The sequence below is a fragment of the Bradyrhizobium sp. KZN70725 genome, from assembly GCF_055264925.1.
This window is the reverse complement of the sequence record NZ_JBUYWT010000018.1, coordinates 57,672-114,091: the sequence shown is the minus strand read 5'-3', so window position 1 is coordinate 114,091 and position 56,420 is coordinate 57,672. Positions and strand designations below refer to the sequence as shown.

General features: G+C 64.7%; 54 protein-coding genes (2 of these 54 cut by a window edge). 12 read left to right on the top strand and 42 right to left on the bottom strand.

Annotated features, from left to right (window positions below; translation table 11 throughout):
• The 9 genes from ACZBJS_RS19345 to ACZBJS_RS19305 all read right to left on the bottom strand — a co-directional run.
• Window positions 1-732: the 5' portion of an amidase gene (locus ACZBJS_RS19345; protein WP_463439021.1), read on the bottom strand. It extends 672 nt beyond the left edge of the window; 732 of the gene's 1,404 nt are visible here — the first part of the coding sequence; its start codon is at window positions 730-732; its stop codon lies off the left edge, out of view.
• 86 nt (window positions 733-818) lie between these two features.
• Window positions 819-1,580: an SDR family NAD(P)-dependent oxidoreductase gene (locus ACZBJS_RS19340; protein WP_225647396.1), complete on the bottom strand. Its 762-nt coding sequence runs from the start codon at window positions 1,578-1,580 to the stop codon at window positions 819-821.
• A gap of 63 nt (window positions 1,581-1,643) precedes the next feature.
• Entirely contained in the window at window positions 1,644-2,354 is a 711-nt protein-coding gene (locus ACZBJS_RS19335) for an ABC transporter ATP-binding protein (RefSeq protein ID WP_463439020.1), read from the bottom strand.
• The gene (locus ACZBJS_RS19330; protein WP_018270850.1) at window positions 2,344-3,063 is read right to left on the bottom strand and encodes an ATP-binding cassette domain-containing protein; all 720 of its coding nucleotides are present in this window, start codon (window positions 3,061-3,063) and stop codon (window positions 2,344-2,346) included. The genes ACZBJS_RS19335 and ACZBJS_RS19330 overlap by 11 nt, the downstream gene beginning before the upstream one ends.
• 3 nt (window positions 3,064-3,066) lie before the next feature.
• Entirely contained in the window at window positions 3,067-4,140 is a 1,074-nt protein-coding gene (locus tag ACZBJS_RS19325) for a branched-chain amino acid ABC transporter permease (RefSeq protein ID WP_057015931.1), read from the bottom strand.
• Between the two features lie 13 nt (window positions 4,141-4,153).
• The gene (locus tag ACZBJS_RS19320) at window positions 4,154-5,020 is read right to left on the bottom strand and encodes an ABC transporter permease subunit (RefSeq protein ID WP_463439019.1); all 867 of its coding nucleotides are present in this window, start codon (window positions 5,018-5,020) and stop codon (window positions 4,154-4,156) included.
• Between the two features lie 93 nt (window positions 5,021-5,113).
• Window positions 5,114-6,328: an urea ABC transporter substrate-binding protein gene (locus tag ACZBJS_RS19315; RefSeq protein WP_141339913.1), complete on the bottom strand. Its 1,215-nt coding sequence runs from the start codon at window positions 6,326-6,328 to the stop codon at window positions 5,114-5,116.
• Window positions 6,329-6,386: 58 nt separating this feature from the next.
• Entirely contained in the window at window positions 6,387-7,382 is a 996-nt protein-coding gene (locus tag ACZBJS_RS19310; protein ID WP_463439018.1) for an acetamidase/formamidase family protein, read from the bottom strand.
• A gap of 17 nt (window positions 7,383-7,399) precedes the next feature.
• Window positions 7,400-8,800 carry an amidase gene (locus ACZBJS_RS19305; protein WP_253624088.1) on the bottom strand — a complete coding sequence of 467 codons (1,401 nt, stop codon included), beginning with the start codon at window positions 8,798-8,800 and terminating at the stop codon, window positions 7,400-7,402.
• 423 nt (window positions 8,801-9,223) lie between these two features.
• Between ACZBJS_RS19305 and ACZBJS_RS19300 the strand changes: the two genes are divergently transcribed.
• Entirely contained in the window at window positions 9,224-10,387 is a 1,164-nt protein-coding gene (locus ACZBJS_RS19300) for a transporter substrate-binding domain-containing protein (RefSeq protein ID WP_463439017.1), read from the top strand.
• The gene (locus ACZBJS_RS19295) at window positions 10,384-10,971 is read left to right on the top strand and encodes an ANTAR domain-containing response regulator (protein WP_057015927.1); all 588 of its coding nucleotides are present in this window, start codon (window positions 10,384-10,386) and stop codon (window positions 10,969-10,971) included. Before ACZBJS_RS19300 ends, ACZBJS_RS19295 begins: the two co-directional genes overlap by 4 nt.
• 10 nt (window positions 10,972-10,981) lie before the next feature.
• On the opposite strand, the gene ACZBJS_RS19290 is transcribed toward ACZBJS_RS19295, so the two are convergent.
• From ACZBJS_RS19290 to hutI, 15 genes are all read right to left on the bottom strand, one after another.
• Window positions 10,982-13,270, bottom strand: coding sequence for a nitric oxide reductase activation protein NorD (locus ACZBJS_RS19290; RefSeq protein ID WP_463439016.1), 2,289 nt, complete (start codon window positions 13,268-13,270; stop codon window positions 10,982-10,984).
• Between the two features lie 14 nt (window positions 13,271-13,284).
• Entirely contained in the window at window positions 13,285-14,112 is an 828-nt protein-coding gene (locus tag ACZBJS_RS19285) for a CbbQ/NirQ/NorQ/GpvN family protein (RefSeq protein WP_051002629.1), read from the bottom strand.
• Between the two features lie 34 nt (window positions 14,113-14,146).
• Entirely contained in the window at window positions 14,147-15,166 is a 1,020-nt protein-coding gene (locus ACZBJS_RS19280) for an alpha/beta fold hydrolase (RefSeq protein ID WP_225647402.1), read from the bottom strand.
• 34 nt (window positions 15,167-15,200) lie between these two features.
• On the bottom strand, window positions 15,201-16,535 hold the full coding sequence (locus tag ACZBJS_RS19275) for a purine-cytosine permease family protein (protein WP_225647403.1): 1,335 nt from the start codon (window positions 16,533-16,535) through the stop codon (window positions 15,201-15,203).
• A gap of 95 nt (window positions 16,536-16,630) precedes the next feature.
• Window positions 16,631-17,668 (bottom strand): aliphatic amidase, encoded by a 1,038-nt coding sequence (locus tag ACZBJS_RS19270; RefSeq protein WP_028331418.1) that lies wholly within the window; start codon window positions 17,666-17,668, stop codon window positions 16,631-16,633.
• Between the two features lie 33 nt (window positions 17,669-17,701).
• Complete coding sequence (gene urtE / locus ACZBJS_RS19265) at window positions 17,702-18,394, bottom strand: urea ABC transporter ATP-binding subunit UrtE (protein ID WP_463439015.1); 693 nt, start codon at window positions 18,392-18,394, stop codon at window positions 17,702-17,704.
• A complete protein-coding gene (gene urtD / locus ACZBJS_RS19260; protein WP_057015922.1) occupies window positions 18,387-19,139 on the bottom strand; it encodes an urea ABC transporter ATP-binding protein UrtD in 753 nt (250 codons plus the stop codon). Before urtD (ACZBJS_RS19260) ends, urtE (ACZBJS_RS19265) begins: the two co-directional genes overlap by 8 nt.
• Window positions 19,136-20,275, bottom strand: coding sequence for an urea ABC transporter permease subunit UrtC (gene urtC, locus ACZBJS_RS19255; protein WP_463439014.1), 1,140 nt, complete (start codon window positions 20,273-20,275; stop codon window positions 19,136-19,138). Before urtC (ACZBJS_RS19255) ends, urtD (ACZBJS_RS19260) begins: the two co-directional genes overlap by 4 nt.
• 16 nt (window positions 20,276-20,291) lie before the next feature.
• Entirely contained in the window at window positions 20,292-21,161 is an 870-nt protein-coding gene (urtB, locus tag ACZBJS_RS19250; protein WP_057015920.1) for an urea ABC transporter permease subunit UrtB, read from the bottom strand.
• Between the two features lie 129 nt (window positions 21,162-21,290).
• Entirely contained in the window at window positions 21,291-22,541 is a 1,251-nt protein-coding gene (locus tag ACZBJS_RS19245; RefSeq protein WP_057015919.1) for a transporter substrate-binding domain-containing protein, read from the bottom strand.
• A gap of 127 nt (window positions 22,542-22,668) precedes the next feature.
• The gene (locus ACZBJS_RS19240) at window positions 22,669-23,310 is read right to left on the bottom strand and encodes an ANTAR domain-containing response regulator (protein ID WP_016845707.1); all 642 of its coding nucleotides are present in this window, start codon (window positions 23,308-23,310) and stop codon (window positions 22,669-22,671) included.
• On the bottom strand, window positions 23,307-24,461 hold the full coding sequence (locus tag ACZBJS_RS19235) for a transporter substrate-binding domain-containing protein (protein WP_028331424.1): 1,155 nt from the start codon (window positions 24,459-24,461) through the stop codon (window positions 23,307-23,309). Before ACZBJS_RS19235 ends, ACZBJS_RS19240 begins: the two co-directional genes overlap by 4 nt.
• A 363-nt stretch (window positions 24,462-24,824) precedes the next feature.
• Window positions 24,825-26,492 (bottom strand): urocanate hydratase, encoded by a 1,668-nt coding sequence (gene hutU / locus ACZBJS_RS19230; RefSeq protein WP_253587282.1) that lies wholly within the window; start codon window positions 26,490-26,492, stop codon window positions 24,825-24,827.
• 27 nt (window positions 26,493-26,519) lie between these two features.
• Window positions 26,520-28,079, bottom strand: a complete 1,560-nt coding sequence (gene hutH, locus ACZBJS_RS19225; protein ID WP_463439013.1) for a histidine ammonia-lyase — start codon at window positions 28,077-28,079, stop codon at window positions 26,520-26,522.
• Window positions 28,076-29,290: an imidazolonepropionase gene (hutI, locus tag ACZBJS_RS19220; RefSeq protein ID WP_463439012.1), complete on the bottom strand. Its 1,215-nt coding sequence runs from the start codon at window positions 29,288-29,290 to the stop codon at window positions 28,076-28,078. Before hutI ends, hutH begins: the two co-directional genes overlap by 4 nt.
• Before the next feature lie 85 nt (window positions 29,291-29,375).
• On the opposite strand from hutI, the gene ACZBJS_RS19215 reads away from it, so the two are divergent.
• The 5 genes from ACZBJS_RS19215 (at window position 29,376) to ACZBJS_RS19195 (ending at window position 34,199) form a co-directional block, all read left to right on the top strand.
• Window positions 29,376-30,734, top strand: coding sequence for a formimidoylglutamate deiminase (locus ACZBJS_RS19215; protein ID WP_463439011.1), 1,359 nt, complete (start codon window positions 29,376-29,378; stop codon window positions 30,732-30,734).
• Entirely contained in the window at window positions 30,731-31,474 is a 744-nt protein-coding gene (gene hutC, locus ACZBJS_RS19210) for a histidine utilization repressor (protein WP_229189284.1), read from the top strand. Before ACZBJS_RS19215 ends, hutC begins: the two co-directional genes overlap by 4 nt.
• Window positions 31,475-31,620: 146 nt before the next feature.
• Entirely contained in the window at window positions 31,621-32,565 is a 945-nt protein-coding gene (locus ACZBJS_RS19205) for an ABC transporter substrate-binding protein (protein WP_057015912.1), read from the top strand.
• A 78-nt stretch (window positions 32,566-32,643) separates the two neighbouring features.
• Entirely contained in the window at window positions 32,644-33,417 is a 774-nt protein-coding gene (locus ACZBJS_RS19200) for an ABC transporter permease (protein ID WP_057015911.1), read from the top strand.
• A complete protein-coding gene (locus ACZBJS_RS19195; RefSeq protein ID WP_168857084.1) occupies window positions 33,414-34,199 on the top strand; it encodes an ABC transporter ATP-binding protein in 786 nt (261 codons plus the stop codon). Before ACZBJS_RS19200 ends, ACZBJS_RS19195 begins: the two co-directional genes overlap by 4 nt.
• A gap of 116 nt (window positions 34,200-34,315) precedes the next feature.
• Here the strand turns inward: ACZBJS_RS19195 and ACZBJS_RS19190 are convergent, their stop codons facing one another.
• The 7 genes from ACZBJS_RS19190 to urtA all read right to left on the bottom strand — a co-directional run bounded on the left by ACZBJS_RS19190 (window position 34,316) and on the right by urtA (window position 41,007).
• Window positions 34,316-34,663: an FmdB family zinc ribbon protein gene (locus ACZBJS_RS19190; RefSeq protein ID WP_057015943.1), complete on the bottom strand. Its 348-nt coding sequence runs from the start codon at window positions 34,661-34,663 to the stop codon at window positions 34,316-34,318.
• 101 nt (window positions 34,664-34,764) lie between these two features.
• Entirely contained in the window at window positions 34,765-35,994 is a 1,230-nt protein-coding gene (gene fmdA, locus ACZBJS_RS19185; protein WP_463439010.1) for a formamidase, read from the bottom strand.
• A gap of 28 nt (window positions 35,995-36,022) precedes the next feature.
• Window positions 36,023-36,712 (bottom strand): urea ABC transporter ATP-binding subunit UrtE, encoded by a 690-nt coding sequence (gene urtE / locus ACZBJS_RS19180; RefSeq protein ID WP_050400072.1) that lies wholly within the window; start codon window positions 36,710-36,712, stop codon window positions 36,023-36,025.
• A 12-nt stretch (window positions 36,713-36,724) separates the two neighbouring features.
• The gene (gene urtD, locus ACZBJS_RS19175; RefSeq protein WP_057015909.1) at window positions 36,725-37,480 is read right to left on the bottom strand and encodes an urea ABC transporter ATP-binding protein UrtD; all 756 of its coding nucleotides are present in this window, start codon (window positions 37,478-37,480) and stop codon (window positions 36,725-36,727) included.
• Between the two features lie 12 nt (window positions 37,481-37,492).
• Complete coding sequence (urtC, locus tag ACZBJS_RS19170) at window positions 37,493-38,629, bottom strand: urea ABC transporter permease subunit UrtC (protein WP_057015908.1); 1,137 nt, start codon at window positions 38,627-38,629, stop codon at window positions 37,493-37,495.
• 17 nt (window positions 38,630-38,646) lie between these two features.
• Window positions 38,647-39,573: an urea ABC transporter permease subunit UrtB gene (gene urtB / locus ACZBJS_RS19165; protein ID WP_057015942.1), complete on the bottom strand. Its 927-nt coding sequence runs from the start codon at window positions 39,571-39,573 to the stop codon at window positions 38,647-38,649.
• Window positions 39,574-39,744: 171 nt separating this feature from the next.
• Window positions 39,745-41,007, bottom strand: coding sequence for an urea ABC transporter substrate-binding protein (gene urtA, locus ACZBJS_RS19160; RefSeq protein WP_057015907.1), 1,263 nt, complete (start codon window positions 41,005-41,007; stop codon window positions 39,745-39,747).
• Between the two features lie 169 nt (window positions 41,008-41,176).
• On the opposite strand from urtA, the gene ACZBJS_RS19155 reads away from it, so the two are divergent.
• The gene (locus tag ACZBJS_RS19155; protein ID WP_463439009.1) at window positions 41,177-44,545 is read left to right on the top strand and encodes a hybrid sensor histidine kinase/response regulator; all 3,369 of its coding nucleotides are present in this window, start codon (window positions 41,177-41,179) and stop codon (window positions 44,543-44,545) included.
• Window positions 44,535-45,461, top strand: coding sequence for a response regulator transcription factor (locus ACZBJS_RS19150; protein WP_076833513.1), 927 nt, complete (start codon window positions 44,535-44,537; stop codon window positions 45,459-45,461). Before ACZBJS_RS19155 ends, ACZBJS_RS19150 begins: the two co-directional genes overlap by 11 nt.
• 52 nt (window positions 45,462-45,513) lie before the next feature.
• On the opposite strand, the gene ACZBJS_RS19145 is transcribed toward ACZBJS_RS19150, so the two are convergent.
• Window positions 45,514-46,509 (bottom strand): AraC family transcriptional regulator, encoded by a 996-nt coding sequence (locus ACZBJS_RS19145; RefSeq protein WP_076833512.1) that lies wholly within the window; start codon window positions 46,507-46,509, stop codon window positions 45,514-45,516.
• A 130-nt stretch (window positions 46,510-46,639) separates the two neighbouring features.
• Here ACZBJS_RS19145 and ACZBJS_RS19140 point away from each other — a divergent pair, with 130 nt between their 5' ends.
• On the top strand, window positions 46,640-47,176 hold the full coding sequence (locus ACZBJS_RS19140; RefSeq protein ID WP_141339901.1) for a carboxymuconolactone decarboxylase family protein: 537 nt from the start codon (window positions 46,640-46,642) through the stop codon (window positions 47,174-47,176).
• Between the two features lie 37 nt (window positions 47,177-47,213).
• A complete protein-coding gene (locus ACZBJS_RS19135) occupies window positions 47,214-47,720 on the top strand; it encodes a YkgB family protein (RefSeq protein ID WP_076833509.1) in 507 nt (168 codons plus the stop codon).
• 569 nt (window positions 47,721-48,289) lie between these two features.
• On the opposite strand, the gene cobF is transcribed toward ACZBJS_RS19135, so the two are convergent.
• The 6 genes from cobF to cbiE are packed head-to-tail and all read right to left on the bottom strand — an operon-like array spanning window position 48,290 to window position 53,419.
• Entirely contained in the window at window positions 48,290-49,039 is a 750-nt protein-coding gene (gene cobF / locus ACZBJS_RS19130; RefSeq protein ID WP_076833507.1) for a precorrin-6A synthase (deacetylating), read from the bottom strand.
• A gap of 7 nt (window positions 49,040-49,046) precedes the next feature.
• Window positions 49,047-49,775 (bottom strand): uroporphyrinogen-III C-methyltransferase, encoded by a 729-nt coding sequence (gene cobA, locus ACZBJS_RS19125; RefSeq protein WP_463439008.1) that lies wholly within the window; start codon window positions 49,773-49,775, stop codon window positions 49,047-49,049.
• Window positions 49,772-51,082, bottom strand: coding sequence for a cobyrinic acid a,c-diamide synthase CobB (locus ACZBJS_RS19120; RefSeq protein WP_076833503.1), 1,311 nt, complete (start codon window positions 51,080-51,082; stop codon window positions 49,772-49,774). The genes cobA and ACZBJS_RS19120 overlap by 4 nt, the downstream gene beginning before the upstream one ends.
• Window positions 51,079-51,876, bottom strand: coding sequence for a precorrin-4 C(11)-methyltransferase (cobM, locus tag ACZBJS_RS19115; RefSeq protein WP_463439007.1), 798 nt, complete (start codon window positions 51,874-51,876; stop codon window positions 51,079-51,081). Before cobM ends, ACZBJS_RS19120 begins: the two co-directional genes overlap by 4 nt.
• Complete coding sequence (locus ACZBJS_RS19110; RefSeq protein WP_463439006.1) at window positions 51,873-52,241, bottom strand: cobalamin biosynthesis protein; 369 nt, start codon at window positions 52,239-52,241, stop codon at window positions 51,873-51,875. The genes cobM and ACZBJS_RS19110 overlap by 4 nt, the downstream gene beginning before the upstream one ends.
• Entirely contained in the window at window positions 52,238-53,419 is a 1,182-nt protein-coding gene (gene cbiE / locus ACZBJS_RS19105; RefSeq protein ID WP_463439005.1) for a precorrin-6y C5,15-methyltransferase (decarboxylating) subunit CbiE, read from the bottom strand. The genes ACZBJS_RS19110 and cbiE overlap by 4 nt, the downstream gene beginning before the upstream one ends.
• Between cbiE and ACZBJS_RS19100 the strand changes: the two genes are divergently transcribed.
• On the top strand, window positions 53,418-54,167 hold the full coding sequence (locus tag ACZBJS_RS19100) for a cobalt-precorrin-6A reductase (RefSeq protein WP_076833498.1): 750 nt from the start codon (window positions 53,418-53,420) through the stop codon (window positions 54,165-54,167). The genes cbiE and ACZBJS_RS19100 overlap by 2 nt on opposite strands.
• Here ACZBJS_RS19100 and cobJ read toward each other — a convergent pair.
• The 4 genes in view from cobJ to cobG are tightly spaced (at most 2 nt apart) and all read right to left on the bottom strand, a layout consistent with a single transcriptional unit that may run on beyond the window.
• Complete coding sequence (gene cobJ, locus ACZBJS_RS19095; RefSeq protein ID WP_463439004.1) at window positions 54,143-54,877, bottom strand: precorrin-3B C(17)-methyltransferase; 735 nt, start codon at window positions 54,875-54,877, stop codon at window positions 54,143-54,145. The genes ACZBJS_RS19100 and cobJ overlap by 25 nt on opposite strands.
• Window positions 54,874-55,605, bottom strand: coding sequence for a precorrin-2 C(20)-methyltransferase (locus ACZBJS_RS19090; protein ID WP_076833495.1), 732 nt, complete (start codon window positions 55,603-55,605; stop codon window positions 54,874-54,876). Before ACZBJS_RS19090 ends, cobJ begins: the two co-directional genes overlap by 4 nt.
• A 2-nt stretch (window positions 55,606-55,607) precedes the next feature.
• Window positions 55,608-56,237, bottom strand: a complete 630-nt coding sequence (locus tag ACZBJS_RS19085) for a precorrin-8X methylmutase (protein ID WP_316396170.1) — start codon at window positions 56,235-56,237, stop codon at window positions 55,608-55,610.
• On the bottom strand, window positions 56,237-56,420 hold the 3' portion of the coding sequence (gene cobG, locus ACZBJS_RS19080; protein WP_316396171.1) for a precorrin-3B synthase. 980 nt of this gene lie beyond the right edge of the window; the window shows 184 of its 1,164 coding nt (coding positions 981-1,164); its start codon lies off the right edge, out of view — the gene reads right to left on this strand; it ends in the stop codon at window positions 56,237-56,239. Before cobG ends, ACZBJS_RS19085 begins: the two co-directional genes overlap by 1 nt.

Sequence of the window (56,420 nt, the reverse complement as noted above, 5' to 3'; positions counted from 1 at the left end):
AGCCCGCAAGGCGGTCGGGTCGTTGATATCAGCGCCCGCGATGACGCCGAGCATCGCCGCCGCATCCGCAGCGCTGCGGCACATCGGCCCGACGTGATCGAGCGAGTCGGCCAGCGGGAAGACGCCGTAGCGGCTGACCCGCCCCCAGGTCGGCTTGATCCCGGTCAACCCGCAGGTCGCCGACGGAAAGCGGATCGAGCCGCCGGTGTCGCTGCCGATCGAGCCGTAGCAGAGCCCCGCCGAGGTCGCGACGCCCGATCCGGTCGACGACGAGCCAACCCAGTAGTTCACATTCCACGGATTGAGCGGGGCCTGAACGGCCGGATGATGGCTGGTATAGGCCCCCTCCGTCATCTTCAGCTTGCCGAGCGTCACCGCACCGGCGACTTCGAGCCGGTCCACGATCGTGGCATTGAAGGACGGTACGAATTTGGCGTGGATCGTGGTGCCGCCCGCGGTCGGTGCAAACGAGGTGTAACAGAGGTCCTTCAGCCCGATCGGAACGCCATGCAGCGGGCCGCGCCAGATGCCCTTGGCGATCTCCGCATCGTACTGCTTGGCCTGGGCCATCGCCCGCTCCGCAAGGACCAGCGCATAGCCGTGAAGCTGTCCATCCAGCTTCGCAATCCGGCCCAGCATTGCGTCGGTGATCTCCGACGGCTTCGCCTCCTTGCGGCGAATGAGCTCGGAGACTTCGATGATGGATTTGTAGTGCAATGAATCCGCTGACATCTGACGCCCTGCTGTTATCGGAATATGCCTGTCCGGACCGCCGCCGCGGGCGGCGATCTCGCGGCTCTGCTGACGGCGCGCCCCGCCTAGAACTGGACGCCGCGCGTCAACGCGCCGTCCACCACGAGGTTGGTCCCGGTGATGAAGCTCGCCGCCTTGCTCGCCAGGAACACAGCGGCGTTCGCCATCTCCTGCGGCGTGCCCATGCGGCCGGTCGGGTTGAGCGCCAGTGCTGTCTTGTACAGTTCGGGATTGCCGTCCTTGATCATGTTCCAGACACCACCCTCGAAGTAGGTGTTGCCCGGTGATACCGAATTGGCCCGGATGCCCTTGGCCGCGAGCTGGTAGGCAAGGCCCTGCGTGTAGTGGATGATCGCCGCCTTGAACGTACCGTAGGGACCGCTGGCAAAATCGACCTCGCGTCCCGACACGCTCGAGATGGTGACGATCGCGGCGGCGCCGCTCTTCTCCAGATACGGCATCGCCGCGTTGACGAGGCGCACCGTCCCCATCATGTCGGTGGAGAATTCCTTCTCCCAGCTCTCCTCGTCCTGCCCGATCGACAGCGCGCTGACATTGGCGACCACGACATCGATGCCGCCGAGCTTGGACGCCATGTCGGCGACCCAGGCCTTCAGGGCCGGCCCGTTAGAGACGTCGACGGCACTACCGAACGCCGAAACGCCCTTGGCCTTGAGCGCTGTGACCGCAGCGTCGACGTCGCCCTGGTTGCGCGCACAGATGCCGACGTTGGCGCCCTCGGCGGCGAACGTGTCGGCGATCGCCCTGCCGATGCCCTTGGTGCTGCCGGTAACGAGAACCTTTGCTCCCTTGAGTCCGAGATCCATGTCCATTCCCTCCATTATTATCAATTATGCAACGCACTGATCTTCACCGCATCGCGCGGTCGATCACAGTAACAGCTGCGCGCGAACGTTGTCCGCGTTGACCTCCTCACCGGCCAGCGATCGCGTGATCTTGCCCTTCTCCATGATGTAGCAGCGCTGCGCGATCTCCAGGATGGTGTCGAGGTTCTGCTCCACGAACACGATCGTGGTCCCGAGCTCCGCTCGGAACGATTTCAGCGCCTCGCAAATATTCTGCACGATCGACGGCTGGATGCCCTCCGACGGCTCGTCGAGGATCATCAGCGCCGGATTGCCGATCAGCGCGCGGCCGATCGCAAGCTGCTGCTGCTCGCCGCCCGACATGGTGCCCGCGATCTGGCGCCGGCGCTCCCTCAGGCGTGGAAAATACTCGTAGACGAGCTCGGGCAGCTTCTTGCCTTCGGGCCCGCCGATCAACTCGCCGACCTGCAAATTCTCCTCGACGCTCATTTGCGGAAACACGTCGCGACCCTGCGGGATGTAGCCGAAGCCGGCGCGCGCCCGCGCATCGGCCTCGAGCTGCGTGACATCCTGATCCATGAAGCTGATGGTGCCGCGCCAGGTCTGCAGCAGACCGATCAGGCACCGCATCAGGGTCGACTTGCCGACGCCGTTGCGGCCGATCACGCCGACGATCTCGCCGCGCGAGACCGACATGCTGACGCCTTGCAGGATCGGCGTCGCGCCGTAGCCCGCCCAAAGCCCCGACACCTCCAGAATGCGATCAGTGGGCATGAGTCTTACCCAGATAGATTTCCGCGACCTTCTCGTCTTCCAAAATCGCCTCCAAGCTGCCGCGCGCGAAGATCTTGCCAAGATGCAGAACGGTAACGCGCTGGGCGACCTGACGCACGAACGCCATGTCGTGCTCGACGACCAGGACGGTCATGCCCTCGGCATTGAACGACTTGATCAGCTCGCCGGTCTTGAAAGTCTCTTCCGGCGACATGCCGGCGGTCGGCTCATCCAGCAGCAGCAGCTGCGGCTGCAGCGCCAGCGCCATCCCGATCTCCAGCCATTGCTGCTGGCCGTGCGACAGCGCACCGGCGAGCTTGCCGCTATCGTCAGCCAGATTGAGCAACGCGAGCAGCCGCTCCTCTTCAGCACGGCATTCCGCGCCCGAAATGCGTTCCTGCAGCGCGATCTGGATGTTCTGCCGCACCGGCAGCTCCTTGAACACGCTCGGCGCCTGCATCTTGATGCTCATGCCGCGCTGCACCCGCGCGTAGGGCCGCTCGGCGGTGATATCGATCGAGTCGAAGAAGATGCTGCCCGTGGTCGGCGGATAGAGCCCGACGATCAATTTGAACAGCGTGCTCTTCCCGGCCCCGTTGGGCCCGATCAGGCAGTGCACCTCGCCGGCATTGACCGTCAGGTCGACGTCGGAGACGGCGGTCAATCCACCGAAACGCTTGGAGACACCTTTCACATCGACCAGCGCCATGATTCAGGTCTCATCCGATTGCAGGCGGGCGGTATCGGCCAGCGCGGGGGCTTCGTCGCGGCGCCGACGCCTGGTCCACCAATCGACGACGAGCTTGCCGATGCCGAGCACGAAGCCCTGCGGCGCCAGCATCACGGTGGCGAGCAGCAGCACGCCCATCAGCACCAACGCCGCCTGCTGGCTGTAGACCGTGATGGTCTGAAAGCCGAACAGCAGCAGGAACGATCCGACCAAGGTCGCGGTCAGATCGTTGCGTCCGGAGAACGCCACCCACACGATCGGCATCGCCGCCGCCGGCAGGCCGATGCTGGATGGCGTGATGAACTGCCCCCACGACGTGTACAGTGCGCCGCTGAGGCCTGCGAGCCCGCTGCCAATCACGAAGGTCAGAAGCTGATACTTGCGGACGTCATAGCCGAGCATCTCGGCGCGCTGCGGATTTTCCCGCGTGGCCACGATCACGTTGCCGACGCTCGAGTTCACCAGCATGCGCAGCGCGATGTAGACGATCACGATCAGCGCGATCATGACGTAATAGAGCGCCGAGCCCTCGATGTCGAAGTCGCCGACCGTGAGCGGGTCCATTCCCTTCATGCCGTTGAAGCCGTTCAGCCGGGCCGGACCGATATGCCATTCGGGCCCCGCGGTCTGCCCGAGGAAGAAGGCAAGCACTAGCGTCGCCGACAACGTCACGATGCCGAAGAAAATCCCGCTGATGCCGCCCCAGATCATGAAGTAACCGAGGATCCCGGCCGCGATCATCGCGATGACCACGGAGAGAACCAGCGCGGCGATCGTGGTCGTTCCCCCGCCCATATTGATGGCGAGCACGCCATAGCCGTAGCCGGCGATGCCAAAGAAGAAGGTCTGGCCGAACGACAGCATGCCGCCGTATCCCCACATCAGGCAGAGACCGAGCGCCATGAATATCCAGATCAGGAAGTAGGCGAAATTGCCGACGTCATAGGAATCGGCGAACAGCGGATAGATCAGCGCCCCCGCCAGCACGGCGAGGAAACAGGACCAGAAGATCTTCCCGCGTCCGAGCGTCTGCGGGCCCTCGAGCAGCTTCAACATCAGAAATTCCCGTCTAGCGCCCACGACGAACCAGCACGCTGGATAGTCCCTCGGGCAGCACACGTATGATCAGAATGACAGCAAACAGCATGCCGATCTGGCCGATGATCTGCCCGTAGCTGGCATTCAATGCCATTCGGATCATCGCCAGGAACACCGCGGCCGGCGCGGTTCCGAGCAGGACATTGGCGCCGCCGATCACCACGGTGACGAAGCTCTCGACCACAAAGGTCGCGCCCATGGTCGGGATCAGCGTCATGGTCGGCGCGTAGAGCGCGCCGCAGAGCCCCGCGAGCGCGGTGCCGATGCCGAAGCTGATGGAATAGATCCGCCCGGTGCGCGCGCCGAGCGCCTTGGCCATCGCCGCGTTCTGCATCGTGGCGCGCGCGATCACGCCAAAGCGCGTCTTCATGAAGATGATGTAGAGGCCCGCAAGGACCGCTACCGCACAGGCAAACAGCACCAGCCGGTAGGTCGAAAACGTGTAGGCCCCGATCGCGAAGCTTCCTTCCGGCGTGCCAATACCGCGCACCGCGGAGCCGACGATCAGCAGCATCGACTGCGTCACGATCAGACTGAGGCCCCAGGTCGCGAGCAGCGAGTCGAGCGGTCGCTTGTAGAAGCGCCGCACGACGAGGTACTCGACGATCATGCCGATGATCCCCGCCGTCAGCGCGGCCAGGATCTGCGCGATCGGAAGCGGCACGCCGAGATTCACGAGCCCCACGGTGACGTAGGCGCCGCACATGATGAACTCGCCATGCGCCATGTTGATGACGCCCATCATGCCGAACACGATGGCCAGGCCCGCCGCCGACAGGATGAGGAACGCGAAGACATCGGCGAACTGATAGAATACCGAGAAGAGTTCAGCCGACATTCCGGTCTCCCTGATCGCGGCGCCGCATCATTGCGGCGCCGGCTCGCCTCAAAGCCGCGGTGCAAACACGAGCAAGATTCGTGCCTGCGCGCATCACGACTTGCTGGGAAGATGACTCGGCGTGTACTGATCCTTGTCGTTCTTCTTGGTGAGGTCGCAGCCGATCTCGCCAAGCCAGTATGGCTGGATCGTGCCGTAGTCCTTCTCTACCGTCACCTCATGCTTGGGCCCGACCGAGATCAGGCGCATGCGGTGCGACGTATGCTGGCTCTTCGGGTCGATGCAGACCTTGCCCTCGGGAGCCTCGATGCAGGCATCCCCCGTTGCGATCACCTTGCGCATGTCCTCGAGCTTGGTCGACTTGGCCTTCTCGACCAGCGCCTTGTACATGTAGAGCGCGTTATAGGCGTTGTAGCCCATGTCGTTGATGTAAAGCTCGTCGGGGAATTTTGCGTGCCAGCGCTTCTTGAAGTCATTGGCTTCGGGGGTATCGATCTCCTCGAACCAGTTCGCGGTCGCATGCATGTTGTTGAGCGCCGGCGGCTTGAACCGCTTATGCTCGAAGCCGAGCATGATCTTGATCGAAGAGCCCATCGGCAGGTTGAGGTTGGCCGCGGCTGCCTGTTCGAAGAACGAGTCCTGCGCCGCGCCGACATTGATCGTCAGCAGCCAGTCCGGCTTCGCCTTCTGGATGTTCTGGATCGTCTGCGCGAACTGCGACACGCCGAGCGGGATGAATTCCTCGCCCACGACCTCGCCGCCGAGGTCCTTCATGATCTTGCGGTTCCACTCCGCGGAGATCTGGCCGAAATTGTAGTCGGCTGCGATGACGTAGACCTTCTTGCCGAACTTCTGGACCATCCAGGGGATCAGGGTCGAGAACTGCTGCTCCGGCACCGCACCCATGCTGATCATGCTGGCGTCGCAGACACCGCCTTCATACTGGTTCGTATAGAAGTACGGCGTGGTGGTGCGATCGACGATCGGGCGCAATGCCTCGCGCGATGCCGAGGTGATGCCACCGATCAGCACGTCGACCTTGTCGCGATTGAGCAGCCGTCGGCCGAACTCCTGATAGCGGGCATTGTCACCCTGGGGATCGAGATGGATCAGCTCGATCTGCCGGCCGAGAATGCCGCCGCTCTTGTTGATCTCCTCGACCGCCAGCTGCGAGCCGTGCAGCTTCGGCATGCCCATGAAGGCGAGATCGCCGGAGACGTCCTCCAGCAAGCCGACCTTCAGCGGCGGCTCCGCCGCCTGGGCGGCACCTATTGCCGCGGTCCCGAGCATTGCACCAAGCAAAGCCATTCCGACTATACGCCCCGAATACATCGCGATGTCCTCTGTCGTTGAAGGATGTTTGAAGTCACGCCTTGAGGTAATTCTTCAGGATCGACGCCCCCATCGTGTATTTGGGATCGACCATGTTGCCGAGCCGCATGCGGCCGGCCTGGCTGAGCAGCATGTAGGCGTCGATCTCGTCGAAGCCGTAATCGGCGCTCATCCAGCGCACGAGCTCGCGATAGGCGATGCGCGCCGCGTCCTCGAGCGGGCGCGCGCTGCCGATAGTCATGATGAAGTCGCGCGTCTCGAGCCGCGGCCAGGCGAAGCTCCAGTTCTTGATCAGATCGATCTGCAGCGTCACCGTCGCGCGCTGCTCCAGCGCGACGCCCGAGAGTTCGCCGTCGCCCTGCGTGGCGTGGCAGTCGCCGACATAGAGCAGCCCGCCTTCGGCATGCACCGGCAGATAGATAATCGCGCCCGGTGCAACGTCGGGCAGGTCCATGTTGCCGCCGTGATAATCGGGCTGCAGCGAGGAAATCGCCTCGATCTCGGGCGAGACGCCGATCGTGCCGATGAACGGCTCATAGGGCAGCGTGATCTTTTCGTTCCAGCGCACGCCGTTGCGGTCGACATGCAACTTCCTGACGCGTTCCGGCAGCGGCGGATTGAGCAGCGCCGTGGATGCGGTCCCGACCAGGCCGCCGAATTCCGGAATGATGCAGGTCGTTCCGGCCGGCTGCGCGCCGCGGGTCTCGACGTCGCGGATATAGACGGCGAGGCAATCACCCTTCTTGGCGCCCTTGACCGCGATCGGCCCGCATTGCGGGTTCAGATAGGGGAAGTTCAGCTTCGCCGTAGGACTGTCGCTTTCGCTGGTGAGCACGCCGCCGAAGGCGTCTTCGGTTTCGACAACGACGACCCCACCCGGGTCGATCGACAGGGTCGGCTTGGCATAGGGCCCATAGACGTAATGGAAGCCACCCTGCTGCTCGATCGTCAGGCTATGGGTCGTACCGATCGCGCCCTTGGCAAGGGCGCGCTTGGCCATGATGGAACTCTTCAACCAATCTTCGGTCATGCGGTCGGCTCCTCAATTCAGATCGCGGGATGGCGCTTGTGCCAGTCGGTGACGCGCTGGAAGGCATCGCCCGCGCGAACGAGGCTTGCTTCGTCGAAGTGGCGGCCGACGAACTGGAAGGCGATCGGCCCGCCGTTCGGCGCGAAGCCGCCGGGAAGCGTCACGGTCGGGCTGCCGGTCATGTCGAACGGACAGGTGAAGCGCAGCAGCCCGGTAATCAGCGACGGATCCTCACCCAGCGCCGCCATCTTGGCCAATGTCGGCGCAGCGAACGCCTGGGCCGGAACGGCGATCAGATCGACCGTCTCGAACAACAGCCGCACCGCGCCGCGGAACGCTTCGCGCCGCAGCACGATCTTCTGGTAATTCATGCCGGATTGCGCCCGGCCGAGATCGAGCAGGCCGGCGAGCGCCGGACCATATTCGTCCTTGCGTGCGGGATAGGTCTCTTCGTGCGCGACCGCCACTTCGATGCCGCACAAGGGGAACCAGTCCTCGATGACGGCCTTGGGATCAGGAAACGTGATGTCCTTGATCTTCGCGCCCAGATCGGCAGCAACGCGCAGCCCTTCGCTGAGCACCTTGCCGGCAGCCTCGTCGGTGCCTTCGATGGTCCAGCGCCGATCAACCCCGATCGTCACGCCGCGCAAATCGCCGGACAGGCCGGCGAGATAGTTCGGCACAGGCAGCGGCACGGAGGTGGTGTCCTTGGGATCCTGGCCGGCAATCACGGCGAGGATCGCGCCGCAATCGGCCGCGCTGCGCGCCATCGGCCCGATGTGATCGAGCGTTGCCGCGAGTTCGAACGCGCCATAACGGCTCACGCGTCCCCAGGTCGGCTTCAGCCCGGTGATGCCGTTGGCGGCCGATGGAAAACGGATCGAGCCGCCCGTATCGGTGCCAAGCGAGCCGAAGCAAAGCCCCGCGGCGGTGGCGACGCCGGAACCGCTCGACGATGCGCCCGACCACAAATCCGCATTCCACGGATTCTTCGGCGGATCGATCTTCGGGTGATGGTCGGCATAGGCGCCCTCGGTCTGCTGCAGCTTGCCGAGGATGACAGCGCCGGCATCCTTCAATCTCGCGACGACCGTGGCATCCTCGCTCGGCCGGAAGTCCCGGTGAATGGTCATGCCATGCGCGGCCGGAGCGCCCTTGGCCCAGCACAAATCCTTGACGGCGATCGGCACGCCGTGGAGCGGTCCCTTGATCTTGCCGGACGCGATGTCCTTCTCGGCTGCCGCCGCTTCGGCCAGCGCCGCCTCGCCCATCACATAGGCGTAGCTCTTGAGCTTGCCGTCGAGCTGCTCGATCCGCCCGAGCATCGCCTTGGTCACCTCGACCGGCGAGAGCTTTTTGGCCTGGATTTGCTGCCCGATCTCAATGAGCCCGAGATAGTGAAGATCCGTCGTCGGCATCGTTTCTCATCCCCGCACTTGACATGACGCAAGCGCAGGCACTGCCCATCACCGCGCATGCGCCTCCGGCTTGGCGGCACGGACGTGTCGCCAATTTGTTTAGCGGCAAAAGCAAAAAACCACCCGCCCCTCCGAAACGAAGGTGACGAATGGCCCAAATGCCGCGGCTATGAACTATCGCATGGGTCCGGAGTCGAACGGAGCACTCTGCGCGGCGATCGGGACGTCATCGGCCAGATCGACGCACGCAAGGTTCGACAGGAAGCCCTGTAGGAGAAAATTCTAAGGAGGTGTGCAGCGCGTTGTCAACGAGGCTGGCTGCACAAATTTCGCGAGGTGCATGCGCAGCAAATCGGCATGACCTCTTGCACCGACCTCTGCGAAGATGATTTCCTTGATGCGTTGCGCGGCCGAAAGTACTCAATGACCAAGCCCTCCATTCCAGTCGGCATCATCTGCTCGCAGCACGGGCCCTATCAGGCCATGGGACGCGAGATCCTGAAGAGCGCCATGATGGCGGTCGACGAAATCAACAATCAGGACGAATTCGACTTCGCGATATCGGCGCATGTCCGCGATCCCCGCGGAATCATTTCGGAGTACCACACGGTCTGCGACGACCTCATTCGCAACGTCGGCGTCGAGCATATCATCGGCTGCTACACCTCGGCCTCGCGCAAGCAGGTGCTGCCGATCGTCGAGCGTACCGACCGCCTGCTCTGGTATCCGGCGCGCTACGAGGGGTTCGAATGCTCCGACAATGTCATCTATGTAGGCGCCTCACCCAATCACAACGTACTGCCGCTGGTGCGTTACGTGCTCGATAATCTGTCGCGCGAGATCTTCTGTGTCGGCTCCAACTACGTCTGGACCTGGGAAACCAATCGCGTCACCCGCGAGCTGGTGACGGCGGCCAAAGGACGCATTCTCGCCGAACGCCTGCTCGAACTTGGTGAAAGCGCGGTCACGCACATCGTGGACGAGATCGTGCGGCGCCGGCCGCCGGTCGTCTTCAACACCTTGGTCGGCAGTTCGAGTTACGAATTCATCCGCGCCTTTCATGCGGCGACCGCCGCGGCTGGCCTCGAGATCCCGATGCTGAGCTGCAGCCTGTGCGAGCCCGAGCTCAAGATCGCGGGTCCTGCATCGGCCGGATGCATCACATCGTCGGCCTATTTCGAGAGCATTCGCCTGCCCGAGAACCGTGCCTTCGTGGCGCGCTGGAAGGCGCGCCACGGCGAGCACAGCAGCCCGTCCGTCGACGGGCAATCCGCCTATGTCGCGGTCTATCTGCTGGCCCGGGCGCTGCAGCGCGCGGGCACATCCGATATCGGCGAGGTGCGGCGCGCCGCGGCCGGCCATCGCTACAATTCGCCGCAAGGTCCGGTCTGGATCGACGGCAGCAACAACCACTGCGTCCTGACGCCGCGGCTGGCCGTCTCGAACGCCGAAGGACAGTTTGACATCTTCTGGGAAGCTGAAGCGCCGGTTAGACCGGATCCCTATCTGACGCAGCTCGACATCGCCGCCAGCCCGGCAAGGGATGGAACGTTGCCGAATGCGCCGCATTTGCGGGTTGTGAAATGAGCAAACCGTCTTCATTTTCGCTGCGGGGCCGCAAGGCGCTCGTCGCCATCAAGGATGAGCGCGATGCCTCGATCGTCAGGCGGCAGTTCGAGCGCCTCGGGATCGAGATCGTCATATGGGAGCCCGGTGCCAGTATCGACTGCCGTCCCGACGTGACGCTGATCGATGACGAGTTCCTGCCGCTCACCTCGCCGGCACAGCGGACGTCGCTTGGACGAAGCCCGGTCATCGCCCTGCTCGGCACCGAGACGCCAAGCCGTCTGAAGCTGGTGCTCGACCTCGATCCGGCGTCATTCCTGGTGAAGCCGCTGCGATCGGCCGGCATCTATGCCGCGCTCGTCCTGGCTTTCGAGCGAAGCGAGCGCACCAGCGAGCTCAAGCAGCAGGTGCTCAAGCTGGAGCAGCGGCTGCGATCCCGCCGCGTCGTGCTTGCCGCGGTCCTTCAGGTCATGCACAGCCATGCGCTGGCCGAGCCGGCGGCCTTTGCGCTGATCCGCCGCGCCGCCATGGAGCAGCGCAAGACGATCGAGGAACTTTCGGCGGAGATCACCGCAAAGGGCTCCCTGCCCCGGGCAACGGGCTAGAGCCGGTCGTCTATTTCTTCAGTTCCGCGTAGAGCTGCATCACCCGTTGCGGCAACACCTCGATGCGCGGCACCCGGAGCGCATAGCGCTCGCCGAAAATCCGATCGAGCTGGGGAAATCTGTGCTCACCGATGCCGAAGGCAAAGATATCGGTGCCGCGCCGCCGCAGCTGCTGCGCGGCCCGGCGGGCGTCCTCGACGAGATATTGCCTGTCCGGCACGTCGACGTCGGACGGCTCGCCGTCAGTCAGAACCAGCAGCACTTTCCGGAACGCGCGTCGTTCCGCGAGGTAGCCCCCGGCATGGCGCAATGCCGCGCCCAGCCGGGTGGAATGGCTGCTGCCAAGACCCGCGAGACGTGAACGAACCACGGCGTCCATCGGCTCCGCAAAGCCCTTGATGCGCAGATAGCGCACGCGCTCGCGGCCGTCGGAGCTGAAACCATGCACCGCGATCGCATCATTGGCGGCCTCGACCGCCGCCGCCATGATCGCGGCCGCCTTGCGTTCGACGTCGAGGACCGTCCGGCCGCGGCGGTCACGGTCGGCGGTCGAATGCGACAGGTCCAGCAGCAGCAGGATGGCGAGATCGCGCGGTCCGGGTGCATCGCGCTGGTAGACCCTGGGTTCGCTGATATTGCCGGTTCGCCGCTCGATCGTCAGGGCGATCGCCGCGTCAATGTCGAGCGCGTCGCCGTCGCGCTGGCCCTTGTGTCTGATCCGGCGGCCAATCGACGCGTCGCGGGTCAACTCCGTGATCCAGCGCATCGCCTCGGCGTCCGTCGAGGAATCGAAGGGCTGCGCGGAAACGGCGGCGTCGGCTTCCAGAATCGTGGTCCAGTCCGGCCGCTCGGTACGCGCCGCATAGTCCCATTCCGGGTAGGTCGCGACCGGAAACCCGTCCAGCAGCGTTACCGCACTGGCCTTCGCGCGCAGCGTCTCGTCCGGCTTGGCGTTGTCGTCGGTCGATTGGCCCACCGCATCGTCGCGCCGCTCGATCCGGACGGAATCGACGGCAAGTTCGATCGTCTCGGCCGGACTGTCCCGCTGGTCGCCGAAATCCCACAGCGCCAGATTGTCGTCGCGATAGGCAGGTTCGACGACGTAGCTCTTGGCGTTGAACTGCAGCCGCATCTGCCCGATGTCGTTGCCGAGCAAACCACCGATCTCGCGGCTGATGGCGGGATCGGTCCAGCGGCCGGCGGCAGCGGCAAACAGCGTCCGCCCCTTGGTCACCCACGCATCCGGATCCTGATAATCGGGATCGATCAGCGCCCGCGCCAGCCGCATCATCAGTCCGGCTGCGGTTGCCTGGCCGGCTGGCGTCGCGCTGTGAAATGGCAGCCACAGCCGGCGCAGCCCCGGCATCCGGTGGAGCGCCAGCGCCTCGACCCGGGCATCCTCGATCAGCGAGACCAGCGCGATCTGCAGCGCCTTCAGTCGCCTCACCGGAAAGCGGGTGGTGGAATGCACCAGATGCGCGCCGGCATGCGCGACCGCCGCGAGATAAACGGCGTCGGCCGCCTCGCCCTCGAAGCCGGGAAAGGTCTGCGGAAGACCGACGAGGCCGGCGGCGAGTGAGGTCCGCCGCGGCACCGGCGTCGGTGCAACGGCAAGTTTGCGGAAACGCGGCTTTCTGTTCCACAACGCGATCGTGGTTGCAGCGAGGCGCTTCTCCAGCCGCGCGAAATCATCCCCGCTCCGACCGGCTGCGAACAGCTGCGCCGAAAGCTGATCGTCGAGCGCGAAATAGGCGCGGCGGCGCGATGCGCGACTGCCACTGGCGCGCAAGCCAGCGGAGACCCACGCCGCAAACTCCTCGCCGCCGGCATGCGTCAGAAACTGCCCCAGCCGGCCGATCGCGAGCCCCGCCGACTCCGGCCCGGTGGCTGCGAGTTCGTCGAGCGCGGCGAGAACCGCGGTGAGTTCTCCTGCACCCGCAAGCCGGGGCAGCACCTTGGACAATTCGGTCAGCAAGGCATGGGCGACGCGGCTTCCGGCACCGCAGCCGATGTCCCTGACCGCGCGGCCGATCGCGATCAGATCATCGGCCGATCGCTGCGCCGGCCATTGCTCCGATAGACGCAGAAAACCCTGCACCACGGCTTGACCGAGATTGGCCTCGAACAGGGCGTGCACGGCCTCGTCCCAGACCGCCAGGTGATCGAACCAACCAGTTCGCTGCAGAGCGGTACGCGCTGTCTGCACCGCCGCAGCTACATCGTCATGGCCGCGCAAGAGTGCCGCAAGCCGACGTCCGGACCGGAAGCTATCGAGCGAACTGATTTGCGCGACCGCCACCTGCAATCTTCCACTTACCCACAGGCCGAGATCACGTCGCGCAACGTGTTCCTGGTGTCCGCATCATCGGTCAGGGGAACGACGATCGTGGTCTCGCAGGCCTTTTCGAGGCTGATGCCGCATCCGATCAGTCGGCCGGCATTGACCAGCATCCGGGTCGAGGCGCCTTCGTCGAGCCCCTGACCCTTCAGGTTGCGGCTGTGCTGGGCGATCTTCACCAGGAGATCGGCGAGGTTCGGCTCGATGCCGGCTTCGCGCGACACCACCTCGGTTTCGGCCGGCCGATCCGGATAGCCGAAATCCAGCGCCGCGAAGCGCTGCTTGGTGGATTCCTTGAGGTCCTTGATCGCGCTCTGGTAGCCCGGATTGTAGGAAATCACGAGCTGGAAGTCGGAATGGGCGTGGATCAATTCACCGCGCTTTTCCAGCGGCAGCACACGACGATCGTCGGTCAAGGGATGGATCACGACCGTCGTGTCCTGGCGCGCCTCGACGATCTCGTCGAGGTAACAGATCGCGCCAAGACGCACCGCTGTGGTGAGCGGCCCGTCGCTCCACACCGTGCCCTCTGCGTCAAGCAGCCAGCGCCCCACCAGATCCGCCGCCGTCATGTCCTCGTGGCAGGCGACCGTAATCAGCGGGCGGCCGAGCCGCCACGCCATATATTCGATGAAGCGGGTCTTGCCGCAGCCGGTGGGCCCTTTCAGCATCACCGGCATGCGGTTGGCATAGGCCGCACCGAACAGTTCGACCTCATCCTTGAGCGGCCGGTAATACGGCTCTTCCCGGATGCGGTATTGATCAAGCAGCAAAGCGGGATTGGACAAGCTCACGCCTCCCATGATCGCGCAGGCAGCCGTTCGCAACCGGTCGATATCACGATGCGAGCAGCTCCTTGAGCTTGCCGTCGATAAAGTCGACATCGACCGGATTGGTCCCCGGCCCGCCGGCGAAGTGGCCCCAGATCGACGGTACCGGCACGAGCTTGGCGTTCGGCATGTTCTCGACCTCGAACGCGCTGTCCTCCGGCGGGAAATAGAGATCGGTCTGTCCCGGCATGACATAGGCCTTGGCCTTGATCGCCCGCAGCGCGGCCTTGAAGTCGCCGTTGTAGATTTCGTTGTCGCTGATGTCGCCGTGCTGCCAGGTCCACAGCATGGTCAGCAGGTTGTTGGGATCCTTGGGCAGGAAGAAGCCCTCCCAGAACGCCACCAGGAAATCCTCCAGCGACGAATAGCCCAGCGTCTTGATGTCGAGCTGCTCGCGATAGAAGGCCTGCGAAAAGCCCCAGCCGGCATAGACACGCGCGGCGGCGCGCAGGCCGCGGGCCGGCTTGTCGGTGTACCAGCCCTCCTTCCACGCAGCATCCGCGGTGAGTGCCGCCTTGACGCCTTCGAGAAACACGAAGTTGTGCCGCGAGCATTTGGCCGAGCCGCAGAACGGCGCCAGGAGATCCATCATATCGGGATAGAGCGCGCCCCAATGGAACGTCTGCAGCGCGCCCATCGACCAGCCGACCACCAGACGGATGTGCTTGATGCCGAATTTCTCGGTCACCAGCCGGTGCTGGGCGCGCACATTGTCATAGGCCGTCACCTGCGGAAAACGCGGTCCATTATACGGTTCCGGCGTGTTGCTCGGCGACGACGACAGCCCGTTGCCGAGCATGTTCGGAATGATAATGAAGTACTTTGCCGGGTCGAGCGCCCTGCCCGGTCCGATCAGCCATTCATTGTCGTAGTGCTGGCCGGAGTACCAGGTCGGATAGACGATGACGTTGTCCTTGGCTGCGTTGAGCTGGCCATAGGTCTTGTAGGCGAGCTTGCAGTCGCGAATGGTCGCGCCGCGCTGCAAGGTCAAATTGCCGAGATCATGGATCTGATAGTCGACGCTCATTGATGTACCCTTCTTGCTTGATCGAGCTGATCGCTTACGCCGGACGCGCCACCTTTTCAGTCGGAGACTCCACCCGTGCGATCGCACCGTACACGATGCCTGCGACCACCGCGGCGGAGATCGCAGTGGACAGTCCCGGCATCAGGTTTTCAACCGCAAAGGCAAACAGCGACCCGATGCCCCAGGCGATGAACGGCTTCGCACGCCAGTCGACGTCCGCACGCGCCTCCGCCCGTAGCAGATACTGATCGACCAGAATGATCGCACCGATCGGCGGCACGAGGATGCCGAGCAGCGACAGCCACTGGATGAAGAACGCCCAGACATTGCCGGCAGCAACCAGGATGCCAAGCGCGCCGAGCACCACCGCCATCAGCCGCATATTGGTCCCGAGGATGCGCGACCAGCCGGTGGCCGCGTTGTACAGGCAATGCGAGCAGACCGAGCCGAGATTGGCATAGAGGAAGATGAATGCGAGGATGCTGAGCCAGGTGAGCTGCTTGCCGTTCATGTAGCCGAACATGTTGTCGACACCGAACGGGTTGGCGTTCGGCACGGCGAGCGCCGCCGTCATCACGCCGCCGACCAGCATCGCGACCAGATTGGCGAACGGAAACGCGCTGAACGTGGCAAACAGCGAGGACCGCGTGCTCGGCGCCCAGCGATTGAAGTCCGCCGTCACCGTGCCTGCGTCGATGAACAGCGCGAGCACCACCGTAAGCCCGACGCCCATCGACATGCTGGCGACGCCATTATTGCCGGCATAGCCAAAGATCGCCGCTGACGTCGTGGTCGAGGCGGCATCGGCCGCGACCCAGAGGCCGAGCACGACAAACAGCGGCACCGACGCCAGCCCGATCCAGTGCAGTCCCTTCACGCCGACGAAGGTGATCCCGATATAGAGCACGCCGGCAACGATGGTCATCGCCACATAGTTGAGGCCGTAGGTTGAGGAGATCAATGCGCCGGTGATGCCGGTCTGCACCGCATACCAGCCGAGCAGCAGGGTCGACAGCAGACCCGATGCCAGCACATAGCCCTTCTTTCCGAACACGATACTCGCGATCAGCGCGAAGTTCATGCCTCGCCTCGTGCCGATCAGGCCGAGCGCGCCGACATAGGCGAACATGATCAGATTGCCGACGATCATCGCCACCAGCGCATTCTTGAACCCCATGCCCAGCACCAGCAGCGATCCGGTCATCGCGCCGGTGATGATCATCGGAAAGCCCAGCCACACCATCGTGACCGAGAAGGCGCTGCGCCGAGCGCTCATCGGTACCGGCTCGTGCTCGAATTCATGGCCGAGAAGGTCGTCGATCTGCCCTTCGGTCTGCTGAACCAGCCCGCTATTCGATTGACCGCTCATGATGTCCCCCCTGTTTCCTCCGCGAGGAAGTGTCCGCCGTTGCATCGAACCACGCCGGCGCGAAACATCGCGCCGGCGCCGATCATCGATGTCACTCAACGATGTGCGACTTTCTGGTTCGGAATGCCCTCGATCGGGCATTCGTCGGTTCCGACGGTCGGACGGGTCATGGCCTCGACCATTTCCCGGGTGCCCTCGGGGTCCGTGATCCAGTTCTTGTAGAAAGTGTAGGGGCAGACCGCGTGCCCCCGATCGCCGTCGCCGGAGTTGATCAGGCCGGTATAGCCGCGGTGCATCAGCTTGAAGAGATGGTTCTGCGACTGCATGTTGCGGCGGGCGTCGCGGATCAGCGACACCGAGAGCTGCGCGTACTGGATGCCGTTCTCCTCCGTGCCGCACTCGCCGAGCGTCCTTCCGTCGAAACCGATGAGCGCGGAATGGCCGAAGTAGGAATAGACGCCGTCGAAGCCGGAGGCGTTGGCGACCGCGACGTAGCAGTTGTTGGCCCAGGCCATCGACTTCGATATCTGGATCTGCTGCTCCTTGGCCGGATACATGTAGCCCTGGCAGCGCACGATCAGCTCGGCACCGCGCATCGCGCAGTCACGCCAGATCTCCGGATAGTTGCCGTCGTCGCAGATGATCAGGCTGATCTTCAGCCCCTTCGGCCCGTCCGAGACGTAGGTGCAATCGCCGGGATACCAGCCCTCGATCGGTACCCACGGCATGATCTTGCGGTACTTCTGGACGATCTCGCCCTTGTCGTTCATCAGGATCAGGGTGTTGTACGGCGCCTTGTTGGGATGCTCCTCGTGGCGCTCGCCGGTCAGCGAGAACACACCCCAGACCTTCGCTTTGCGGCAGGCGTCCGCGAAGATGCGGGTCTCCTCGCCCGGCACGGACGACGCCGTCTCGTACATCTCCTTGGAGTCGTACATGATGCCGTGGGTCGAGTATTCCGGGAAGATCACGAGGTCCATGCCCGGAAGGCCGAGTTTCATGCCCTCGACCATCTTGGCGATGTTGCGCGCGTTATCCAGCACCTCGGCCTTGGTGTGCAGGCGCGGCATCTTGTAGTTCACCACGGCAACGCCGACCGTGTCCTTGCTGCTCGATATGTCTCCATGCAACATGTCTCGACTCCCTTTCCTGAGCGATAATTCCCGCTACACGGCCATGTGCAGCTGGATGAGATCATCGGTGAGCTCACCGATCGCGCCCTTGGCGACGACGCGTCCCTTTTCGAGCAGCGCGAAGCGGTGAGACGCGCGCCGCGCGAACGCGACATTCTGTTCGACCAGCACGACCGTGATGCCGCGCTCGCGATTGAGATTGACGATCACGTCCTCGATCTGCTCGACGATGTTCGGCTGGATGCCCTCGGTCGGCTCGTCCAGCAGGATGACCTTGGGCTTGGCCAGCAGCGCCCGCGCGATCGCAAGCTGCTGCTGCTGGCCGCCGGAGAGATTGCCGCCATAGCGATTGAGAAAGTCCTTGAGTACCGGAAACAGCTCGAGCACCCACTCCTCGATTCCGTTGGCCGATTTCGCCGCGAAGGTTCCGAGCGTCAGGTTCTCCCGCACGGTGAAGCGCGGCAAAATCCCGCGGCCCTGCGGCACGTAGGCAATACCGGCCTTGGCGCGCTGATAGGTCCGCAGCGGCGAGATGTCGGCACCGTCGAGCGATAGCCGTCCGGTGCACCGGTCCATCAGGCCGAGGATGCTGCGCATCAGCGTGGTCTTGCCGACGCCGTTGCGGCCGAGCACCGAGAGGAATTCGCCATTGCCAACCATCAGGTTGATGCCCTGCAGGGCGCGGCTGTTGCCGTAGAAGGCGTCGACGTCGGTCAGCTCAAGCATGGCTGATGCCTCCCGATCCGAGATAGGCGCGGCGCACTTCCGGATGCGCCTCCACTTCCGCCGCGGTGCCCTCGGCCAGCATCTGGCCCATATGCATCACGGAGATGATGTCGCCGATCGCCTTGACGAAGCCCATGTCGTGCTCGACCACGATCAGCGTGTGCTTGCCCTTCAGCCGTGCGAACAGTTCGGCGGTCTTGCGGGTTTCCTGCGCCGTCATGCCCGCGGTAGGCTCGTCCATCAGGATCAGCTCGGCGTCCTGGGCGACCAGCATGCCGATCTCCAGCCACTGGGTCTGACCGTGCGACAGATAGGCGGCCGGTCGGTCGAGCTGCTCGGTGAGCCCGACCAGCTCGGCCAGACGCTCGACATGCTCGCGTCCTGAATTGCCGATGTTCCAGCGCAAATTGCCAAGCACGGAGGTGCGACGCGCCCGCGCCACTTCGAGGTTCTCGGAGACCGACAGCTCGCGGAACACGCTCGGCACCTGGAATTTGCGGCCGACGCCGGCGCGGGCGATTTCGTATTCCTCAAGATCCTGCAGCGCGGTGCCATCGAAGCTCACCGTGCCGGCGCTCGGCTTGACCTTGCCGCAGATGATGTCCAGCGCGGTGGTCTTGCCCGCGCCGTTCGGCCCGATCAGGCAGCGCAGCTCGCCCTTGCGCACGCTCATGTTGAGTGAATTGAGCGCCTTGAAACCGTTGAAGCTGACCGACACGTCGCGGAGATCGAGATGGGAGCTCATGTGCTGCCCTCCGTCTGGCCGACGCCTTGCGCCACCCCGCCCGCGGCCGCATGGCGGCGCTGCACGATCCAGCGCAGCACGACCTGCGCAAGGCCGGCGAGCCCCTTCGGCAAAAACAGCACCACGAGCACGAACAGCGCGCCCATCACCAGCGTCCAGGTTTCCAGGAACGCCGCTGACTCCGACAGCGCGCCCTGCATGCCCGCCACCAGCACTGCGCCAAGGAACGCGCCGACCAGGCTCTGCCGGCCGCCGACCGCGCACCACACCACCACCGAAAGAGAGAGCTGCACGCCGAGGAAGGTCGGCGAGGCAAACTCCATCACCACCGTGTAGAGCATGCCGGCAAGGCCCGCGATCGCCGCCGACAGCGCGAACACGAAGATCTGGTAGAGCGCGACGTCGTAGCCGAAGTAGCGCACCCTGCTCTCATGGTCGCGGATCGCCTGCACGATCAGTCCGGCCTTGGTTCTCGTGAAGGCAAAGGCGACAAGCAGGCTGAGCAGGACACAGCTGGCCACGAGATAATAGGTAGCCCGGCCATAGGCATCGAACGCGACGCCGAAGGTCTCGAGCTGGGCGAGATCGGTGATGCCGTTGAAGCCGCCGGTGTAGCTCTGCTGGTCGATGATCACGAGATTGATCACCACCATGGTGGCGAGCGTGATGATCGAGACATAGACGCCGGTGACGCGGCCCCGGAACATGAACCAGCCGAGCGCCGCCGCAACCAGCGCCGGCACGATCAGGCCCGCGGCGATCGCGAAGGTCAGCGAGCGGAACGGCTCCCAGAACCACGGCAAATGCTGGACATTATTCCAGACCATGAAGTCCGGCAGTCCGCTCGCTCCGGTATGCACCGGCACGGTCTTGAGCTTGAGCGCCATTGCCATGGCATAGGAGCCGAGCCCGAAGCTCATCGCCTGGCCGAGATTCAGGATGCCGCCGAATCCCCAGGACAGCCCGAGCGACACCGTGAGGATGCCCAGCACCAGATAACGCGCGACCTTGTTGAGCAGGAAGTCGTTGTTGAGCAGCACCGGCAGCGCGAACACCACGGCAGAGACAATGAGCAACGGTGCAAGCTGCGCGATCAGGCGCTGCAATCCGCTGGAGTTAGAAACATGCGACGGCATAGATGAGCGATCTGTCTCAGGCCCGCACGCGTGCGGTGAAAAGCCCCTCGGGGCGGAAACGGATGAGCACGACGATGGCGAGCAGCACGATTGCCTTGGCCACCGTGTCGTTCTGCAGGAAGGCAATGCCGCCGGAGAGCTCGCCGAGGATGAAGGCGCTCGCCACGGTGCCGGCGAGGCTCTGCACGCCGCCGAGCACCACCACCATGAAGGCATCGACCACATAGCCGGTGCCCATATCGGGCGACACGCTCTTCAGCGGCGACACCAGCGCGCCAGCCAGTCCCGCAAGGCCCGCACCGTAGGCGAAGGTCAGCGCATAGACCCGTTTGGCGTTGATGCCGAACGAGGCAGCGACGGAACGGTCCTGGATGATCGCGCGTAGCTTCATTCCGACCGTGGTGCGGTTCATCAGCAACCAAGTCGCCACGAACAGTGCGATCGACACCACGAACAGGAACACCCGATAGGACGATACCGAGATGCCGAACACGTCCATGCTGTCGGACAGCGCCGGCGGCAGCTGCACGTAGCGCAGTTCGCTGCCGACCATCAGCCGCACCGCCTGCTGCAGCATGATGCCGACGCCCCAGGTCGCAAGGATCGTGTCCAGCGGCCGGTTGTTGAGCAGGCTTAGGACGTAACGCTCAATGACCCAGCCGAACGCGGCGACCACGAAGAAGATCGGCACCAGGCTCGCGAGCAGGCCGAGCCCGAGATAGGTATGGAACACCCAGGCCGCGTAAGCGCCCAGCATCACGAACTCGCCATGGGCGAGATTGATGATGCCCATCGAGCCGTAGATGATCGACAGGCCCAGCGCGACCAGCAGCAGGATCGATCCGATGCTGAGGCCGGTGACGATTTGTTCGATGAATTGGTCCACGTCGGGATCCGCTTTCGATGTTCGCATTGTGCGCCCTGCCCCTCGCCCCCGTTCGTGCGAGAGGCAGCATTCGTTTCGGGACGCTGGCCGCCGGCGCCGCACGCCGACGGCCTTCGTCAGCCCCCGTCGTCAGCTCTTCTCGACCAAGCCCTTCTCGGTGCATGACTGTCCGGGATAGGCCGCGTAAGGCACCGGCTTCAGCCACTCCTTGGCCTCGACGAGAATCTCGAACTGTCCGTTCGACTTCGCCTGCGCGATCTTGGGCCACAGCCAGGTGTGCAGGTTCTCCGGCTCGATCCGGACCTTGCCCTGCGGTGCAATCACTTCCTGGCCCTTGACCGCGTCGCGGATGTTCGGCGGCGTGAGATCGCTGGTCGCGAGCTTCTCGACCGCCTGCTTGAACAGGTAGGTCTGGAAGTAGCAGGCCTCCGACACGAAATGCGTCACCTTGTCGGCGCCCCAACGCTTCTTGTAAGCCTCGACGAACTTCTCGTTCTCCGGCGACTTGTGCACCATGAAGTAAGGCGCCGAGGTGAAGTGACCGGCGGCCGCCTCGCCGCCCATCGCAGCGACTTCGTTCTCGGAGGTCGTGAGACTCGCCATCGGCATCTTCTCGGGATCGAGGCCGGCCGCCTTGTACTGACGATGCAGCGCGACCACGGAATCGCCGACCACGGTGGAAAAGATCACGTTCGGCTGAGTCGAGCGGATCTTGTTGATGACGGAAGAGAATTCGGAATGGCCGAGCGGCACATATTCTTCCGCCACGACCTCGCCGCCGAGTTTCTCAAGCAGCTTCTTGCAGTAGTTGTTCTCTTCCTTCGGATAGATGTAGTTGGAGCCGATCAGGTAGAACTTCTTGCCGAACTTCTTGACCAGCCAGGGCACGAACTCGTCCTGCTGCTGGTTCGGCACCGCGCCGGTGTAGATGACGTTCTTCGAGCACTCGCGGCCTTCATAGAGCGTCGGATACCAATAGAGATTGTTCTGCCGCTCGAACACCGGCAGCACCGCCTTGCGGCTTGCCGAGGTGTAGGAACCGAACACACTGACGCATTTGTCGCCGACGACGAGCTTGCGAGCCTTCTCCGAGAAGGTCGCCGGATCGGACGCGGGGTCCTCGACGATCGGCACGATCTTGCTGCCCTTGATGCCGCCTGCGGCGTTGATCTCCTCGATGGCGAGCAGCGTCGCCTTGTTGAGCGATTCCTCGATGATCGCGGTCGTTCCCGTCAGCGAGAACAGCACGCCGACCTTGATCTCGCCGCCGGCGGCGTAAGCGAGGTCGGCGTTCTTGATCCAGATGTGCGGCAGTCCGGCGCCGGCAAACGCGCCCAGCGCCGCGGTATTCCTCAGCAAAGTCCGCCGTGAAATGCTCATCCCTAGCTCCCTTCAGGACTGAAAAAACAAAAAGCCCTCCCGATGCGCGCTTACGCGAGCATTGGGAGGGCTTTGTTGCCGGTTGTGTCGAAGGCGGCGCTGTCGCCGCCGGCCCCGCTATTGGGGCTTACTGTTGATGATCGTAGCCAAGCAGTTCGAACGAGTCAACAATCGCCGCGGCGACTGCACTTGCCGACACGCGACGATCCATCGCCTGTCGTCTGATGAAGCCATAGGCTTCGGTTTCCGGCATCTGCCGCGTCGCCATCAGGATCGCCTTGGCGCGCTCCACCGTGCGCATCGAGCGCAGATTGTCATCGAGCTTCTCGATCTTGCTGCGAAGCCGCCGTTCATAACCAAATTGACTGCGCGCCAGCACGAGACTGGACAGCACGGCATTCTGCGTGAACGGCCGTGGCAGCACGGCGTTCGGCGTCGCATGACACAGCGCATCGGCGTGAACGGTTTCCGTCGCCGGCAGGATCACAACCAGCGCCGAGCGCGCGTCGCCGGGAATCCATGGCAGGCGCCGCGCTAGGTCAGGGGAATATTCGCAGTACACCACGTCGGCATCGGCGGGCACGCTCTCCGGCATCGGCCAGACCTGCCTCACCCGCATCCGGAACCGCTGCAACTCGCGCAGCAACATGCCGACCTGATCGTCGACCGGCGCGACCACCACCGCCGACAGATCGGCAAGTTCCTGAACCATGGTCTTGCGTCCGCCGACGTCTCGGCTCAGCGACGGCTTACGCGACATTTCGTTCATTGGACGCTTCCTGTTTGCGTTGCACGACCATATCCGATCAGGAACGGATCCGCATGCACCGGCTCCTTCGACTGGCTGACGACATCGAACTGCCCCTGGCGGTTGGCGCGCCCGATGCGGGTCCAGAGGTCGGTATGACCCGACATCGGGTTGACGGTGACGGCACCTTGCGGTGCATCAAAGCTGGTGCCGAACACCATCGAGCGGAGAACTTCGGTGTCGAGTGAATTGACCTGCTCGAGCGCTTTCGCGAACAAATGCAGCTGGAAATAGGATGCTTCGGCGCACATGTTAGTTGAGATATCGGCGCCGAACCGCTTCTTGAAGCGCTGCACAAACGCATTATTAGCGCTGCCCTCGACGCCCTGGAAATACGATGCGGCCGTGACGTGTCCCTCGCCGACGTCGAAGCCCATGGCGGCAATTTCCGCTTCCGTCGTGGTCAGGCTGGCGATCGGCACCTGCTTTGGATCGAGCCCGACATTCGCATAGGCCTGATAAAGGAACACCGTGCCCTCGCCAACGACGGTCGAGAAGATCACGTCGGGCCTGACACGCTTGATATCCTGGATGATCGGCACAAAATCCTGCCAGCGCGCGTAAACATTGACATAGCGCTCGCCGACCACCGAGCCGCCGTTGCTCTTGAGCAGCTCCCGCATCACCCGGTTGGACTCGCGCGGATAGATGTAGTCGGACCCCACGAAATAGAACCGCGTTCCGAACGTATCCATCAAATAGCGGCACAGCGCGAGGCTGTTCTGGTTCGGCGAGGCGCCGGTGTAGATGACGTTGGGCGACGCCTCGAACCCTTCGTAAAGCGTCGGATACCAGAGCAGACCGTTCAGCCGTTCGACTACCGGCAGCACCGCCTTGCGGCTCGACGAGGTGTAGCAGCCGAAGATCGTGCTGACCTGATCCTCGATCATCAGCCGCTTGGCGTAATGACCATAGGCGGCCGAGTCCGATCCGGGGTCATAGGCAACGGGAACCAGCTCGCGGCCGCAGACGCCGCCCGCTTCATTCACCTCTTCGATCGCGAGTTGCGTGCCCTGATACTGGGTCTCCTCGATGACCGACATGAAGCCGGTTCGCGAGAACAGCACTCCTATCCGCCACGGAGCGGATGTCGTTTGGGTAAGGTTCGACATGATCAGGCCCTCGACAGAATTGGAGGGACGAGAGGGATTATTGTTCTTGTTGCTCTCGAACAGCATTGCCGGCTGCGGAAGATTGCATGCCATCTGCCGCGAGACAAGGACCCTGGCCGCTCATCCTGTCAGCGAAGCTGACGCGAAAGCAGGCAGACTAATGTGTCACCCGCGACGGGTCACAGGCGCAGCGCTCCACGGACCACCTATCTCCGGTAGCTGCACCGCCGATTTCCCGTATCAAGGCATGTCCGGCCGGTCACCTCACGTACATCAACCGGAAGGTTGAGAGCTGCAACGGGATTGCTCGTTAAGCTGCGCCCCGGTCGGGAGATGCCGCAACTCCCGATCGAGGAGGTCCCATCAGCGCAGGCTAGGCAGATCGAGCCGGTTGGCGCGCGCGCATTCGACCGCCGTGTCATAGCCGGCGTCGGCGTGGCGCATGACGCCTGTCGCCGGGTCGTTCCATAGCACACGCTCGAGCCGGCGCGCGGCTTCCGGCGTGCCGTCAGCGACGATCACCATGCCGGCGTGCTGCGAATAGCCGATGCCGACGCCGCCGCCGTGATGCAGCGACACCCAGGTGGCGCCGCTCGCGCAGTTGAGCAGTGCATTGAGCAGCGGCCAGTCGGACACCGCGTCGGAGCCGTCGCGCATCGCCTCGGTCTCGCGGTTCGGGCTCGCCACCGAGCCGCTGTCGAGATGATCGCGGCCGATCACGATCGGCGCCTTGAGCTCGCCGCGCGCCACCATCTCGTTGAAGGCAAGGCCAAGCCGATGGCGGTCGCCGAGCCCGACCCAGCAAATTCGCGCAGGCAGTCCCTGAAACTTGATGCGCGCCTTGGCCATGTCGAGCCAGTTGTGCAGGTGGCTGTCGTTGGGCATCAGCTCCTTGACCTTGGCATCGGTCTTGAAGATGTCCTCGGGATCGCCCGACAGCGCCGCCCAGCGGAACGGCCCGACGCCGCGGCAGAACAGCGGACGGATATAGGCCGGAACGAAGCCTGGAAAATCGAACGCCTGCTTCAGGCCCATGTCCTTGGCCATCTGGCGGATGTTGTTGCCGTAATCGAGCGTCGGGATTCCCTGCGCGTGAAAATCCAGCATGGCCTGGACGTGATCGACCATCGAGGTCTTGGCTGCCGTCTCAACGGCCTTCGGGTCGCCCGCGCGTTTGGTTTCCCAATCGGCGAGTGTCCATCCCTTCGGCAAATAACCGTTGATCGGATCATGCGCGCTGGTCTGGTCGGTGACGATGTCCGGGCGCACGCCGCGGTGCACCAGTTCGGGAAAGATCTCGGCCGCATTGCCGAGCAGGCCGACCGACACCGGCTTCTGGCTCTTGACCGCCTCAGCAATGATCGCGAGCGCGTCATCGAGCGTCGCCGCCTGGCGGTCGAGGTAGCCCGTCCGCAGCCGCATCTCGATGCGGCTCGGCTGGCATTCGACCGCGAGCATCGAGGCGCCGGCCATCGTCGCGGCCAGCGGCTGGGCACCGCCCATGCCGCCGAGGCCCGCCGTCAGGATCCATTTGCCGGCGAGACTGCCGCCATAATGCCGGCGGCCGACCTCGACGAACGTCTCATAGGTCCCCTGCACGATGCCCTGGCTGCCGATATAGATCCATGAGCCTGCCGTCATCTGGCCGAACATCATCAGGCCCTGCCGGTCGAGCTCGTTGAAATGATCGAGCGTTGCCCAATGCGGCACCAGGTTGGAATTCGCGATCAGTACGCGCGGCGCGTCGGCATGGGTCCGGAAAATGCCGACCGGCTTGCCGGACTGCACCAGCAGGGTCTGGTCGCCTTCGAGCTTGCGCAAGGACGCGGCAATCCGATCAAAGCTCTCCCAGTCGCGCGCCGCACGGCCGATGCCGCCATAAACCACGAGCTCGCTCGGGCGCTCGGCGACATCAGGGTCCAGATTGTTCATCAGCATGCGCAGCGGTGCTTCCGTCAGCCAGCTCTTGGCGCTGATGTCGGTGCCGCGGGGAGCACGGATGATGCGTTCGTTATCCAGTCGGCGGTTCATGACGGATGTTCCTGCTAAGCAAGTCTTCTAAGTCAGTCTTGGAAATGGATCGGTCGGAAGCACCGCGATCGCAGCGGCGGGCAGCGCGTCGGCTTCGATCAGAACGGCCGCCCTGGCGAGATCGTCAGCCATGTAGCGGTCGGCGGCGAGCGCCGGAACCTGCTCTCGGAGCGCGGCAATGACCGCAGCGAGCGGCGCGCTCGTTGAATGCGGCGCGCGCAGCGTGATGCCCTGCGCGGCGACCAGCAGTTCGATGCCGAGGATGGCGGCGAGATTGTCGGCCATATCGGACAGCCGGCGCGCAGCATGCGCGGCCATCGAGACGTGATCTTCCTGGTTGGCGCTGGTCGGCGTCGAATCGATCGAGCACGGCATCGCACGCTGCTTGTTCTCGGCATAGAGCGCCGCCGCCGTCACCTCGGCGATCATGAAGCCGGAATTGATGCCGGGTTCGGGCGTCAGGAACGGCGGCAGGCCGAAGTTCAGGGCGGGATCGACGAGGGTCGCGATCCGCCGCTCGCTGGTCGCCCCGATCTCCGAAAGCGCCAGCGCGATCTGGTCGGCGGCGAACGCCACCGGCTCGGCGTGGAAATTGCCGCCTGACACGATCTCGCCGGTCTCGACCAGGACCAGCGGGTTATCCGTCACGGCATTGGCCTCGATGGTCAGCCCGCGCGCGGCCTGCGCGAGCAGGTCGAGCACAGCACCCGCGACCTGCGGCTGGCAGCGCAGGCAATAGGGATCCTGCACGCGCTCGTCGCCCTCGAGATGCGATTGCCTGATATCGCTGCCGTCAAGCAGCGCGGTCAGGGCGGCGGCCGCAGCGATCTGCCCGTCATGGCCACGCAAAGATTGAATCTCGGGACGAAACGGCACCGTCGACGCCATCGCCGCATCGACCGACAGCGCACCGGTCACCAGCGCGGCGCACGCCAGGCGATGCGCTCGCAGCAGACCGGAGATGGCGTAGGCGGAGGAAAACTGCGTGCCATTGATCAGCGCGAGCCCCTCCTTCGGGCCGAGCGTCAACGGCTCGAGGCCGGCAACCGCAAGCGCTTCACGACCCGGCACGACTTTGCCATCAAGGATTGCCTGCCCCTCCCCGATCATGACCGCGGTCATGTGAGCGAGCGGCGCGAGATCGCCGGAGGCACCGACCGAGCCCTGCTGCGGCACCAGCGGATAAACGCCGCGCGCCAGCATGCCCTGCAACTGCTCGATCACCTCGCGGCGCACGCCGGATGCGCCGCGACCGAGCGAAATCACTTTCAACGCCATCATCAAACGCACGATCGGCTCGGGCGTGTTCGGACCGACTCCACAGCAGTGCGACAAGATGAGGTTGCGCTGAAGCAGCGCGGTTTGATCGGGCGCAATGCGCGTCGATGCCAGCTTCCCGAAACCGGTATTGATGCCGTAGACGGGAACGTCGATATGCGCCGCCTTCGCCACGATCTCCGCGGCCGCCTCGACGCGCGGCCAGCACGATAGATCGAGCATGATGGGCGCGCCCGCGAGCACGCGCACCAGGACGTCGAGGCCGACGGTTCCGGGCGTCACGACGACAGGCGCATCCCGATCGCTCATTGCCCCCTCCACACCCGGCTGTGCAGCGGGTTGAAGCCGATGCGGTAGACCAGTTCGGCCGGACGCTCGATGTCCCAGATCGCCAGATCGCACCACTTGCCGGCCTCTAACGTACCGGTCTCGGCGAGCATGCCGAGCGCGCGCGCCCCTTCCCGCGTCACCCCTGTGAGGCATTCGGCGACCGTCATCCGGAACAGCGTTGCGCCCATGTTCATCGCCAGCAGGAGCGAGGTGAGCGGCGAGCTGCCAGGATTGCAATCGGTCGCCAGCGCCATGTTCACACCGTGGCTACGGAACAGCTCGACCGGCGGCTTGTGCGTTTCACGAATGAAATAGAACGCGCCGGGCAGCAGGACCGCGACGGTGCCGGCCTTCGCCATCGCCACCGCGCCGGCTTCGTCGGTGTGCTCGAGATGATCGGCCGAGAGCGCCGAGAATTTCGCGGCCAGCGCCGCGCCGCCGAGATTGGACAGCTGATCCGCATGCAGCTTGACCGGCAGTCCGAGCGCACGCGCCGCCTCGAACACCCGCGCCGTCTGCTCTCCGGAAAACGCGATTCCCTCCATGAAGCCGTCGACGGCATCGGCGAGGCCGGCGCTGGCCACGGCCGGCAGCATCTCGTTGCAGACCAGATCGATGTAACCGTCCTTGTCGCCGTTGGCCTCCAGCGGCAGCGCATGCGCTCCGAGGAAAGAGGTGCGGATCGCGACCTGCCGCAGGCGGGCGAGGCTGCGTGCCGCCGCAAGCTGTCGCATCTCGGTCTCGGCATTGAGGCCATAGCCGGACTTGATCTCGACGGTGGTTGCGCCCTCGCCGATCAGCGCGTCGAGCCGCGGCAGCGCGCCGGCGACGAGCTCCGCCTCGGTCGCCTTGCGCGTCGCCGCAACGGTCGAGACGATGCCGCCGCCGGCGCGCGCGATCTCCTCATAGCTCGCGCCCTTCAGGCGCAGCTCGAACTCGTGCGCGCGGTTGCCGCCGAAGACGAGATGGGTGTGGCAATCGACGAGCCCAGGCGTGATCCAGCGGCCGGCACAATCGATCCGATCAACGGCGTCCGCATCCACAGGAAAGTCCGACTGCACGCCGGCATAGACGATGCGGCCGTCGCGCGCCGCGATCAGGCCCCGCTCGATCTCGCCGAGATCAGTGCGGTCGCTGCGCATCGTGGCGAGCCGGGCGTTGTGCCAGATACGGTCGAAGCGCTCTGCCATGCGATCGTCCCCTCGAGGTGGGATGCTTGACTTATATGTCTAGACATATAATCGTGTCCGGGTTCTGTCCAGCCGGCGTGGAAAAATGACACGACTGCATTTCGCATTCGCGCTGCTGCCTTCGGGCTGGGCCAATGACGTGCAAGTCGTCGTTGTCGATGGCGCGATCGCCTCGGTGACGACGGGCGTTGCACCTGGCGCCGGCGACGAACGTCACCAAATGGCGGTTCCGGGATTGGCGAGCCTGCACAGCCACGCCTTTCAGCGCGGCATGGCCGGCCTTGCCGAACTGCGCGGCGACACGACCGATACGTTCTGGACCTGGCGTGAGACGATGTATCGCTTCACGCTGACCATGACGCCGGACGACGTCACAGCCGTCGCGACCCTGCTCTATGTCGAGATGCTCGAGCGCGGCTTTACCCGTGTCGGCGAGTTTCACTATCTGCATCATGATCGAGACGGCGCGCCCTACGCCAATCTCGCCGAGATGGCCATACGCATCGCAGAGGCCGCCGACGCCTCCGGCATCGGGCTCACGCTGCTGCCAAGTTTCTATGCTCACAGCACGTTCGGCGGCGCCGCACCGCATGCCGGGCAACGTCGCTTCATCTGCTCGGTCGATCAGTTCGCCGCGCTGATGGCCGCCTCGCGCGAGGCAATCCGAAAACTTCCCGGCGCCAACATCGGCATCGCTCCGCATAGCCTGCGCGCCGTGGCGCCGGATGAGCTGGCGGCGATCATCCCGCTTGCCGGGGCGGACCCGATCCACATCCACGCCGCCGAACAGGTGCGCGAGGTGGAGGATTGCCTTGCCTGGTCAGGACAGCGGCCGGTGCAGTGGCTGCTCGAACATGCGCCCGTCGATCAGCGCTGGTGCCTCATTCACGCGACCCACATGACGGAGCAGGAAGTCAATGCACTCGCCGGCAGCGGCGCGATTGCCGGCCTTTGCCCCGTCACCGAAGCAAGTCTCGGCGACGGCATCTTCTCGGCGCGCGAATTCCTCGCCGCGGGCGGCCGGTTCGGCATCGGCACCGATTCCAATGTGCTGGTCGGCGTCGCCGACGAGCTGCGCCAGCTCGAATACGGTCAGCGGCTGAAACACCGCGAGCGCAATGTGCTCTCGGGGCGTCCCGGCACATCCACCGGCCGCGCCCTGTTCGACCAGGCGCTCGCGGGCGGCGCGCAGGCTCTGGCACAGACCAAGGCCGGGCTTGCGCCCGGCGCGCGCGCCGACATCGTCAGCCTCGACACCGCGCATCCGTCCCTCGCGGGACGGTCGGGCGATGCTGTTCTCGACGGCTGGCTGTTTGCAACTGGCAGCGACGCGATCGACTGCGTCTGGGCCCGCGGGGACAAGGTGGTCACAGGCGGACGGCACCGGCTGCGTGACAAGGCGCGCGAGCAGTTCAACGCAAGTGTGCGGAGGCTCGTCGCGTGAGTCTCGCCTCCGACCAGCCCAAAACGAATACAGCCGGCAAGCCGACGATCTACAAGCGCATCCGGCTCGACATCGAGACGCGGATCCTGACCGGCGAATGGCCGCCCGGGCATCGCATCCCGTTCGAGCACCAGCTGATGGCGCGCTATCGCTGCTCGCGCATGACGGTGAACAAGGCGTTGTCGGAACTGGCGCAGGCCGACCTGATCGAGCGGCGGCGCCGTGCCGGCACCTTCGTGCGCCGTCCGCAGCATCTGTCGGCGGTGCTCAAGATCGCCGACATCCGCGCCGAGATCACCGCGCTCGGCCGCAGCTACGGCTATCAGCTGATCGAATGCCGGCGCCGTACCGCGACATCGGCCGATCGCGCCCGGCTCGGCGTCAGCACGGCCGGCAAGATAGTCGCGATCGCCTGCCGGCACAGCGCCGACAATGTGCCGTTCGCCGTCGAGGACAGGCTGATCGATCTCTCCACGGTCCCGGAAGCTGCAACCGCGGACTTCGCCCGCGAACCGCCGGGATCATGGCTGCTGCACCATGTGCCGTGGACCGAAGCCGAGCATACCATCAGCGCCGTCGTCGCCGACGACCGCACGGCAAAGGCGCTCGACATCGCGGTCGGCGCGCCCTGCCTCGTGATCGACCGCTACACCTGGCGCAGCGCACGCACGGTGACGGCGGTGCGGCTGCATTATCCAGGCGAGACGCATCGGCTGGTGGCCCGCTTCAAGGGAGGCTGAGGACAGCTTGCGCGGCATATTTCATGCAATGCATCATGGGCCATCGTCCGCCAACATGCTTCATGCGGCAATCCGCCGCGACTGAAGAGATCAGTGACGTGAAGACATCAACTGGGTTCAATCCATCGTTCAAGGGGTCGACAATCATGCGTTCCTTCAAGCTATTGCCCGCAATCGCAGTGTTGCTCGCGTCCACGGGCGCGTTCGCGGATGACGTCAAGGTCGGCGTCGGCATCTCCGGATGGACCGGCTTCGCGCCGCTGACGCTCGCCAAGGAGGCCGGCATCTTCAAGAAGAACGGCCTCGACGTGACCCTGAAGAAGATTCCGCAGAAGGACCGCCATCTCGCGATCGCCTCGGGCGACATCCAGTGCGCGGCCACCACGGTCGAGACCTGGATCTCCTGGAACGCCAATGGCGTCGCGACCAAGCAGATCTTCCAACTCGACAAGAGCTATGGCGCCGACGGCATGGCCGTGCGCAACGACATCGCCGCGATCAAGGACCTCAAGGGCAAGACCGTCGCGGCGTCGGCGCCCGGCACCTCTCCGTATTTCGCGCTGGCCTGGATGCTGAAGAAGAACGGCCTCACGGTGAAAGACGTCACCGTGGTGAATCTGGAGCCGGCCGCCGCAGCGCAGGCCTTCGTCTCCGGCCAGAACGATGCCGCGATGACCTACGAGCCTTATCTGTCGACGGTGCGCGCCGCTCCCGACAAGGGCAAGATCATCGCGACCACGCTCGACTACCCGATCGTGATGGATACGTTCGGCTGCACGCCGAAATTCCTGACCGACAATCCGAAGGCGGCGCAGGCGCTTGCCAACAGCTATTTCGAGGCGCTCGACATGATCGCCAAGGACCAGGCCAAGTCCTACGAGATCATGGGCGCTGACGTGAAGCAGACCGGCGAGCAGTTCGGCAACTCGGCAAAGTACCTGCGCTGGCAGGACAAGGCCGCCAACCAGAAATTCTTCGCCGGCGACTTCCTCACCTTCAACAAGGACGCTGCCGAGCTGCTGCTCGAGGTCGGCATCATCAAGGCCGCGCCGAAGGTCGAGGACATCTACGACGCCAGCTTCATCAAGTAACGCAGCAACCATTTCGACCGGTCCCGCATCGCGACACAGCTGGCGGGACCGGCGCATAAGCTACTCCCGGATCATCTGATGCGCCCTCTCGAGCCCACGACATCGAAGCAGCGCGTGGCCTATGGCCTCGCCTTCTTCGTGCTGTTCGTCGCCCTCTGGTCCTGGGCAACGTTCGGCGGCCATGTGTCGAGGACCTTCCTCGCCAACCCGCTGACCATGGTGCAGGAGGGCTATGAGCTGCTCGCAAAGCAGGGCTTTCTGTTCGACATCGGGATGACGATCTGGCGCGTGATCGGCGGGTTTGTGCTTGCTGCCGTCATCGCGGTGCCGCTCGGCGTTCTGATGGGCGCTTACAAGCCGATCGAGGCCTTTCTCGAGCCCTTTGTGTCCTTTGCGCGCTATCTGCCGGCATCCGCCTTCATCCCGCTGCTGATCCTGTGGGCGGGCATCGGTGAGTTGCAGAAGCTGCTTGTGATCTTCATCGGCGCAGTATTTCAGATCATCCTGATGGTCGCCGTCACCGTCGGTGCCACACGGCGCGACCTGGTGGAGGCCGCCTACACGCTCGGCGCCCGCGACCGCGGCATCATCCGCCGCGTGCTGCTGCCCTCCGCCGCGCCCGAGATTGCCGAAATCCTTCGGCTGGTGCTGGGCTGGGCCTGGACCTACGTCATCGTGGCCGAATTGATCGGCTCATCATCCGGCATCGGACACATGATCACCGACAGCCAGGCGCTGCTCAACACGGGCCAGATCATCTTCGGCATCATCGTGATCGGGCTGATCGGCCTGATCTCCGATTTCCTGTTCAAGGCCTTCAACGCCTGGCTGTTCCCGTGGAAGCTCGCATGACCGCGCTCAGGATCGATCAGGTCTCGCGAACCTTTCCCGCCCGCGCCGGCAACGCGCCGACGAGAGCGCTCGAGCCGACCACGCTCGACGTCGGCAACAACGACTTCGTCACCATCCTCGGCCCCTCCGGATGCGGAAAGTCCACTTTGCTCCGGATCATCGCCGGGCTCGACCGGCCGACCAGCGGACGGGTCACGCTCGACGGGCGCGAAATCACCGGCCCCGGCGCCGATCGCGGCATGGTGTTTCAGTCCTACACATTGTTTCCGTGGCTGACGGTGCGGGAGAATATCGCCTTCGGCCTGCGCGAGCGCGGCGTGTCACAAGCGGAGCGCCATGAGATCGCCGATGCGTTCATTCGCCGGGTCGGGCTATCGGGCTTCGAAAATCACTGGCCCAAGCAGCTGTCGGGCGGCATGCAGCAGCGCACCGCGATTGCCCGTGCGCTGGCCAACGATCCGAAGATCCTGCTGCTCGACGAGCCGTTCGGCGCGCTGGACAACCAGACGCGCGCGCTGATGCAGGAGATGCTGCTGGGGATCTGGGAGCGCGACCAGAAAACGGTGCTGTTCGTCACCCACGACATCGAGGAAGCGATCTTCCTCGGCAGCCGCGTCATCGTCATGAGCGCGCGTCCGGGCCGCATCAAGGCCGAGATCGCAGTCGACCTGCCGCATCCCCGGTCCTACAAGATCAAGACCACGCCCGAATTCGTCGCCCTGAAGGAACGGCTGGTCGAGGAAATCCGCACCGAAGCCCTGAAGGTCGCCGAACAGGCCTGATGATCAGCCACGCTTCTAGAGCCCTTCCCGTTCCGAGTGAATCGGGACGGGCTCCAGACTCTTGTTTTGACGCGTTTTCTTAACGCGAACCGGTATCCACTTCGCTCGAAAACGCTCTAATGGCTGATCATCCAGGGCCGCGCGGTCGGAAAGCCCTTGGCGCCGCTCTTGGTTTTGGTCATCAGCCGTGCCGGCTTCTTCCTTCCCGTCGAGCAGCAGCCGCAGCCCGGGCCGTGCGCCGCCTTGTATTGATCGAGCGTCTTCGGCGCGTGGCGGCTCTGCTCGTTGGTGGCGTGGGCCTTGCGCTTGTCGGAGGGCATGCAGAAGAACGCCGGCGCGGTCAGGATCACGCGCGGCGACGTCGTCTCGCATTGCGGGCAGTCCTGCGGCAGGTCGCATTCCGCCATCGGCCGCATGTCGGTGAACGGGCCGCAGTCGTTGCAGAGATATTCGTATATCGGCATTTCCTTCATCCTTGCGCAATCGTGCGTGACATCCGGCGATGGATGCGGGGCGGCCAATACGCAGCCGTCCCGCACCCTTCGCGCAGGGATCACCAAAAGGATCACTTGTCCGGCGAGATTGGCATCTGCACGTCGCCCGTGATGTGCTTGATCGGTCCCGCCGACGACGGCATGACGTCGAAGTCGAAGATCTCCGTCGGCAGCCACAACGTGGCGCAGGCATTCGGCACGTCGACGACGCCGGAGATGTGACCCTGGCACGGCGCGGTGCCGAGGATCGAATAGGCCTGGGCGCCGGAGTAGCCGAACTTCTTCAGATACTCGATCGCGTTCAGGCAGGCCTGGCGATAGGCGATGTGGACGTCGAGATAATGCTGCTTGCCGGCCTCGTCGACCGAGATGCCCTCGAAAATCAGGTAATCCTTGTAGTTCGGCGTGATCGGCGACGGCTTGAACACGGGGTTCTTGATGCCGTATTTCGAGACGCCGTCCTTGATGACGTCGACCTTGATGTGCAGCCAGCCGGCCATTTCGATCGCGCCGCAGAAGGTGATCTCGCCGTCGCCCTGGCTGAAATGCAGATCGCCCATCGAGAGGCCGCCGCCCGGCACATAGACCGGGAAGTAGATCTTCGAGCCGCGCGACAGATCCTTGATGTCGCAATTGCCGCCGTGCTCGCGCGGCGGCACGGTGCGGGCGCCCTCGAGGCCGATCTTGGCCTTGACGTCACCCTTGGCCTGGCCGGCATGCGCGGTCGGCGCGAACGGCGGATTGGCAAGGCCCGGCACCCGGGTCGGGTTGGTCGCGATCAGCTCGGCCTCGCGCTTGTTCCAGGCCGCCAGCATCTTGGCATCGGGCAGACAGCCGATCAGGCCGGGATGGACCAGGCCGGCGAAGTTGACGCCGGGCACGTGGCGCGACGAGGTGTAGAGGCCCTTGATGTCCCAGATCGACTTCTGCGCCAGCGGGAAATGGTCGGTAAGGAAGCCGCCGCCATTCTGCTTGGAGAAGAAGCCGTTGAAGCCCCACAGGCTCTCCTTCAAGGGACCGACGTCGAGCAGGTCGACGACGAGGAGGTCGCCAGGCTCGGCGCCCTTGACGCCGATCGGGCCGGACAGGAAGTGCACGATCGACAGATCGATATCGCGCACGTCGTCGGCGGAATCGTTGTTCTTGATGAAACCGCCGGTCCAATCGACGGTCTCGATGATGAAGTCGTCGCCGGGGCTGACCCACTCGACGATCGGAACCTCCGGATGCCAGCGGTTGTGGATCTTGTCGTTTTCGTAGGCCGACTTGCTGAGATCGACCTTGATCAGTGTATCTGGCATCGCATTGCTCCCCTTGGGTTACTGATAGTTAGACGGACAGGTACTTGGAAATCTGCGCGGCATCGACGCTGGCGCGCGGATCGTCGCGGACGATCTCGCCATTCTCGATGACGAGCACCCGGTCGGCGATGTCGAGCGCGAAGCTCAGGACCTGTTCGGAGACCACAATCGACAGCCCGCGCTCGTCGCGGATCCGCTTCAGGGTGCGCGCCATGTCCTTGATGATCGACGGCTGGATGCCTTCGGTCGGCTCGTCCAGCAGCAGCACCTTCGGCTTGGTCGCCAGAGCGCGGGCGATCGCGAGCTGCTGCTGCTGTCCACCCGAGAGATTGCCGCCGCGGCGGCCCTTCATCTCGAGCAGCACCGGAAACAGCTCATAGATGTCGCCCGGTACCTCGGAGCCGCCTGACACCACGAGCCCGGTCTCGATGTTCTCCTTCACCGTCATCGTGGAGAAGATCATGCGACCCTGCGGCACATAGGCGAGCCCCTTCGCGACCCGCTCGTAGCTCTTCATCGCGCCGAGCTCGGTGCCGTCCATGGTCACCTTGCCGCTCTTGGCCGGCAGGATGCCCATCAGCGACTTCATCAGCGTGGTCTTGCCCATGCCGTTGCGGCCCATGATCGCGACGATCTCGTTGGGCGCGACCGAGACGTTGAGGCCGTGCAGCACCTCGCTCTGGCCATAGGCGACGTGAAGATCATTGATTGCCAGCATCGTCCCGGTTCCTCAGTGGCCCAAATACACTTCGATGACTTTCGGATCGTTCTTGACGTGCTCCATCGTTCCCTCGGACAGGATCTGTCCCTGGTGCAGCACCGTGACCTTGTGCGCGATGTCCTCGACGAACTTCATGTCGTGCTCGATCACCAGCACCGAACGGTCCTTGATGATGCGGTTGAGCAGCTCGGCCGTCTTGGCGCGCTCGGACACGCTCATGCCGGCGACCGGCTCGTCGAGCATCAAGAGGTCCGGATCCTGGATCAGCAGCATGCCGATCTCGAGCCACTGCTTCTGGCCATGGCTCAACTGGTCGGCATAGGTGTTGAGCTTGTCCTTCAGGAAGATCATCTCGGCGACCTCCTCGACCCGCTGCCTGACGGTATCGTCGCGCTGGAAGGTCAACGAGCCGAACACGGTCCGGCCGCGCGGGAAGGAAATCTCGAGGTTCTCGAACACGGTGAGATCCTCGAACACCGACGGCGTCTGGAACTTGCGTCCCACCCCGGCCTGCACGATCTCGTTCTCGCGCAACCTGGTCAGCTCCTGGCCACGGAACTGGATCGAGCCTGACGTCGCCCTGGTCTTGCCGCAGATCAGGTCGAGCACCGTGGTCTTGCCGGCGCCGTTCGGGCCGATGATGACGCGGATCTCGTTCTCCTCAACATAGAAGGAGAGATCGTTCACGGCCTTGAAGCCATCGAACGACACAGTGAGACCGGAGACCGCGAGCAGGAAGTCCTTGGGCTGATGGCCGACGAGCATGATGATCCCTCCTCACTCGGCCGGCGCGCCGTCGGCGATCAGGCCGGCCGCCGATTTCGATTTGCGTGATGCCAGCAGGCGATCGATGCGCGGCTGGACGTGGTCCGCCCAGATGCCGGAGAGCCCGTTCGGGAAGGCGAGCACGACCGCGATGAACAGCGCGCCGAGGCCGAACAGCCAGAGCTGCGGGAAGGACTCCGAGAGGCTGGTCTTGGCGAAATTGACCAGGAGCGCGCCCCAGACTGCGCCGAAGATCGACATCCGGCCGCCGACCGCGGTGTAGATCACCATCTCGATCGACGGCACGATGCCGACGAAGGACGGCGACATGAAGCCGACCTCGAGCGTGAACATGGCGCCGCCGATCGCAGCGAACACCGCCGCGGCGCAGAACGCGAAGATCTTGAAGTTGGCGACGCTGTAACCGGAGAAGCGCACGCGATCCTCCTGCTCCCGCATTGCTACCAGGATGCGCCCGAGTTTTGTCAGGCGGATGAACTGCGCGACGCAGATGCAGCCGAACAGCAGCACAACCTCGACGAAATACAGAATGAACTTGGCGTGATCGGTGCGGATGTCCCAGCCGTGCAGCGTGCGTAAGTCGGTAATGCCGTTGATGCCACCGGTGTAGCCTTGCTGCCCGACAATCAGAATAGTGAGGATCGCGGCGATCGCTTGCGTGATGATGGCAAAGTACACGCCGCCGACCCGACGCTTGAACATCGCGGCACCGATGATCAGCGCGAAGACCGCGGGAACCAGCAAGATCGCAAGCAGCGTGACCGGGAAGCTGTGGAACGGCTTCCAGAAGAAAGGCAGCGAGGTGAGCTGGTTCCAGTCCATGAAGTCGGGGATGCCCGGCGTCGACTGGATCTTGGTGTTCGCGACCGACGACGCCTCGAGCTTGAGGTACATCGCCATGCAGTAGCCGCCGAGGCCGAAGAACACGCCCTGCCCCAGGCTCAGGATGCCGCCATAGCCCCAGCACAGCACGAGGCCGATCCCGACGAAGGCGTAGGTCAAATATTTGGCGACGAGGTTGAGGCGGAAGATATCCAGCGACAGCGGCAGGATGACAAACAACAGCACCGCGAGCGCAAGGAAGCCGAGCAGTTCGGAGCGATTGAAAAAGCGCGAGTTGATGATCATGACCAGCCTGCTTGTTCTTATTTGCGGACCTTGAGCGCGAAGAGCCCCTGCGGACGCACCATCAGGATCGCGACGATCGTCAGCAGCGTGATCACCTTGGCCATCGATCCCGACAGGAAGAATTCCAGCGTCGATTGGGTCTGCGAGATCGAGAAGGCGGAGGCGATGGTGCCGAACAGCGAGGCGGCGCCGCCGAACACAACCACCAGGAAGGTGTCGACGATGTAAAGCTGGCCGGCGGTCGGCCCGGTCGAGCCGATCATGGTGAAGGCCGAGCCGGCGATCCCGGCGATGCCGCAACCCAGGCCAAAGGTGTAACGATCGACCTTCTCGGTGTTGATGCCGACGGCGCCCGCCATCACGCGGTTCTGCACCACGGCGCGCACCTGCTTGCCCCAGCTTGACCAGAACAGCACATAGGCGACCGCGATCGTGATCAGGATGGTCAGCGCCATCACGAACATGCCGTTGATCGGTATCTGGATGGAGTCGGTCGCTTGCCAGGAGCCCATCATCCATTCCGGCAGTTCGACGCCGACCTCGCGCGCGCCGAAGACCGAACGATAGGCCTGTTGCAGGATCAGGCTGAGGCCCCAGGTCGCCAGCAGCGTGTCGAGCGGACGCTTGTAGAGATGGCGTATCAGCGCCCACTCGACCAGCATGCCGAGCGCGCCTGACGCAGTGAACGCGAGGATCATTGCGATGAAGAAGTAACCGGGGAACAGCCAGGGCGCGACGTGCTGCACGGCGTTCGACGTCATCCAGGTGACGTACGCCCCCAAGATCATGAACTCGCCGTGGGCCATGTTGATGACGCCCATCTGGCCGAAGATGATGGCAAGGCCCAGCGCCATCAGCACATAGACGGAGAACAGGATGAGCCCGGCAAATCCCTGCATCGCAAGGATGGCGCCGAGATCGCTGATCGAATAGTCGCCGAACATCTGGTCCTCCGTCATTCCAAGGGGCACGCGCCGCCGGTCAAGCGACGCTCGTTCCGTAGCGTGGACGATGACGTCCACGCCACGATGCGTTGTGGAGCTTCGTAGCCCGGGTGAGCGGGTGCGATACCCGGGACGGTCCCGCATATCGCCCCGCTCATGCGGGCTACTGGCTCACTGGTAGCCCTTGGGGAACGGATCCGGCTCGACGAGATCGGCGGTCTCGTAGATCAGCTCGTACTGGCCGTCGGCCTTGGCGCGTCCGACGCGGGTCTTCGACCAGAGGTGATGATTCTCGTGGATCCGGACGTAACCTTCCGGCGCGCCCTTGAACTCGACGCCGGGCGACGCGGCCGCCACCTTGTCGATGTCGAAGGAGCCGGCCTTCTCCACCGTCAACTTCCACAGCCACGGACCGAGATAGGCAGCCTGGGTGACGTCTCCGATCACGGTCTTCTCGCCCCACATCTTCTTGAAGGCGGGCACGAAGGCCTTGTTGTTCGGATTGTCGAGCGACTGGAAGTATTTCATGCAGGCATAGGCGCCGGCGATGTTCTCGCCGCCGATGCCGTCGATCTCGTCCTCGGTGACCGAGATCGTGAGCAGCGTCTGCTTGGACAAGTCGATGCCGGCCGCCTTGAGCTGCTTGTAGAATGCGACGTTGGAGCCGCCGACGATGATCGCGTAGATCACGTCCGGCTTGGTCAGCTTGATCTTGTTGATGACCGAGTTGAACTGGGTCGAGCCGAGCGGGAAGTACTCCTCGCCGACCACCTTGCAGCCCTGCAGATGGTTCTCGATGTGCTTGCGCGCGATCTTGTTCGAGGTGCGCGGCCAGATGTAGTCCGAGCCGAGCAGGTAGAAGCTCTTGGCGCCCTTGGTCTTGTTGACCCAGTCGAGTCCGGCGATGATCTGCTGGGTCGCCTCCTGCCCGGTGTAGATCACGTTCTTGGACTGCTCGAGGCCTTCATAGAAGGTCGGGTAGTACAGCATGCCGTTGTACTGCTCGAACACCGGCAGCACCGCCTTGCGCGAGGCCGAGGTCCAGCAGCCCATTACGGCCGCGCATTTGTCGTTGACCAGCAGCTTCTTGGCCTTTTCCGCGAAGGTCGGCCAGTCGCTGGCGCCGTCTTCCTGGATGAACTTGATCTTGCGGCCGAGCACGCCGCCGGCGGCATTGATCTGCTCGATCGCGAGCTTCTCGGCCTCGACCGACCCGGTCTCGGAGATCGCCATGGTGCCGGTGACGGAATGCAGGATGCCGACCGTGACTTCGCTATCGGTGACTGCAAGACCCGTGGTATTGACCGCAGAGGTTGCAGGAACGTCGGCAAATGCCGGACGGCCCAGCATCGAAACGGCCGGCAATGCCGCCATTCCCATCAAGAGTTTGCGTCGGAGCGGAGACTTCAGGCCTGGTTTTGGTTCGTCTGACATGAGCACCCCATCTGGTTCGAGAACGCTTATTGATCAGGCGAGGATTGCTCACTTTTGTGCAGCGCACTGATACGTGAGATCGCGTATACTGCACCGCAAAATAGCGACGTAGGTTTTTGGTACGGGATTTGCCCGCGATCAGCGCATCGTGGACCAGGAGTTCAAACGAGTGGCAGGGCGGCAGCGGATAGACCGCGTCAGGCGCCAGTACAATCAATGGGTCGCCAACCAGACGCTGGAAGACTACGCGCTGCGCTTCACCGCCAAGAGCGCGCGGCGCTGGTCCGCCGCCCGCGTCGCCAACACCGCGCTCGGCGCGATCTCCTTCCTCGCGCTGGAGGCGATCGGCGGCACCATCACCCTGAACTATGGCGCGATGAACGCCTCCGCCGCGATCCTGGTCGTCAGCGTCATCATCTTCCTCTGCGGACTGCCGATCGCCTACCATGCCGCGAAAAGCGGCATCGACATCGACCTGCTGACCCGCGGCGCCGGCTTCGGCTATATCGGCTCGACCATCACCTCGCTGATCTACGCCTCCTTCACCTTCATTTTCTTCGCGATCGAGGCGGTGATCCTGGCCAGCGCGCTCGACATGTGCTTCGGCATCCCGCGACCGATCGGCTATTTGATCAGCGCAGTCGTGATCATTCCGCTGGTCATCTACGGCATCACGCTGATCAGCCGCTTCCAGCTCTGGACCCAGCCGCTGTGGATCATCCTCCACATCATGCCGTTCGCGGCGATCGCCTGGGCCAATCCGCATTCCTTCACCGAGTGGCGCAAATTCGCCGGCGATCACGGCGATCCCGCAGGGACTCTCGACCTGCTGCTGTTCGGCACCGCCGCCTCCGTCGTGTTCGCACTGGTGGCGCAGATCGGCGAGCAGGTCGACTTCCTGCGCTTTCTGCCGCGCGACCGCCGCACCTCGCGCAAGGCCTGGTGGATCGCGCTGCTGAGCGCCGGTCCCGGCTGGATCGTGCTCGGCGCGCTCAAGCTGCTGGCCGGTTCGTTCCTGGCCTTCTTCGCGCTCAGCCACGGCGTCTCGGCCGAGCACGCGGCCGAGCCGGCCAACATGTATCTCGAAGCCTTCCGCTACGTGCTGTCGCAGCCGGATCTGGCAATGGCGCTGACCGGGACATTTGTGATCCTGTCGCAGGTCAAGATCAACGTCACCAACGCCTATGCCGGCTCGATCGCCTGGTCGAATTTCTTCTCCCGCCTCACCCACTCGCATCCGGGCCGCGTGGTGTGGCTGGTGTTCAATGTCGTCGTCGCGCTGCTGCTGATGGAGATCGGTGTCTACAAGGCGCTGGAGCAGACGCTCGCGCTCTACTCCAACGTCGCGATCGCCTGGGTCGGCGCGCTGGTGGCCGATCTCGTCGTCAACAAGCCGCTCGGCCTGCGGCCGCAGCACATCGAGTTCAAGCGCGCCCATCTCTGCGATATCAATCCGGTCGGCGTCGGCGCGATGACGATCGCCACCGTGGTCTCGATCAGCGCGTTCTACGGCCTGTTCGGCCCGACCGCGAAGGCGCTGTCGGCCTTCGTTGCGCTTGCGGTCGCGTTCGTCACGGCTCCCCTGATCGCCTGGGCCACCGACGGCAAGTACTACATCGCCCGCAAGCCGAAGCGGAGCTGGCAGAACATCGAGTCGATCCAGTGCTGCATCTGCGAGCATGCGTTCGAGCCCGAGGACATGGCTTCCTGCCCGGCCTATGCAGGCCCGATCTGCTCACTGTGCTGCTCGCTCGACGCACGCTGCCATGACCTCTGCAAGCCGCATGGCCGGATCGGCGCGCAGGTCTCGGACGCCCTGGGCAAGGTGATGCCGCAGCCGATCTACGCCCGCATCAATTCACAGCTCGGGCATTACCTCGGCGTGTTCGCCGTCTCAGCCGGCCTCGTGGCGCTGGTGCTCGGCCTGATCTACCTGCAGACCACGGCGGCCGTGCATGCCAATGAATTGCTGGCCGACGTGCTCTGGAAGGTGTTCTTTGCGCTGACCCTCATCATCGGCGTGGTCGCCTGGCTGTTCGTGCTGGCGCAACAAAGCCGGCGCGCCGCGGAAGCGGAAACACGCCGCCAGACCACGCTGCTGATCCAGGAGATCGACGCCCACAAGCGCACCGATGCCGAACTGCAGCGCGCCAAGGAAGTCGCCGAGTCAGCCAATCTCGCCAAGAGCCGGTACGTCGTCGGCCTCAGCCACGAGCTGCGCTCGCCGCTGAATGCGATCTCCGGCTACGCGCAGCTATTGGAGCAGGACGACAGCCTGCAGGTGCGGCCGCGCGAGCAGGTGCGCGTCGTCCGCCGCAGCGCCGATCATCTGTCTGGGCTGATCGACGGCATCCTCGATATCTCCAAGATCGAGGCCGGCCGGCTCTACCTGTCGCGCGACGAAGTGCGGCTGAACGATTTCCTCGAGCAGCTGGTCGGCATGTTCCGCCTGCAAGCCGCAGCAAAAGGCATCGACTTCGTGTTCAAACGGCCGGCCGTGCTGCCCGTCGTGGTCTATGCCGACGAGAAGCGGCTGCGTCAGATCCTGATCAACCTGCTGTCGAACGCGATCAAGTTCACGCAATCCGGCCAGGTGCAATTCGTGGTGCATTACCGCAGCCCGGTCGCCGAGTTCGAGGTGAGCGATACCGGGCCGGGCATCCAGCCCGACGACCTCGAGCGGATCTTCGCGCCGTTCGAGCGCGGTGCGCTCGGCGTCACCCAGCCGCAGACCGGCACCGGGCTTGGCCTGACCATCAGCCGCCTGCTCGCGGGCGTGATGGGCGGCGACATCAAGGTCCTGAGCACGGTCGGCACCGGCAGCACCTTCCGCGTCAAGCTGCTGCTGTCGGAGGTCACCAATCCGCGGCGCGATGCACCGGTCGATGCTCCCGTGTACGGCTATCACGGTCCGCGCAAGACCATCCTGATCACCGACGACGACCCGACCCACCGCGACCTGTTGCGCGAGATCCTGACGCCGCTCGGCTTCATCCTGCTCAGCGCGCCGGACGGACCGGGCTGCCTTGCCCTCGCACAGCATTGCCGGCCGGACTTATTTCTGCTCGACATCTCGATGGCGGGCATGGACGGCTGGACGGTCGCCGAAACCCTGCGCTCCGAAGGCCATCACCAGGCGCGGATCCTGATGATCTCGGCCAGCGCGCTGGAGGCTCATGGCGCGCCGCTGGCGCAGCCATTCCATGACGGCTACCTGATGAAGCCGATCGACATCCCGCGGCTGCTCGAGACCATCCGCCAGTTGCTCAAGATCGAGTGGCAGTATGAGGCCGAGCCGGCCCCGCCTCCGCAATGGAAGCCCGAGAGTGGTTCGCGGCCGCCGGTGAAATATGTCGAAGAGCTGATCAGCCTCGGCCAGCTCGGCTATGTCAGGGCGATCCAGCTCAAGCTCGACGAGATCGGCAATGAGTGTCCCGAACATGCCGATTTCGTCGGCCAGATGCGCACGCTGATCGACCGGTTCGATCTCGATCAATATATGGCGACGTTGAAGACATTGCACAGCTATGACCATTGAACAGAAGAAGCGCGACGTCGCGCTCGTCGTCGACGACTCACCCGAGACGTTGCGTCTCTTGACCGATGCGCTCGATGGCGCTGGCATGACCGTGATGGTCGCGCTCGACGGCGCCTCGGCGATGCGCATCGTCGAACAGATCACGCCCGATATCGTGTTGCTCGATGCCGTGATGCCCGGCATGGACGGTTTCGAGACCTGCCGGCGGCTGAAGCGCGACGCAGGGCTCGACGGCGTGCCGATCATCTTCATGACGGGCCTCGCCGAGACCGAGCATATCGTGCGCGGGCTGGAGGCCGGCGGCGTCGACTATGTCACGAAGCCGATCGTGGTCGAGGAGATGCTCGCGCGCATCCGGGTCCATCTCGCCAATGCGCGGATGACGCAAAGCGCCCGCGCGGCGCTCGACGTCTCCGGCCGCTATCTGCTCGCCGTGAACAGCGCCGGCGCGCTGCTGTGGGCGACGCCGCAGGCACAGCGACTGCTGTCGGATACGCTCGCCGACGCCGCCGACAATTTCGCGCTGCCGGACCCGATGCCGCAATGGCTCGAGCAGGCGCAGAAGGGCGGCACGGGAAAGAAGACAGCGACCGTGGCGTCGTTCCCCGGCAACGAACAGCTTCGGCTGCAATATATGGGCAAGCTCGGGCCCAACGAATTCCTGCTGCGGCTCGCCAAGGACACCAGCGGCGACATGCCAGCCGAGTTCTCCAGCGAGCTCGGCCTGACCACCCGCGAGGGCGAGGTGCTGTCCTGGCTCTCCAAGGGCAAGACCAACCGCGACATCGCGCAGATCCTCGGCCTCAGCCCGCGTACCGTCGACAAGCACCTCGAGCAGATCTACGCCAAGCTCGGCGTCGAGAACCGCACCGCCGCCGCCGCGATCGCGGTCAACGCGAGGCATCGCAAGTCTTGATCAAGCGCACTCTGCGCCTCGCGCATCGAAACGTACGCGAGGCACGGGGACGCTACGCATCCACAGTCGGCGAACTGCCTTTCCGATCAGCTGGCACCGCAGATTCCAACGACACGTCGTGTTCCGGCGGCTGCGTCTTTCGCCACTGCGCCGGCGTCACGCCCATGTGGCTCTTGAAGGCGCGCTGAAAGGCAGCCTCCGATTGATACCCGACCATCTCTGCCACGGCGCCCGTCGAAAGCGATGATCCCTTCAACTCGTTCGCCGCAAGTGTCATCCTGATATCGGTGAGCAGATCGCTGGCCGATCGCCCGAGCTTATCCTGGAACTGCCGCGCCAGCGTCGCGCGCGACATGTTGCAAAGCCGTGCGAGCTCCGGCAGCGACCACGCATGCGCGGGCTCCTTGAACATGGCGGCCACGGCCGGTGCGAGCCTGGGATCGCCGACCAGGGCGAGAAGTCCCCGTGACGTTGCATCGGTCTCGCTGGCAAGCCGCAGCACAAGCGCGAACATTGCCGTGGACAGCGCATTCAGCATGGCGTGGCCGCCCAGATGATCGTCGGCCGTTTCGCTGCGCATCAGCGACACGAGCCCGGCGAGCTGCGCAGCCGTTCCCTTTCCCGCACGCGTGCCGGCGTGCACGACAAGGCGCGGCGGAAGATAACCGCGCAACAGACGGTCGTGTGGCGGTGCAATCGCGAAGTGCCCGCACAACAGGTCAAGCCGTTCGTCCGATCCGAGGTTTTCGCTGATCGTGAAATTCTCCGCCGCCCGGTTGCGCGCCGGCAGCGGTGTCGCCCCGCTGCCATCGTGCATCACGTGTCGCGGGTTGCCGGGAAGCAGGAGGATGTCGCCGGCCTTCAGCAGCAACGGCCGTCCGCCCGCGGCGTCGTCCAGGATCGCCGAGCCGGCAAGCACCGCATGATAGGGGATCTCGCTGGTTACACCCGGGCCCTGCTCGATACGCCAGGGCACGCTGTAGCTGCAGCGCAGGTCGAGCCGCCCGCGCACCGGCATCATCTCGAACAGCCGGCTCAGCCAATCCATAGCCATTCCCCCCGAAGCAGTTCATGAGACGATGGAGCATATAAACGAGCAATATGAACATTCAATGTCTCAAATCTCGATCCTATTGTCACTCCGCAATCGTTCACCACCCCAAACAAGGAGTGCCACCATGTCTCGTCTCTCAACCCCCAATCTCGAAACCGATACCGGCCCGTCCGGCCAGATCTACGCCCAGATCAAGAAGGCGATCGGCGCCGTCCCGAACACCTACGCGGCGATTGCCGCCCACGGTCCGGCCGCGCTCAAATCGATCCTCGCGGCCGATGCCGTCCTGACTGGCGGCAGCCTGCCCCGGCGCGACCTGGAGATCGTCAAGCTCGTGATCAGCGCTGCCAGCGGCTGCGATTATTGTGTCGCCGCGCACTCGCATCTCGCCAGGCTCGCCGGCGTGAATGCCGATGTGCTCAAGCAGATCCGCGACGGCGCGCCGACCGGTGACACCAAGCGCGATGCACTCGTGCATTTCGTGCGCAAGCTCGCGCAGTCGAGCGGCACCGTCAGCGATCAGGATTTCGCCGCGATCAAGTCCGCCGGCTACAGCGACGGGCAGCTGGTCGAGATCAGCCTGGCGTTTGCGACCACGGTCTTCACCAACGTCTTCAACCGCATCAACGACACCGACATCGACTTCCCGGCAGTCGCGTGAAGCGACCGGGCGATGTCATGCGAAAAGGATCACGACCATGACCACGCTTGCCAACACCACACAAAATCCGCTTGTCCGCGCGCTTCATAGGTCCGGCCTGCTCGCGGAAGATCTCGACTATCACGTCGTCCGGGCCGCGATGGTGATCATGTTCCTGTTCTTCGGTTACCAGAAGTGGTTTCCGTACGAGTTCGAACGGCTGGTCCCGTTCATCAGCAACGGGCCGCTGATCTGGTGGCTGTATCCAGCGTTCGGCCACGCCGGCGCCAGCTACTTCCTTGGCGCCTCTGAGTGGACGTTCGGTTCGCTGCTGCTCGCGGGCTTCTGGGACAAGCGGCTCGGCGTGCTCGGCGCCCTCGGCTCGACCGGAACCTTCATCGCGACGGTCACCATCATTCCGTTCATGCCTGATGGCTGGGACGTTGCCGCCGGTGGCTTCCCCGCGATGACCGGCAACGTGCCGTTCCTGGTGAAGGACGTCGTTCTGCTCGCCGTCTCGTTCTACCTGCTGCGACAGGACGTGGTTCGTCTGATCAGGCAATAGCTGATCGCGATTGATCGCCGGTGGGCCTCGGGCGTGCCGGCGATCGCGCGTGGTATTGAGCAGACGCAGCATTTCTCTCGAACACAACGACATGGCAGTCACTATTGCTGCACGGTCCAGCGCCCCATGCTCTTTAAGAGCCGAGCCATAACCCATTGCCGAACTTGCATAACGCGTTGAAAATCGGCTCCGCGCGATCGGCTGCGCTGTCGCCCGCTCGACGACGCACCGCCGCTTCCATGCACGAATGATCCGGTAGCTCTCCGGCCATGAACATAGTTCCGCCGCGCGGTCTGGGCTAAAAGGAGCGCCGGTGTTGTTCTGGGGTGAGTTGATGAAGAAGGACGACGTCACATGCCCGCGTTGCGGGGCTGGATTCCGACGCCTTGAGCTGGCATCCAGGTCAGCAGGAAGCGAGGGCGAGTATCGCTGCCCGGTTTGCGAGACGACCCTCGAGCAGTTCGATGGCGACAAGCTTGTCGCTTACCGCCTGACCATCCAGCCCTCTATTCGCGGGTTGAAGACCTAGCGGCCCCGCTGGATGGAATGCCGCCGGAGCAAAATCTGGATCACGATCTCCGCTTCAGGACATAGCTGTCCATGATCCAGCCGTGCCGCTCACGTGCCTCTCGTCGCGCGGCGACGATGCGAGGGCCCACCTCTGCCAGTTCCCCCGCCATGATGATCTGATCGGGCATGCCGAGATAGGCGCCCCACCAGATTTGCAGCCCCGCAGGATCCAGCGTCTGGAAAGCGGCGCCGCCGTCGAGCATCACGACCACGGTGTCGACGCCGGGCGGCCAGCCGCCATCGCGCAGCCGCCGGCCGGTCGTCACAAGAAACGGCTCGCCGATCTCATTGAGCGGCAGCGCATGCGCCGCGCACAGCGCCTGGATCGACGTGATGCCGGGGATCACCTCGATCGATGGCAACGGATCGAGCCGTCGCGCAATCCGCAGGCTCGAATCGTAGAGCGAGGGATCGCCCCAGATCAGCAGGGCGACGCGTCCCTCCCCGCCGAGATGGCGCGCGATTTCCTTCGACCACGTCGCGGCGATCGCATCGTGCCAATCGTCCACGCCCTTGCGATAGTCCTCCTCACCGGCGTCACGCACCGGCAGGTCGAACTCGGCAATGCGTGTGCGGTCGTTGCTCAACGCTTCCGCGCAGATGGTGCGACGCAACTCGGCGAGATCCGACTTCGCCGTCCCCTTGCGCGGGATCAGGATCAGGTCGGCGGCATTGATCGCGGCGGTCGCAGCGAAAGTGAGCTGCCGGGGATCACCACAACCGATGCCGATCAGAGACAGCGTCAACATAGCCGCGTCACCCTCGTTCCGGCGCCAGCGCACCGAACAGGATAACGGCAGCCGCCGTGGCCGCGCCAGCCTGCGTGAGCTGTTCGGCCAGCGCTGCGATCGTGGTGCGAAGCAGCCGCTCGTCGGCGTGGCCGAGCGATTCCGCCAGCAGTGCGGGAGTGTCGGGCGCGAGGCCGTGCGCGATCAGCCTTGCGGCCAATGCCGGGAAGGTCCGCCGCCCCATATAGACGACGGTGGTCGCTTCCGGATCGGCCAGCGCCGCCCAGTTCAGGTCCGCAGGCAATTCGCCCGTCACATCGGCGCCGGTGACGAACTGGACCCGGCGCGAGGTCAACCGGCGCGTCAGCGGAATGCCGGCCTGCGCGGCGCCAACCGACGCCGAGGTCACGCCGGGAATGATCTCGTAGCCGATGCCGGCCACGCGCAGCGCTTCGATCTCCTCCTCGAGCCGTCCAAAAATACCGGCGTCGCCGGATTTCAGCCGCACGACCCGCACGCCGGCGGTGGCATAATCGACCAGCAGCCGGCTGACATGGTGCTGCTTCGCCGACAGGCGGCCGGCGCGCTTGCCGACCGCGACGAGATTGGCGCCGGAGCGCGCGAGATCGAGGATCGCGCCCGAAGCAAGATCGTCATAGAGCACCACATCGGCCTCGCGCAGCCGCGCCGCTCCCTTCATGGTCAGGAGTTCGGGATCGCCGGGACCGGCCGAGATGAAGGAAACGAATCCGCTCACCGGTCCTCCGCAATCAGATGGAAGAATGTACCCGTCGCACAGCCGCGCCGCGATCCGGTCTCCGCAACGATCGTACCAGTCGCATCACGCACCACCGCGAGCGGCGTGTCGGGCTGCGCGATGATCGTCGAATAATGAAACTCGTGGCCGCGCAGGCGTGCGCCTGGGCCATGGCCGGGCATCGGTGCGGCGAGCTCGGCGAGCCGGTAGCCCAGATGCATGCGGCGCTTGGCATAGCTCGTCTCAAGGCCGAGCAGGCCCGCCATCTCGTGGCGCACGCCGTCGGCGTCGGTCAATGCGGCGCCCAGCACCATGTAGCCCCCGCATTCGCCATGCACCGGCCGCGTCTCGGCGAAGGCGCGGAGCCGCCCGAGAAATTGCCTGTTGGCCGCAAGCCGGCCGGCATGCAGTTCGGGATAGCCGCCGGGCAGCCAGCACACATCGGCGTCCGCGTCGGGGCCTTCGTCCGCAAGCGGCGAGAACGTTACGATCTCAGCGCCGGCCGCTCGCCAGGCTTCCAGCATGTGCGGATAGACGAACGAGAATGCGGTATCGCGCGCCAGCGCAATGCGCTGGCCGGGCGGCGTGATGTCCAGGCTGGGCACGGCGGATTGCGGCGACCAGACCTCGGCCGATTTCAGCACGGCGTCGAGATCGACATGCTCGGCGACGAAGCGTGCGGCTTCGTCGATCAGACCGTCGATTTGAGCCTGCTCTTCGGCCTGTACCAGGCCGAGGTGACGCTTCGGCAAGGCGATCTCGGCGTGGCGCGGCAGCGATCCCAATACCGGAATGCCCGCGCCCGCCATGGCGTTGCGCACCAGCGCTTCATGCCGCGCGCTCGCGACGCGATTGAGGACGACGCCCGCAAGCCGAACGCCGGCGCGAAAATCACGCAATCCCGCCGCGACCGCCGCCGCGGTCTGCGCCTGACCGGAGGGATCGATCACCAGCAACACCGGCCACTCCATCATCTCGGCGATGTCGGCGGTGGCGCCGGTCCCCGAGACACCCCGCGCGGCGACGCCGTCGAACAGTCCCATCGAGCCTTCCGCCAGCACGAGATCGGCATCCGCGCCGCGGCCTGCCAAATGCGCGATCGCTTCGCGCGCCATCGCCCAGCTATCGATGTTGACCGACGGGTGTCCCGTGGCGACCGCGTGAAAGGCGGGATCGATGTAATCAGGCCCGCTCTTGAGGCATTGTACCTTGAGACCACGATTGCGATAGGCGCGCGCCAACGCCAGGGTCAGCGTCGTCTTGCCGACACCGGATGCCGGCGCAGAGATGACGAGCGCCGCGGTCATTGCGATGATTCCGGCGACGATTCCGGAAAACGCGGCGCCGCCCCGACCGGACGGTAGCGACGGTCATAGTCAGCTGCATAGAGACGGCTCTCGGCGAATTCGTCCGCGCCGAGCGTCTTGCCGACCAGAATGAGCGCAGTGCGTTCGAGCTCGGGGCCGACGGCGGTATCGAGCGTCGCGAGCGTGCCGCGCACGATGCGCTGGTCCGGCCAGCTCGCGCGCCAGACGATCGCAACCGGGCAATCCGCGCCGTAGTGCGGCGTGAGCTCGGCCATGACCTTGTCGAGCAGATGGATCGAAAGATGGATCGCCAGCACCGCGCCGGTCGCGGCAAAGGCTGCGAGCGTCTCGCCATCCGGCATCGCGCTCGCTCGGCCCGGCGTGCGCGTCAGCACCACCGATTGCGCAAGGCCCGGCAGCGTCAGCTCGGCCTCCAGCGCCGCCGCAGCCGCCGAGAAGGCTGGCACCCCGGGCGTGACCGAATACGGAATCTGCAACGCGCGCAGCCGGCGCAGCTGCTCGCCCATCGCCGACCAGACCGAGAGATCGCCCGAATGCAGCCGCGCAACGTCCTTGCCCTCCGCATCCGCGGCAGCGATCTCGGCAATGATTTGGTCGAGCGACAGCGACGCGGTGTTGACGATGCGCGCATCCGGCGGACAATGCGCCAGAACACCCGGTGGCACCAGCGATCCGGCATAGAGACAAACCGGGCACGAGGCGATGAGATCGCGCCCGCGCAGGGTCAGCAAATCGGCAGCGCCAGGCCCTGCGCCGATGAAATGCACCGTCATTCGCCGTCTCCTTCCGCGATCGCCGCGATGGCCATCCGATCCTGTGACGCGGCCCTGACCGAGATCAGGCGCGCGCCGCGCCCTGCTGCAGCGATCGCCGCAGCCTCGGCGACCGAGCCCGTTCCGAACCTCGCTTTGATAAGCTCAGATTGCGTTGCAGTCTTTATTTCAGCCAGGACCCCGGCGGGAATACTCCGGACCGGCAGCCCCAATTCCCGCGCCAAGTCCCTCAATGCCGCCGCATCGGCCTTGTCACTCACCGTTGCAATTGCCGCAAGGCCTTTGGGCCCGCCGGCCGCGTCGAGGGCGCCGCGCAAGGACGCGACACTGGCATTGCGCCTGAATCCGAGACCAGCGACCTTCATCGGAGCGCGCTCCATTGCACGATCGGCCGCGCGGCCTTCCAGCCGCGATAGCGGCCCAATGGCTCGGCCTGCGCGATCTCGAGGCGCATCAACTCGCCGCCATGACGCCGGTGCAGATCGCAGAGCAGCGCCTCTGTCTCCAGGGTCACCGCATGCGCGACCAGCCGCGTGCACGGCGCGATCTGCGACCAGATCGCATCGAACATATCAGCGTCGAGGCCGCCGCCGATGAACACCGCATCGGGCGCCGCGAGGTCCGATAAAGCGCCGGGCGCCTCGCCCTCGATGACGGTGATCCGATGCGTCAAGCCGAAGCTCGCCGCATTGCTGCGGATGTTGGCGGCGCGTTCGGTGCGGGCTTCGACGGCGATCGCCGTCCCTCCACACAGCGCCCATTCGATCGAGATCGAGCCCGAGCCCGCGCCGACATCCCACAGCCGCTCAACGGGCCGCGGCGCAAGCGCCGACAGCGCAAGCGCGCGGACCGGCCGCTTTGTCAGTTGCCCGTCATGCACAAAGAGCGCATCGGCAAGACCTGAGCTGCGTGCGATTCCCTGCGCTCCCCGCGCCTCCAGCGCGATCGCGACCAGGCTCTCGCCTGAATCACCCGCATACGAGTCGGCGCGATGCTGCGTGATGGATTCACGCGGTCCGCCAAGCGCCGCAAGCGTCCATATTGCCGACGCCCCCCAACCACGCTCCGTCAGCCAGCGCGCAAGGTCGGAAGCTGCCTTGCCGTCACGCAGCAGGCAGATGATCCGCGCATCGCGCACGAGATGCGGCAACAGCCGCTCGAACGGCGCGGCATGAAGACCGAGACAGACAGCATTCTCGATACGCCAGCCCAAACGAGCCGCCGCCAGTGAGAACGTCGACGGCGCGGAGTGCGCGACCCACTCACCGGCCTGCAGCTTCTCGACAAGGCTTCCGCCGACGCCATGCCAGAACGGATCGCCCGACGCGAGCACCGCCGTCGGACGGCCGCGACAGCTCAGCACGATGTTCGCATCGAACGGCACCGGCCAGGCACGGCCGCGGTCGGTGATGCCGACGAGCGCGAGGTGCCGTTGGGCGCCGAAAACTGTTTCGGCTTCACGGAGCGCCTTTCGACTTGCATCGGAGAGGCCGGCAAGGCCATCTTCGCCGATGCCGATGATGGTCAACCAGGGATTATCCATGATGCGCGCCCTGATCCTGGGCGGAACGGCCGATGCCAATCTGCTCGCCGCTGCGATCGCACGCGCGGGGATCGATGCGGTCTATTCCTATGGCGGCCGCACCCGCACGCCAGCCGACCAGCCGCTGCCGACCAGGATCGGCGGCTTCGGCGGCGTCGACGGTCTTGCCGACTATCTCCACCGCGAAGCCATCACGCATGTGGTCGATGCGACGCATCCCTTCGCCGCCGAGATGAGCCGCAACGCCATCGCGGCCTGCGCGCAAACCGCAACGCCCCTGCTCGCGCTTGAGCGCGCGCCTTGGGACAAAGCCGCGGGCGATCGCTGGATCGAAGTCGCGGACGTCGTCTCCGCGGCCGCGGCCTTGCCGGACAGCCGCGCCAGCGTGTTCCTCGCGATCGGCCGCCAGCACGTCGCGCCGTTCGGCGCCCGGCCGCAGCATGCCTATACGTTGCGGTTCGTCGACCCGCCCGAGCAAGCGCTTCCATTGCCCGATGCCGACGTCATTATGTCGCGCGGCCCCTTCACGCTCGAGGGTGAGCTCGCGATGATGCGCACGCGTCGCATCGAGTGGATCGTCGCCCGCAACTCCGGCGGAACCGGCGCGCGCGCCAAGATCGACGCCGCCCGCGTGCTCGGCCTTCCCGTCATCATGATCACGCGGCCACTGCTGCCCGAGAGGCCGCGGGTGGAAAGCGTGAGCGAGGCGATGCAATGGCTCGGTCATCGGACCTGCCTCGGCGCATAGACCCAGCGGCCGACCCGCCGTGTCGCCGAATTGCCGACGATCACGAGCGTCCGCATGTCGGCCATGTCTGGCCTTGCGTCGCGCAGTTCGACCGTCTCGATCCGCTGCTCGGGCGTGCTGACGGAGCGCGCGAACACCACGATCCGCTCGTCACAGCCGGCCTCGCGCAAGATCTCGAGCGCGCGCCCAAAACCTTCCGGCCGGCTGGCCGAGCGCGGATTGTACATCGCGATCGCGAAATCCGCTTCGGCCGCAAGCCGCAGGCGTTTCTCGATCAGCGGCCAGGGCTTGAGATTGTCGGAGAGATTGATCGCGCAGAAATCATGACCGATCGGCGCGCCGGCGCTTGCCGCCGCCGCCAGCATCGCCGTCACGCCGGGCAGAACGCGAATCGGCAGGTCGTGCCATTGCGGCGCGTCCTCCAGCGCTTCGAACACGGCCGATGCCATCGCAAACACGCCGGGATCGCCTGAGGAAACCACGACGACGTGGCCTCCTTCCGACGCGAGCCGCAGCGCGTCAGCGGCGCGCTGCGACTCCACGCGATTGTCCGAGGGATGCAGCGTGAGCCCGGCGCGCGGCGGCACGCGCGTCACATAGGGCGCATAGCCGACGATGTCGGTCGCGGCCGCGAGCGCAGCAGCGACCTCCGGCGTGATCAGCGCCTCGGCGCCCGGTCCGAGCCCCGCGATGGTCAGCGTGCCGGTCATTGCGCGACCTCCCTGCGCCGCCCCTGCCCGTGCACCAGCACGATCGCAAAATACGGACAATCGGCCTCGCCGACATCTGCAAGCCGTGCGACGCGCTGATCCGGCATGGTGCCGCGTTCGACCAGCCACGCATCATCGAGGCGCCCCGCGGACGCCAGCGCGCGGCGAATCTTCGGAAGATTGCGACCGGTCTTCATGACGACCAGCGCGTCGGAGCTGCGCATCCGCTCGGCGAGCTCCGCCTCCGGCAGCGTCCCCATCAGAACGGTCGTCACATCGTCGGCCAGCGCAATCGGCTGACCCACCGAATTCCAGCAGCCGACCATGCCGGGAATGCCGGCGATCACCTCGATCTCGACACGCCCCTGCAGCCGTGCATGCAGATGCATAAATGAACCATAGAAATAGGGATCGCCCTCGCAGAGCACGACGATGTCGACCGCGCGCGCAAATCGCGCCAGGCGCTCGGCCCATTCGTCATAGAAGTCGGCAAGCAGCCGCGCATAGTCCGGACTGTCGAACGCGATCTCCGTGGTGACCGGATATTCCATCGGATATTCGCTGACGTCTGCGGCGAGCAAGCCTTCGACAATGCGGCGCGCCTGCCCCGGCTGGCCCTTTTTGCGAAAATAGGCGACGTGCTTCGCGGCACGCACAACGCGGTCGGCGCGCACGCTCATCAGGTCCGGATCGCCTGGGCCGAGGCCGCAGCAGATGATGCGTCCCATCGCTATTCGCTCCGGCTCGCCAGCGCATTGACGGCGGCAACCGTGATCGCCGAACCACCGAACCGTCCCTCGACCGTCAGCGCCGGCACGGGCGGCTCAGCCATCAATGCCGCCTTGGATTCCGCCGCGCCGACAAAGCCGACCGGACAGCCGATGATCGCCGCCGGCCGTGGGCAATCCGGATCCTCCAGCATGTTGAGCAGATGAAACAGCGCCGTTGGCGCGTTGCCGATCGCGACGATGGCGCCGGCCAGATGCGGCCGCCACAGCTCGAGCGCCGCCGCGGAGCGCGTGTTGCGCATCGATTGCGCGAGCGCAGGTACCTTGACATCACCGAGCGTGCAGATCACGGCATTGCCGGCCGGCAGCCGCGCGCGCGTGATTCCCTCCGACACCATGCGCGCGTCGCAGAGGATTGGCGCGCCCTCCTGCAAGGCGGCTCGCGCGCGCGCAGCCATGCCTGATGTGAAGCGCACATGCGCTTCCAAGCCCACCATACCGGCGGCATGGATCATGCGCACGACCACCGGCTCTTCGTCTGGCGTGAAGCGGGCAAGATCGGCCTCGGAGCGGATGGTGGCAAAGGACTGGCGATAGATCGCCGCGCCATCGGTCTCGTAGACGTGCGGCATCAATGGCCTCCCGTCAGCACGGTAGGATTTGCAACGAGGTACGTACTGCTCAATCCTCGGAGGACCGGCGCATCCCGCGTCGTGCCGCGGCGGATCAGATCAAAGCCCTCGTCTGTCGCAACGAGGGTAACATCCGCAGAACCGGAATGGGCGCAGCCCTTGGCGCAGCCGGAGACGTGAAGC

Coding starts and splice junctions, on each gene's coding strand:
- ACZBJS_RS19305 (WP_253624088.1), bottom strand. CDS start 8,800: ATGCCGACGACGGATCTTCACTATCTCGGGCTCATTGAGATCGGGCAG.
- urtC (WP_057015908.1), bottom strand. CDS start 38,629: ATGATCATCAACTCGCGCTTTTTCAATCGCTCCGAACTGCTCGGCTTC.
- ACZBJS_RS19295 (WP_057015927.1), top strand. CDS start 10,384: ATGAGCAAACCGTCTTCATTTTCGCTGCGGGGCCGCAAGGCGCTCGTC.
- cobF (WP_076833507.1), bottom strand. CDS start 49,039: ATGTTGACGCTGTCTCTGATCGGCATCGGTTGTGGTGATCCCCGGCAG.
- ACZBJS_RS19110 (WP_463439006.1), bottom strand. CDS start 52,241: ATGAAGGTCGCTGGTCTCGGATTCAGGCGCAATGCCAGTGTCGCGTCC.
- urtE (WP_050400072.1), bottom strand. CDS start 36,712: ATGCTGGCAATCAATGATCTTCACGTCGCCTATGGCCAGAGCGAGGTG.
- ACZBJS_RS19120 (WP_076833503.1), bottom strand. CDS start 51,082: ATGACCGCGGCGCTCGTCATCTCTGCGCCGGCATCCGGTGTCGGCAAG.
- urtC (WP_463439014.1), bottom strand. CDS start 20,275: ATGCCGTCGCATGTTTCTAACTCCAGCGGATTGCAGCGCCTGATCGCG.
- ACZBJS_RS19090 (WP_076833495.1), bottom strand. CDS start 55,605: ATGGGACGCATCATCTGCTGCGGCCTCGGCCCAGGCGATCCGGACCTG.
- ACZBJS_RS19285 (WP_051002629.1), bottom strand. CDS start 14,112: ATGGGAGGCGTGAGCTTGTCCAATCCCGCTTTGCTGCTTGATCAATAC.
- ACZBJS_RS19215 (WP_463439011.1), top strand. CDS start 29,376: ATGACACGACTGCATTTCGCATTCGCGCTGCTGCCTTCGGGCTGGGCC.
- hutU (WP_253587282.1), bottom strand. CDS start 26,492: ATGAACCGCCGACTGGATAACGAACGCATCATCCGTGCTCCCCGCGGC.
- cbiE (WP_463439005.1), bottom strand. CDS start 53,419: ATGGATAATCCCTGGTTGACCATCATCGGCATCGGCGAAGATGGCCTT.
- ACZBJS_RS19205 (WP_057015912.1), top strand. CDS start 31,621: ATGCGTTCCTTCAAGCTATTGCCCGCAATCGCAGTGTTGCTCGCGTCC.
- ACZBJS_RS19190 (WP_057015943.1), bottom strand. CDS start 34,663: ATGCCGATATACGAATATCTCTGCAACGACTGCGGCCCGTTCACCGAC.
- ACZBJS_RS19300 (WP_463439017.1), top strand. CDS start 9,224: ATGACCAAGCCCTCCATTCCAGTCGGCATCATCTGCTCGCAGCACGGG.
- ACZBJS_RS19085 (WP_316396170.1), bottom strand. CDS start 56,237: ATGCCGCACGTCTACGAGACCGATGGCGCGGCGATCTATCGCCAGTCC.
- ACZBJS_RS19320 (WP_463439019.1), bottom strand. CDS start 5,020: ATGTCGGCTGAACTCTTCTCGGTATTCTATCAGTTCGCCGATGTCTTC.
- fmdA (WP_463439010.1), bottom strand. CDS start 35,994: ATGCCAGATACACTGATCAAGGTCGATCTCAGCAAGTCGGCCTACGAA.
- ACZBJS_RS19245 (WP_057015919.1), bottom strand. CDS start 22,541: ATGAGCATTTCACGGCGGACTTTGCTGAGGAATACCGCGGCGCTGGGC.
- urtD (WP_057015909.1), bottom strand. CDS start 37,480: ATGCTCGTCGGCCATCAGCCCAAGGACTTCCTGCTCGCGGTCTCCGGT.
- ACZBJS_RS19135 (WP_076833509.1), top strand. CDS start 47,214: ATGACCACGCTTGCCAACACCACACAAAATCCGCTTGTCCGCGCGCTT.
- ACZBJS_RS19100 (WP_076833498.1), top strand. CDS start 53,418: ATGATGCGCGCCCTGATCCTGGGCGGAACGGCCGATGCCAATCTGCTC.
- ACZBJS_RS19315 (WP_141339913.1), bottom strand. CDS start 6,328: ATGGCTTTGCTTGGTGCAATGCTCGGGACCGCGGCAATAGGTGCCGCC.
- ACZBJS_RS19325 (WP_057015931.1), bottom strand. CDS start 4,140: ATGTTGAAGCTGCTCGAGGGCCCGCAGACGCTCGGACGCGGGAAGATC.
- ACZBJS_RS19145 (WP_076833512.1), bottom strand. CDS start 46,509: ATGGATTGGCTGAGCCGGCTGTTCGAGATGATGCCGGTGCGCGGGCGG.
- ACZBJS_RS19310 (WP_463439018.1), bottom strand. CDS start 7,382: ATGACCGAAGATTGGTTGAAGAGTTCCATCATGGCCAAGCGCGCCCTT.
- hutH (WP_463439013.1), bottom strand. CDS start 28,079: ATGAGCGATCGGGATGCGCCTGTCGTCGTGACGCCCGGAACCGTCGGC.
- cobM (WP_463439007.1), bottom strand. CDS start 51,876: ATGACGGTGCATTTCATCGGCGCAGGGCCTGGCGCTGCCGATTTGCTG.
- urtE (WP_463439015.1), bottom strand. CDS start 18,394: ATGCTTGAGCTGACCGACGTCGACGCCTTCTACGGCAACAGCCGCGCC.
- ACZBJS_RS19200 (WP_057015911.1), top strand. CDS start 32,644: ATGCGCCCTCTCGAGCCCACGACATCGAAGCAGCGCGTGGCCTATGGC.
- ACZBJS_RS19340 (WP_225647396.1), bottom strand. CDS start 1,580: ATGGATCTCGGACTCAAGGGAGCAAAGGTTCTCGTTACCGGCAGCACC.
- ACZBJS_RS19195 (WP_168857084.1), top strand. CDS start 33,414: ATGACCGCGCTCAGGATCGATCAGGTCTCGCGAACCTTTCCCGCCCGC.
- ACZBJS_RS19140 (WP_141339901.1), top strand. CDS start 46,640: ATGTCTCGTCTCTCAACCCCCAATCTCGAAACCGATACCGGCCCGTCC.
- ACZBJS_RS19335 (WP_463439020.1), bottom strand. CDS start 2,354: ATGCCCACTGATCGCATTCTGGAGGTGTCGGGGCTTTGGGCGGGCTAC.
- ACZBJS_RS19150 (WP_076833513.1), top strand. CDS start 44,535: ATGACCATTGAACAGAAGAAGCGCGACGTCGCGCTCGTCGTCGACGAC.
- ACZBJS_RS19280 (WP_225647402.1), bottom strand. CDS start 15,166: ATGAGCGTCGACTATCAGATCCATGATCTCGGCAATTTGACCTTGCAG.
- ACZBJS_RS19275 (WP_225647403.1), bottom strand. CDS start 16,535: ATGAGCGGTCAATCGAATAGCGGGCTGGTTCAGCAGACCGAAGGGCAG.
- ACZBJS_RS19270 (WP_028331418.1), bottom strand. CDS start 17,668: ATGTTGCATGGAGACATATCGAGCAGCAAGGACACGGTCGGCGTTGCC.
- hutI (WP_463439012.1), bottom strand. CDS start 29,290: ATGGCAGAGCGCTTCGACCGTATCTGGCACAACGCCCGGCTCGCCACG.
- ACZBJS_RS19235 (WP_028331424.1), bottom strand. CDS start 24,461: ATGTCGAACCTTACCCAAACGACATCCGCTCCGTGGCGGATAGGAGTG.
- urtB (WP_057015942.1), bottom strand. CDS start 39,573: ATGTTCGGCGACTATTCGATCAGCGATCTCGGCGCCATCCTTGCGATG.
- cobJ (WP_463439004.1), bottom strand. CDS start 54,877: ATGACCGGCACGCTGACCATCGCGGGGCTCGGACCGGGCGCCGAGGCG.
- urtA (WP_057015907.1), bottom strand. CDS start 41,007: ATGTCAGACGAACCAAAACCAGGCCTGAAGTCTCCGCTCCGACGCAAA.
- ACZBJS_RS19240 (WP_016845707.1), bottom strand. CDS start 23,310: ATGAACGAAATGTCGCGTAAGCCGTCGCTGAGCCGAGACGTCGGCGGA.
- ACZBJS_RS19330 (WP_018270850.1), bottom strand. CDS start 3,063: ATGGCGCTGGTCGATGTGAAAGGTGTCTCCAAGCGTTTCGGTGGATTG.
- urtD (WP_057015922.1), bottom strand. CDS start 19,139: ATGAGCTCCCATCTCGATCTCCGCGACGTGTCGGTCAGCTTCAACGGT.